This is a genomic window from Chitinophaga sp. ARDCPP14 (assembly GCF_051362515.1).
Lineage (GTDB): Bacteria > Bacteroidota > Bacteroidia > Chitinophagales > Chitinophagaceae > Chitinophaga.
In genome coordinates, this window is record NZ_JBKIXB010000006.1 from 461,369 (window position 1) to 506,048 (window position 44,680).

30 protein-coding genes, 1 tRNA gene and 1 pseudogene are annotated in these 44,680 nt (G+C 42.5%); 19 read left to right on the top strand and 13 right to left on the bottom strand.

The features are described 5' to 3' along the window. Nucleotides 1–728: 728 nt before the first annotated feature. The 3 genes from ACLHR0_RS19310 (at nucleotide 729) to ACLHR0_RS19320 (ending at nucleotide 3,474) form a co-directional block, all read left to right on the top strand. Entirely contained in the window at nucleotides 729–1,523 is a 795-nt protein-coding gene (locus tag ACLHR0_RS19310; RefSeq protein ID WP_436488803.1) for a hypothetical protein, read from the top strand. Nucleotides 1,524–1,575: 52 nt separating this feature from the next. After that, a complete protein-coding gene (locus ACLHR0_RS19315) occupies nucleotides 1,576–2,601 on the top strand; it encodes a hypothetical protein (protein ID WP_436488805.1) in 1,026 nt (341 codons plus the stop codon). A 162-nt stretch (nucleotides 2,602–2,763) separates the two neighbouring features. Next, nucleotides 2,764–3,474, top strand: coding sequence for a hypothetical protein (locus ACLHR0_RS19320; protein WP_436488807.1), 711 nt, complete (start codon nucleotides 2,764–2,766; stop codon nucleotides 3,472–3,474). 115 nt (nucleotides 3,475–3,589) lie between these two features. On the opposite strand, the pseudogene ACLHR0_RS19325 reads toward ACLHR0_RS19320, so the two are convergent. Next, a pseudogene (locus ACLHR0_RS19325) lies at nucleotides 3,590–4,054 on the bottom strand (formylglycine-generating enzyme family protein). A gap of 182 nt (nucleotides 4,055–4,236) precedes the next feature. Between ACLHR0_RS19325 and ACLHR0_RS19330 the strand changes: the two are divergent. Beyond that, nucleotides 4,237–5,595, top strand: coding sequence for a hypothetical protein (locus ACLHR0_RS19330; RefSeq protein WP_436488809.1), 1,359 nt, complete (start codon nucleotides 4,237–4,239; stop codon nucleotides 5,593–5,595). A gap of 362 nt (nucleotides 5,596–5,957) precedes the next feature. On the opposite strand, the gene ACLHR0_RS19335 is transcribed toward ACLHR0_RS19330, so the two are convergent. Together ACLHR0_RS19335 and ACLHR0_RS19340 are read right to left on the bottom strand one after the other, a co-directional pair. After that, complete coding sequence (locus ACLHR0_RS19335; protein ID WP_436488811.1) at nucleotides 5,958–6,917, bottom strand: hypothetical protein; 960 nt, start codon at nucleotides 6,915–6,917, stop codon at nucleotides 5,958–5,960. Between the two features lie 55 nt (nucleotides 6,918–6,972). Next, nucleotides 6,973–9,933, bottom strand: coding sequence for a TrlF family AAA-like ATPase (locus tag ACLHR0_RS19340; RefSeq protein WP_436488813.1), 2,961 nt, complete (start codon nucleotides 9,931–9,933; stop codon nucleotides 6,973–6,975). A gap of 681 nt (nucleotides 9,934–10,614) precedes the next feature. Here ACLHR0_RS19340 and ACLHR0_RS19345 point away from each other — a divergent pair. After that, nucleotides 10,615–11,796: a hypothetical protein gene (locus ACLHR0_RS19345; RefSeq protein ID WP_436488815.1), complete on the top strand. Its 1,182-nt coding sequence runs from the start codon at nucleotides 10,615–10,617 to the stop codon at nucleotides 11,794–11,796. Nucleotides 11,797–12,200: 404 nt separating this feature from the next. Further along, the gene (locus ACLHR0_RS19350; protein ID WP_436488817.1) at nucleotides 12,201–12,641 is read left to right on the top strand and encodes a hypothetical protein; all 441 of its coding nucleotides are present in this window, start codon (nucleotides 12,201–12,203) and stop codon (nucleotides 12,639–12,641) included. 326 nt (nucleotides 12,642–12,967) lie between these two features. Here ACLHR0_RS19350 and ACLHR0_RS19355 read toward each other — a convergent pair whose 3' ends face one another. From ACLHR0_RS19355 to ACLHR0_RS19385, 7 genes are all read right to left on the bottom strand, one after another. Further along, entirely contained in the window at nucleotides 12,968–13,417 is a 450-nt protein-coding gene (locus ACLHR0_RS19355; protein WP_436488819.1) for a hypothetical protein, read from the bottom strand. Nucleotides 13,418–13,421: 4 nt separating this feature from the next. Further along, a complete protein-coding gene (locus tag ACLHR0_RS19360; RefSeq protein WP_436488821.1) occupies nucleotides 13,422–17,777 on the bottom strand; it encodes a DUF6443 domain-containing protein in 4,356 nt (1,451 codons plus the stop codon). Nucleotides 17,778–17,829: 52 nt separating this feature from the next. Continuing rightward, nucleotides 17,830–21,888: a DUF5977 domain-containing protein gene (locus ACLHR0_RS19365; protein WP_436488823.1), complete on the bottom strand. Its 4,059-nt coding sequence runs from the start codon at nucleotides 21,886–21,888 to the stop codon at nucleotides 17,830–17,832. A gap of 44 nt (nucleotides 21,889–21,932) precedes the next feature. Then, nucleotides 21,933–23,342, bottom strand: a complete 1,410-nt coding sequence (locus ACLHR0_RS19370) for a hypothetical protein (RefSeq protein WP_436488825.1) — start codon at nucleotides 23,340–23,342, stop codon at nucleotides 21,933–21,935. Between the two features lie 840 nt (nucleotides 23,343–24,182). Next, nucleotides 24,183–25,610: a tyrosine-type recombinase/integrase gene (locus tag ACLHR0_RS19375; protein ID WP_436488827.1), complete on the bottom strand. Its 1,428-nt coding sequence runs from the start codon at nucleotides 25,608–25,610 to the stop codon at nucleotides 24,183–24,185. A gap of 605 nt (nucleotides 25,611–26,215) precedes the next feature. Beyond that, nucleotides 26,216–26,292, bottom strand: a tRNA-Pro gene (locus tag ACLHR0_RS19380). A 44-nt stretch (nucleotides 26,293–26,336) separates the two neighbouring features. Then, on the bottom strand, nucleotides 26,337–26,870 hold the full coding sequence (locus ACLHR0_RS19385; protein ID WP_436488829.1) for a class I SAM-dependent methyltransferase: 534 nt from the start codon (nucleotides 26,868–26,870) through the stop codon (nucleotides 26,337–26,339). 236 nt (nucleotides 26,871–27,106) lie between these two features. Here ACLHR0_RS19385 and ACLHR0_RS19390 point away from each other — a divergent pair, with 236 nt between their 5' ends. Genes ACLHR0_RS19390 through ACLHR0_RS19405 form a run of 4 tightly spaced genes read left to right on the top strand, consistent with a single transcriptional unit; the run spans nucleotide 27,107 to nucleotide 29,293 of the window. After that, nucleotides 27,107–27,397: a YHS domain-containing protein gene (locus ACLHR0_RS19390; RefSeq protein WP_436488830.1), complete on the top strand. Its 291-nt coding sequence runs from the start codon at nucleotides 27,107–27,109 to the stop codon at nucleotides 27,395–27,397. Continuing rightward, nucleotides 27,397–28,020, top strand: a complete 624-nt coding sequence (locus ACLHR0_RS19395) for an SCO family protein (RefSeq protein ID WP_436488831.1) — start codon at nucleotides 27,397–27,399, stop codon at nucleotides 28,018–28,020. Before ACLHR0_RS19390 ends, ACLHR0_RS19395 begins: the two co-directional genes overlap by 1 nt. Beyond that, on the top strand, nucleotides 28,017–28,388 hold the full coding sequence (locus ACLHR0_RS19400; protein WP_436488833.1) for a hypothetical protein: 372 nt from the start codon (nucleotides 28,017–28,019) through the stop codon (nucleotides 28,386–28,388). Before ACLHR0_RS19395 ends, ACLHR0_RS19400 begins: the two co-directional genes overlap by 4 nt. 35 nt (nucleotides 28,389–28,423) lie before the next feature. Continuing rightward, entirely contained in the window at nucleotides 28,424–29,293 is an 870-nt protein-coding gene (locus tag ACLHR0_RS19405) for an AraC family transcriptional regulator (RefSeq protein ID WP_436488835.1), read from the top strand. Nucleotide 29,294: 1 nt separating this feature from the next. On the opposite strand, the gene ACLHR0_RS19410 is transcribed toward ACLHR0_RS19405, so the two are convergent. Continuing rightward, nucleotides 29,295–31,565, bottom strand: coding sequence for a M60 family metallopeptidase (locus ACLHR0_RS19410; protein WP_436488837.1), 2,271 nt, complete (start codon nucleotides 31,563–31,565; stop codon nucleotides 29,295–29,297). Between the two features lie 151 nt (nucleotides 31,566–31,716). Between ACLHR0_RS19410 and ACLHR0_RS19415 the strand changes: the two genes are divergently transcribed. Together ACLHR0_RS19415 and ACLHR0_RS19420 are read left to right on the top strand one after the other, a co-directional pair. Further along, complete coding sequence (locus ACLHR0_RS19415; RefSeq protein WP_436488839.1) at nucleotides 31,717–32,277, top strand: flavin reductase family protein; 561 nt, start codon at nucleotides 31,717–31,719, stop codon at nucleotides 32,275–32,277. 1 nt (nucleotide 32,278) lies between these two features. Then, nucleotides 32,279–33,874: a Na+/H+ antiporter gene (locus tag ACLHR0_RS19420; protein WP_436488841.1), complete on the top strand. Its 1,596-nt coding sequence runs from the start codon at nucleotides 32,279–32,281 to the stop codon at nucleotides 33,872–33,874. 89 nt (nucleotides 33,875–33,963) lie between these two features. On the opposite strand, the gene ACLHR0_RS19425 is transcribed toward ACLHR0_RS19420, so the two are convergent. Continuing rightward, complete coding sequence (locus ACLHR0_RS19425; RefSeq protein WP_370911853.1) at nucleotides 33,964–34,389, bottom strand: SWIB/MDM2 domain-containing protein; 426 nt, start codon at nucleotides 34,387–34,389, stop codon at nucleotides 33,964–33,966. A gap of 206 nt (nucleotides 34,390–34,595) precedes the next feature. Here ACLHR0_RS19425 and ACLHR0_RS19430 point away from each other — a divergent pair, with 206 nt between their 5' ends. The 5 genes from ACLHR0_RS19430 (at nucleotide 34,596) to ACLHR0_RS19450 (ending at nucleotide 41,317) form a co-directional block, all read left to right on the top strand. Then, a complete protein-coding gene (locus ACLHR0_RS19430) occupies nucleotides 34,596–35,111 on the top strand; it encodes a hypothetical protein (protein ID WP_436488844.1) in 516 nt (171 codons plus the stop codon). A 66-nt stretch (nucleotides 35,112–35,177) separates the two neighbouring features. Then, nucleotides 35,178–36,056: a LytTR family DNA-binding domain-containing protein gene (locus ACLHR0_RS19435; protein WP_436488846.1), complete on the top strand. Its 879-nt coding sequence runs from the start codon at nucleotides 35,178–35,180 to the stop codon at nucleotides 36,054–36,056. 133 nt (nucleotides 36,057–36,189) lie between these two features. Then, nucleotides 36,190–38,940 carry a TonB-dependent receptor gene (locus tag ACLHR0_RS19440; RefSeq protein WP_436488848.1) on the top strand — a complete coding sequence of 917 codons (2,751 nt, stop codon included), beginning with the start codon at nucleotides 36,190–36,192 and terminating at the stop codon, nucleotides 38,938–38,940. 26 nt (nucleotides 38,941–38,966) lie between these two features. Next, nucleotides 38,967–40,238 carry a parallel beta-helix domain-containing protein gene (locus tag ACLHR0_RS19445; RefSeq protein ID WP_436488850.1) on the top strand — a complete coding sequence of 424 codons (1,272 nt, stop codon included), beginning with the start codon at nucleotides 38,967–38,969 and terminating at the stop codon, nucleotides 40,236–40,238. Nucleotides 40,239–40,264: 26 nt separating this feature from the next. Beyond that, nucleotides 40,265–41,317 (top strand): SO2930 family diheme c-type cytochrome, encoded by a 1,053-nt coding sequence (locus ACLHR0_RS19450; RefSeq protein WP_436488852.1) that lies wholly within the window; start codon nucleotides 40,265–40,267, stop codon nucleotides 41,315–41,317. Between the two features lie 292 nt (nucleotides 41,318–41,609). On the opposite strand, the gene ACLHR0_RS19455 is transcribed toward ACLHR0_RS19450, so the two are convergent. Beyond that, complete coding sequence (locus tag ACLHR0_RS19455; RefSeq protein WP_370911859.1) at nucleotides 41,610–42,080, bottom strand: hypothetical protein; 471 nt, start codon at nucleotides 42,078–42,080, stop codon at nucleotides 41,610–41,612. A gap of 115 nt (nucleotides 42,081–42,195) precedes the next feature. On the opposite strand from ACLHR0_RS19455, the gene ACLHR0_RS19460 reads away from it, so the two are divergent. Together ACLHR0_RS19460 and ACLHR0_RS19465 are read left to right on the top strand one after the other, a co-directional pair. Then, nucleotides 42,196–43,173, top strand: coding sequence for a DUF6528 family protein (locus ACLHR0_RS19460; protein WP_436488855.1), 978 nt, complete (start codon nucleotides 42,196–42,198; stop codon nucleotides 43,171–43,173). A gap of 29 nt (nucleotides 43,174–43,202) precedes the next feature. Next, entirely contained in the window at nucleotides 43,203–44,534 is a 1,332-nt protein-coding gene (locus tag ACLHR0_RS19465; protein ID WP_429046545.1) for a DEAD/DEAH box helicase, read from the top strand. Nucleotides 44,535–44,680: the final 146 nt, after the last annotated feature.

Consider the following 44,680-nt stretch of genomic DNA (forward strand, 5'->3'; position numbering starts at 1 on the left):
GACATGAATTGATATAAAATGGGCTAAATATTTTTTTAGTCTTTGCAGATTTAATTGGTCTACAAAGAATAAAATGAAAAACACCTAGTACATCTATGATCGCAAGATGCTTTCTGGTTAAGCATTTGCGGGGAGTTCCATTAGTTTAAACTGGCGATAAATGAATTGAACGAGATGACTTGGAGAGGCACTATTTTGACGGCTGCTATGACTTGAAATACGTTGAAATAATTATTCGTAAATCAAATCCCGCTGAAAGTGGGCGACTGTAGAGGGTTTGCGCCGATAATGGCGGTCGGTTCACCACTTAGTTCCTGCGGAAAATAGCCCTGTTTTTAAACAGAAAAGCATGAAATTCAATGCTTTGAACTTCATGCTTTGACTCCGTTGGTCGGGGCGACTGGACACATTTCGAACTTTATCATGGAGGATTTGACCATTATAGGGCGGTTTCATGCACAAAACAGCACAAAGTGACAAAATTACATCCTATATAAACTGATCGTCCTATTTTTCAGATCAACTAATATGCTTATCTTATTTCTTTAGTCGAAACAAAACAAATAATGGATATTTAGAAAAACCCAGCTGGGCGAGAAAGGCACCATCGACAACCATAGCAATCATTTAAATGTTTGGGTAATGCCACCATCAAACCGATTGATATCATTAACAATATAGTCGTATTCAAAAAATTAAATATTCAACAACCTCATATACTTTAAGTTATGTTTAAATTAGAGGATAAGGTAGTTGCAAAAGAAGTTAGTGCAAGTATTCTAAAATTAATCCTTAGTGCTACTCCTGGTGGAGCATTTATCAATGAATATATAGAAATACGTAGTAGAATTAAGCAGGAGCGATTTAATAATTTTGTTTCTCAGCTTTCGGAATACCTGACCAATAATAAAATTGAAGCGAACGCGAATCTAAAAATGGAAGATTTTGGTGATCTATTTGAATCAGTTCTCAGACGCGTTACTGCTACCAAATCCGCTGAAAAGCATTCTCGGTTCAGAGACATTCTTTTAAATTTTATGGAAAATGCAGAAGTTGAAATTGATGAAGCAGAGATATTTCTGGATCTAGCTAATGACTTGAACGATATTGCTGTAATAATTCTAAAGCATCATAAGATATTGAAAAGAGAATTTAGTGAGAAAAATACTAGGTTATATAAATTGGAACAGAATCTACCAGTTCTGAATGGAAAAGTCGTCAGGGAAATGGCGTTAAAGGAAAAAGGGGTTGCCAACGATTTTGATGTGGTTAACCTGCAGCGACTGGATACTGATTTAACGATAAAGAAGTTAAAAGTTGAAATTAAGGAGCTTGATGCAATCAAGATGCCTTCGTTCTATAACCTTGATGAATATACATTCCTATATTATAAGCAAATTCTCCTATCGAAAGGTCTATTAAAAGATAATTTTGCTGGTAATACTATTGGAGGAAGCCCTTTTATATATATGACGATCACAGAATTTGGCGAAAAATTTATTGATTTCATCTTGAGAGCCTAATAATTTCTCCGAAAATTATCATGTGACATTATAAAAATAGAAAAGTTAAGTTATGGAGAATTTAAAAAGAGAAATTGATCAATCTCTGAATAAAATCGACTTATTAGATGTTCAATTTCAAGATTACGCTAAGCAAATGATACTTCCGGATTCAAATATGTTTCTCCTTGACATTTATGCAATTGGAATTGTAAATAGAGCGCTATCGCTAACCTCTGGCTTTAGTACTTTAATTAGACAACAGAATTTTATTGCTGCATCTCATTTAGTAAGACCTTACCTAGATACTTATCTGCAATTTTTTGCAGTATGGCAAGTCTCTGATATCAATAAATTTGTATCAGATGTCATGAAAGGGGATCGTATTGATAAGTTAAAAGATAAGAATGGAGTTTTAATGCAAGACAAACACCTCGTAACTTTAGCATCTATTGATTATGAATGGATGTTAAATGTGTATAAAGAAACTTCAGGGTTTATTCATTTTAGTAAAAAGCACATATTCACATCAAGTAGGCTTAAAGATCCGGACAGCAGAATTATTGAAGGAAGGGTTAGTAAGTACGATAAATATGTTCCTGATGAATCCAGGCTGGAAGCTGTTCAATGTATGTTAGCAATATCTCAGGCTATTTTTAAATTATTGGAAGGCTGGATATGGACCAAGCAAAATCCAGAGGAATTAGAAAAGATAAAGGAAAAGGAGGCTTTTAAAAATCAGTGGAGCAAAAGGGTAAAGATCATTGGAAATCTTTATACCGCATTAAATGAAAAGAGAGTTAGGGATTCTCTCGCCTTCTTACACGAAAACGTACTTTGGCCGACCTCAGATCCAGAGAAATTCCTTGAGGGCCACGCCGCAGTTAAAAGTAATTGGAAAGAGCTTTGGAAAACTACAACAGAAAATATACAGCCTATTTCATTCTCAGTCCTAGAAAGCAAAGACATTTTGATCGATGCCCATGTGATAGTTAGAGATTTGAACATGGCAGTAAAAGAAGATTATAAAACACAACATTTATTTGAATTTGATAACGACCTAATTAAAAGAATTGATATAATTCCTTATAAAGACTAATGCTGCGAATCGAAAGTGTCAATGGAGACATGGGTAGGTATTTTTGATTAAATACTAAAATGTAATACATTGCAATATTATTTACTATAAAAGCGCCGTATATTGTGAAATACAAACATTGTGTGCAACTTTCTATAAAATAACCATAAACAATTAATGTATATGAGTAAAGTTGGAGGTCAATTGATACAGGTTATCAGAGATAATGAATTTAAGAACATAACGAAGGATTTAGTCGAGAGTGCTATCGATACAAATTTGGCAGAAGGCTTTTTGAAGGATGTGCCGTTTCTTTCGACAATTATAAGTTCATTTAATCTAGTTACTAACATTAAGGACAGATTGTTTGTCAAAAAATTGCTAACATTCTTATACGAGCTAAAATCCATTTCAGAGGATGAAATACTAGATCAAATTATCGAGTTAGAAGATAGCAATAAATACAGAACTAAGGTTGGAGAAAAGCTACTTTATATCATCGATAAGTGTGAAGATCCTGATAAAGCTTCACTCACAGGCTTACTTTTTAAATCTTACCTTGAAAAAAAAATAGACTATGATGAATTTTTAACTGCATCAAATACAATAGAAAGGACGCCTTTACCAGACCTACTATATTTTATAGACAATGATTTCGATGACTGGGGTTTGGATAGTGGCGGTTCTGAATATGTCTCCTATGGCTTAATGGAGATTAGAGTTTCTAAACCAGAAATAAAAGTATCAAGTGACTCTCGTTATGATTATGATGAAAAATATGCACCATCTGAAGAGGAAATATTGCAAGATAAAATAGATATTACTGGCTTTGATATTAAAGCTTGTGTTAGTTGGAATGGAAGAACAATTAGAAAGTGTTTGGCAAATAGATAGGCTTCTCTACATCGTATATAAATAAACCTCATTAGTTTAGAAGCATCAATAGAGAAATATTCTGGCGAGATTACCCCTTCCGGCCTCTTTAAGCAAACCTCTTTTTTATTTTAGCTCAAAGATCTTCGGTAACCCAAAGGGAAGAAGCGAGCCGGAACCCGATCCAGCGGTAGCCTATCTTGTTGCGGTTGCGATAGGCTATGCGGCTGATAGCGGGTTCGCGGCTCCAGTTACCGCTGCGGATAACACGATGCGGTCCTGTTGCAGGGCCCTTCGGATCATTTCCCGGAGTTTTACCATAATAGTTTGCATCATACCAATCGTTGCACCATTCCCATACATTGCCCGACATATCATACAATCCCAATTCATTGGCCTCTTTTTGTCCAACAGAATGAGTATTTGATCCGCTGTTGCCAGAAGTTCAGGCTACCGCATTGATATCATTACTACCTGCATATTCAAATTTCTTGCTCTTTGTACCGCCTCTTGCAGCATACTCCCATTCTGCTTCTGTGGGCAGGCGATAGTTTTTACCGGATAGGGTATTCAGCTTTTTTATAAATGTCTGGAGCTGTATTGCTGCAAAAAATACTTATATGCTTCACTATTTCTTCCCTGTTGCCCCTTGCCATGCCCTTATTCTCATACCGGTTAGGTTTGGTGATTAAAAAGTAGTTCTTGCTGTCTTATTAATTTTAATACTTTGTATATTCATAACCATTATGAAATTCACTTAACTGAAAGATCTAATAACGGTATATGGAAAAATTTTTTGTTGAGGAAACCGATGGCATCCAACCTGCGCTGGACTGGTTTTTATCATTCATAGGACCGGAAGACTGGATAAAGCGAAAACAAGCAATTGAGAAAAAAATAGCTTTTGAATATGATAATCCCATGTTCAAAGGGAAAACTAAAGATAGCATGGTTCCCCTTACGGACAAAGAGGACCAAATTGGATGGTATTTGTATCTGGCTGAAAAGTCATTGACAGATCCACCACAATATGAGGTCATACAGGGGGCGCGGGTAATGCCCATCTTCCAACGGATTGGTACCGATTTGGAATACTTAAGTAAAATTGAAGGCCTGAAAAAAAAGGTCAGATTCCTGGTAAAAAAGGGTAGAGCCTCGGCTGATTCGATTCTCTTTGAAATACTGGTGGCACTATTATGGACCAAGAATGGCTGGAAAGTATCCATTATTCCTGAAAATCCTCCTGCAAAGACACCCGATCTGCTTGCGGAGATGGATGGTGAAAAGTGGTTTATTGAATGCAAAAGGCTGAATAAAACATCAGATTACAGTGAAAGAGAGCGTGCAAAATTGCTCAAAATGCTATCTTATATAAGTGCCGTGTTATTAAAATACCATGTTTTGCTGGATATTACTTTTCACTCCGAACTCGAACAACTACCTGACGACTTCCTGGAAAGGGAATTATCAGCGAAAATCCCTTTAATCACGAACCGGATGAATGTTATATCCAATGATACCTGGGAGGTAAATATCGACTTCGTGGATTATGGGAAAATAAATGATCACCTGAAAAATTGGGTAGTAAAATATCCATCACCACAACTATATTACTTGATAGCGGGAAAAAAGATTGATCCAGCAGGGTTTTCAAGTGGAATAAAGGCCAGTTTCCAACATCACGGAAAAGGCACGGGAAATGGACAGTATGTAGACCAAATAGCGCAAGCCTATGGCGTAAGCTGGAAATGTGATGCACAAAAATCCATTGATAAAAAAGCGAGAGACATCAAAAACCACATCATTGATGCATGTAAACAGCTTCCTGATTATGAAAATGCAGCAATTCATGTTGGTCTTGAAACATTAGACGGCATTGCAGTAGAAGATCATAGACACAATAAAATCTACAATACTATAAATTTTTTCGATAAAAAAAACACAGGTATCAAATGGATTTACTGCCATTTCTTTCAATCTTATGCTCCACCGGAAAGCCTAACATGGGTCTTTGATGAAACCATCAGTTACTTCTCGGATAATCCGCACCAAAAGAATGGCCCTCTCGATAATAGATATGTAATTTTGCCGCCTGGTGCTAAGGATTCAGATGACGTACACTGGCATAAGCCCACACCTTAAAAGGTAGCAGTAACGTTGTAAAGACTATGACGTCATTGTGGTGCTAATCATTCAACACATTCAGCACTAAGTTGATGCAAGACAAAGCACGATAATTATTCGAGGCTTTTGCCCGTTGGAAGCCCTCTTTAAATCCGGGGCTATTTTGTTAATCTAACTGACACCCATTCTACTTCCATCTTTGGGGAATGCCTGGTCAGGTAAGCTCAAAATAAACCTTTACTGGCTTGTGTTTCCCATTCCATCATCGGCAGGATCACCGATCATTTTTGAATGCTTCTGGCAAAACCCTATTTATTTCTCGCTGCTTGGGATTGAATGATTCACTTTATCTTTATATGGTAACAACTTTTGCTAGAAAGCTACTTGTTTATCATAGATATATATTCTGGAGGTGTTACTACTTTAGTAGGAATTTTAAGCTTGTTGTAGACTAATTTAGCCTTATTCGCACAACGTAAATCCAAAGTGACAAAATACTCGCAATGTGAAGCGTAAAAACAATGTAACGCATCATCAAGCAGATTAGCGAATCTCTCATCTTGATTGTAACCTTTCAAGTCAGTTGTTGTAAATAGGTGTATGACCTTGTCATAGAATACATTAGAACTCGGCTTAAAATCAGGAATTGCTAAGTCCCATACATCATCCCATGTTATGCTTTTGGGTGTACCAATTATTTTATTATGCATAACTTGATAGAGATTCTTATATGAGGGGAATTTTTGCTGGCATTCAGTCAGAAATTTTCGATAATTTTTATATAAGGCGTAGTCGGTCTTTATTTTACGCGCAAAGTCGTAAAGGTCTTCGCACAGAGATAATTGATTCATTTCAATCTTTGTCTGTGGGAAAATACTACTGAAAATAGGATTAACTGAATAGATTGCTCGGAAACTATTGTCTACAGGTTGAAGCCTCATCATCATCTTTTGCATTCCAAAGACGCTTTGCATCAATGGATCATCTAGGCTATTAAATAAACTAGAAAAAGTGGCTGCTGTATTTTCAAATTCCTCAACTGTTGATTCGAGGAACTCCAACGGCTGTCGATAATGAATTCTTACTTTCGTTTCACCCCAGTATTGCACCATGCACAAATTTTTTGTCATATCTGTTATGTGCTGAAGGTGAGCTGGTGTATAAATGGGATTTTTGACATATCCTCTATATAGGTCGCTAATATGAGCATTGGAATATGGAGTACTTATTTTATTTTCATGGATTATCTGAAGTAGTTTTCTATATATTGGAGTGATGTCATCAGGTAATTCGGAGATTTTTTCAAGGTTATTAAAAACATTCCAATCAAGATAAACCATATCTATTTTATTTATAACTAAGCGGTTAAAAATTTTCTACTCTATATCTTCGTTTTTATCGTGCATATTTTGAATCTCGATTATTAAAGGCCGGTAAAGTGCCTTCAAGAATATTTATTACTGCTTTATTTATAATCTCATTCTCAATTGCACCGGAAAAATATTTGACTAAATTTTTATTTTCTTTTTCTATCTGCATTTGAATAATTTGGTCTGCGTCACATACAATGGCCAAATTGGGATTGTGTGTTACAATTATAATCTGTCTTTTTTCTTTGACTTTTTTAATAAAATGAACAAGTATATGATATACACTCTCATTATCGAGATTTTCTTCTGGTTGATCGATAACTAGAGGTATATCATCGTTATCTAATATTAAATAGAAAATTAGCAGTAACGCTCCTCGTTCTCCTGGAGAAAGTTCTTGTAATGTTTTGGTACCTAGTTTGAGATTATAAACTGGTAATAGATAGTCGAAGGAGAACAGGTAATCGTATAGTGTGCTGATTTCAGTACCATTTTTCAATTGACTCCCGATACTTACTGGGGTATTAGCTGGTGTACGCTTATCATGTCTTAAATGGTTCAGAATGTCATTTGTGAAATTGATGAAACCGTCACTTGAGTCGAAATTGGCGTGCTCAATAATTTCAGTAATTTGCTTATTTGCATTTTCTATTCCATTGAATGAACCTATTTTCCCAAGATTAATGTAGTTTAAGAAAGCTTCTGGAAAAGATTTTAGTTCTAATGAGACGTCAATTTTTACGTTATACCTTATACGAAGTTCCTCAAATTCGTCAATGAATTTCATAACCGGAGAGAATAGCTCTTTTCTGATATCTGATAAAGCAATTTTCTTATTAAAGACTTCAGTCACTAAGCTGTTTCTCTGTTGGTATCTTGCCTCAAGATCAATGAGTAGTTGATCAACTAGATATTTAAGCTGACTTTCATAGTACGCTAATGTTCCTTCTTGCTGAACACTGCCTAAAATATTCTGTTCTTGACTTTCCCATACTCTCAGGTCATCAAGATATTTTTCCTGATTCTTTGCTGGGGCATCGAGTTTTTCTTGATGGATGGCGAGTTCTTCTTCAAGATTTGATAACTGAGTTCTGAGACTTTCAGATTTTGAACTGTCTAGTTCAGCATTAATTGTTTCAAGACGGGCATCAATTAGACCTATTTCAATTGCCAGATCTAAAGTGTTAATATTAAATTGGAATACGTTATCAGGGTTCAATCCGTATTTTTTTAATATTACCACATATTCAGCCGTTTCAGATTGCAGTTTTTTCAGTTGACTGTCAAGCGTTATATAATGTTGTTGTGCTCTTTTTAGCTCTTCTTTTTTTTGAGTTTCATCTGTCCGTTCCTTTTCCTTGCTTGCAATTTCCAATTCTAGATTGGCAATTTTCTTTCGGAGATTATCCAGCAAAGTGAATACTTCATGATTATTATTGTCACTTTGTCCATCAGATAATGGAGGTAAGGGTTTTACTGATAGGTGTGTTGTAAACTCGTTCGTCTTTTGACTGATTTTGCTTTCGAGAGTTGTCTTGAACTCTATTGTAGATTTCCCTTCGAGGGAGACTATTTGTGCATTTATCTTCGATATTTCGCCTTTTAGATATATGATTTGCTCATTGATGACACTAGATTTATACGCAATTAACTCATCCAATGATTCTTTGTCTAGCCTTTGATCCTGTGGGGTATGGGAATAAATTATTTGCTTTAGTTCTTTTTCAAATTCATCACTATCAATATTTGTACATAGTCGTTCTAAGAAATTCTGTGGTATGTATTTAACTCTTTCTACTTTTAGTTTATCTGGATTCTCATCTAACCGCTTCGTTATTGTTGACCCATCCTCCCACGTAAGGGTAGCTGAGAACTTTTCAGAGAGATTATATGGTCTAACCTTTCTGAATTTTGATGACGTAAGAAACGAAAAATTACTCTTGTCTTGATGCGTATTCCCGCAAAGACTGATAATATCTGTAATTGCACTTTTCCCGCTTCCTTTGTTCCCAATTATTGCAACTAGGCCATTATTAATTTGAATATTAAAATTTCTAAACCAGATATCATCTAAGACCGTTGGTGCCTGTTTGGTTACACTTACTGATCTTATAAATTTAGTCTTGTTTTGCCTGACCCTTATTAATAAGTCGGGCTCTGCACCAATAAAGACCCTGTTTGGTTCGACGAGAATCTGTTTTAGACCATTGAATGTCATGTCTGCATTAATCCAACAGTATTTTTCTATAGGTTCCGATTTCTCATTTTGTAGTCTTCCAAAAAGATAGTTTATTTTGTGGGCATCTGACCCTTTTATGCAAGGCTTTGGTTTGGAGAGGAATGATTCATATTGTTCCTTTGTATACTTAGGATCTACCCACTTGAAAAAATCGATTTGTTTTTTTGTTGAGGAGCCTAAGATGTGAGCATCATTTATTAGCGACAACTTAAAGTAACCGTCTATATTAGGGTCTATTTCATCAATCCCGCCATATTCGTCATAGGGAAGCCATATTAGCGAATGCTTATAATGCAAGTCGAATTTTTTTAGGCTTTCAATTGTTTTATTGTAATCGAATGAGACTTTTAAGGAGTCGGAAACAACGCCTAATTGTGCAACAATACCTTTTTCATCAAAACACTCCAATGAGGATAGCCATGTGCGGATTTTGCTTATTACACTTGTGCAGTTGTCGAATATAATGTGGAAGTTTATTCTAATGCCATTGGGGTTTTTCTTTGTGATTAAGAGATTATTCATTCGCAATTCAACAATAGGAAATATTACTTTATTAGGTACACCACCCAATTTTACTACCTCATCATACCCATCAATACTACAGTAGTCATTTATTCCAATTACTGCAGCTTCTGAGTTTTCAAGATTAGTAATGAATGTTGAATAATCCCCTCCATAAGTTTTAGGGGAATGAACATGTAAATCCCATATTCTCCATTGAGAACCTCTATTTTCTGCCTTATTCATTAATGTAAGTCTTTGGTTATTTCGAAAAACACATGATGAAATCAAATTGATAGATAATTTACCCTTAACAGGGTATTTAGACGTTGGAAGAGGAAATCAAAAAGATAAGGCTAGAATTGTTTTGGTTATTTTAATAAAAGTATTGAAAATTATCTATCAATAAATCATATGTTGATTATTTATAATTTTACTCACATAGTCTTTGCGAATATTGGGACGCACATTTTATTGAATCCAGTAAAAGGACTGCTATTTCCTCAAGGAGTATATTATAATTTGGAAAATGAGGCATTTCGAACAGAAAAGACCAATGCCGCATTTTCGCTATTTGCAAGCCTGAACAGCATTACAGGCGGAAAAAAAAGGATAGGGTAGCAGTTATGCTGTCCTGTCGAGTAGGGCAACTAGACACATTTCGCTCCTTTTTTGTAGCAGATTTTGAACGAATTAATAACTTCGTAAGCTTTAGGCATTATTTATTAGTACAGCCAAGAGATGATATCAGTTAAAATTTTCGCTATCAGACCTTATTGATAACAAAATCATCGCTGAATTTCCATGACAGATATTGTAACTTAAAACGACAAACACAATAATAAAATCCGTACATTCATAATGACTTATCCAATTGGTTAACAGGCATTTGGAGTAATTATCAAATAGAAAGTATAGATTTTTTACATGGCAAAGACGAAATCACCAAAAATCCCCGCTGATCTGTGTTATAATTATCCGCTAGAATGGTACACTGATGCGAATAATGTCCCAAACCAGCAATCCCAAAGCGAAATTATCCAATGGTTCTCTACTGGCCCAGGCGCACGTTTATTCGCCCCCATTGAAATACTCAATTTGTTGTATAAGCAAGTTGATTTTGTGTCGCAGAATATTTATGACGGAGATAAAGTTGAAAGCCACTTAACTGATCTTCCCCTAACAGACCTTCAAAAGCACGTGTTATTTGGACTAATCTTAAAGAAATTTGGTGGTTACCCGATTCATTTAGCTGAAAGAGAGCAAGAGAAAACTATTAAAAGAGTTGAACAGCTTTTTCTCTCAGGTGAAAAAGATTCACCTGAAAGGGAGTTTTGCAAGACGGATATGGATACGCGTAAAGAATTCATGAAACTTGGGTTGGCCTTCACAACATCAATACGTACAGGAATAGATGTAAGAGAGATCCTAGCGGAAATGGATGAGACAACAGCTGAACCGGTGTATAGAAATTTTGAAGATCTTTTTGATGATGCTGCTTTAAAAGGAGGTGTTGGCCCCTTTCATCCGCAGTCCCGTTACCTTATTGAGAGAACTAGGTATAACTTTACCTTTAATACTTGGTTGATTGACCATAAAGGCTGGCCACATGGAGATGAGGTTGCCTATCGACAATTTCTAAATCGTCTGACATTCGTGGAATATTTAAAATATGAAAAAGACCAAGTTGCGCTGAATAATAAGCTGTTAGCAGCAGATAAGCAAAGGTGGACGGTGGGAGATACTGATGTTCAGGCACCAGATACTGAAACAGAAGATGATAAATCTGTACTGGTCAGGAAGCACTTATCCAAATTTATTGATTTGTTCAATTCTGGAGAAGAGTTAAACCGAGCAATAACAATCATTACTGAGTTTCTGAACATTGCAAAAGTGACAAAAACCAAACAGATTTTTGTTAAGAACGGCTCTAAAAGAAAGTTTGCCTACGCTTTCAGCCAAATATGGAAGGAGACTTCAAATGAGGCGATCCCTCTTAAATATTTGAAACTTTGTAAGAATAGCTTTTCTATTTTTGCCAAAGAGGATATTGATGAAAAAAACTACAAAAGCAGTAACCTATATAAATACTTCATTACTAAAACCTAATACCATATTGCGTTCCCCGCATTACTAAAATCATTTTTTTTATCACTTTTTTCACCTCGTCTATTTGTGTCAAATAAGAAATTATGAGAAACAATCAAACATTAAAGGTGAGAAATCTGATTGAACGATCAAATCCAGGTTTTTACATTTTAGGTGTGCCGCTCATTTATGTTGGTTTTAAATCAGCTAATTTTGCGATTTAGTTTATCTGCATTCCTTTATCAGCAATTTTCATTCACTATAATTGTTTCTTGCCCCACTTTCCATAGATAGAATTGTGCCTTTTTGTCAAACTGTAGAAGTCAATACAGATCCGGGCTAAATTTGTACTAGTTGGTAAAAAATAGTAATTTGAATAGCCAATTTTTCCAATTGTAGTTTCGTTAATTCGATATTAAAGAAAAATGAACAAAAGATTTAAATTGCATGCGTCCAGCCGGGCAGTGGTTGAATTTTGCGATCAGCTTATTTGGCGGCGAATTTTGGATAGAGATCTTCCTTTTAATGTCAAGAATACTGCTGCGTCAGTACAACTTTCGTTCCCGGAATATAGGATTGACACCATTCAGAGCCATCTGCAGCGGATTTTTAATTATTATGCTGATCTGGGATATATCGGACTTAGGTCTGCTAATAATGAATTTTATGACATCACCGACCTTTACTATGTTAAGGATGCAGTAATTAGGCCCGAAGACCAAATAATGTTTATCCCACCGGAGCCTGATATGCCTGTAACACAGCCGGATTGCAAACCGGTAGATCCTCTTCGTGGTTTCAAGCGTAAAAATTGGAAGGCCTTTAGGGCCCAGCACCTTAGAAATCTAAATAAGGGTTTAGATTAACTTTTAATTTAAAAGTGGAGCTAGGCATATACTTGGGGCCTTGTTCGGCAAATTTATATTTGTCTAATCGAAGGTTCATTTTAGAAATGTAAATTGAAAATAGTATTTTATTCAGTCCAACGATTTTTACGGCATAGAACGGATTCCGTCAATCGCTGGGAACAGTAAAAACAGCATCCTATCTTTACAAAACTATTGCTGCTTAATCCTTGACGATGCAAGTGCCAACAAAATGAATGTGCCTGCGCCTCCATTTTGTTAGCACTTGATAAAGTTTGGATCTACAAATTAGTGGCCTGGCAGTTGGGGCTATTGCAATGTGATTTTTAGTTCTCTTTATTCAATAAGTCAAGATTAAGAAGTAATCTCTGTATCAAAATTGTCAATTGTGTCACATCTTCTGACTCCCAACCTCGTCTATCTATTTCTTTAACTACTTCCTGACTTGTTTCGAGTAGGCTGTACCCAAATTTCCTTATATCGATGTTGTCTGTTCCATTGCTTCTTGAATTCCGAAATAATTCAACAACAGATTGATCTAATTTTTTTCTTATTACAAAAAAAAACGGACCATCAAAAAATGTGAACTTAGCTTCATTATTTCCCGATCCTAAAATTTGAATCATATTTTCAATCCAGGAATTGAGGACAGTTACAATGGCGTCATTCCAATTTTGCTCCGGGAAAAAGTCATTGCCCACTTCTATTGAAATTATTCCGGTAATTACTTTTCGCTTCGATATTTCAAGCGATTTTCTATCAAAATTTATTTCCATAGCTTTAATATATTGGATAAGCAGTTTCGATCGTGTTTGTTACTTTGTTTAGCCACATTTCGATTTCTAAGCCATCAAATCCTGTTCCTCTTAACAGTATTCTATCTCCTTGGGTCTGTAATTTTGTATGTACATTTCTATATGCGTTCCTTACAACCCTGCTAACATCCTTAGCATTCATCCATTCAGGAAACAATGTTTTTAAATTACTAATTCTATTTCCTCCTCTTATATGACCAGATGCAATATGATCTATATCAATAATGACTTTCTTCCAGCTTGGCAATATTTTTTTAAGGTGGCTAGCAGCTCTGCCTGTTCTGCCTGCAGCACGAATTATTGAACTTCTAGTAACTCCACTGACAACTGCAGCGGTTGCAAGACCTTCTAACCCCATTGTTGTAACACCTGTCACAACCGGTTCTACATAATCAGTTACAAATATAAAAGATTTATGCACTTTTCCCATTCCTCTGCGCCAGGCGGCCCCAGTTGTACTCGGATCTTCGTATTGCCGAACTGCGAAGCCGTCTTTTACTTCAATCTGCTGACTTTGCTGTAAATCTATCTGAGTTTGAATATCATATGATCTTTGCAAAGATTGAAGTTTCTGCAGTTCATACCTTTGACGCTGTTGTTGCCTTGTCACATAGTCTCCAATTTGATTGAAACCGTTGGTTTGAAATTGCATTCCGACTTCCAAAACTTTCTGAGCAGTAATAAATGGTATCTTATGCGTAACAATATTTACAGCTCCGTATCCCCAACCATATTGGCCATTAAATAGTCCCCAAATCGGAGGATCATCGCCCAAGGGGTCGGATATGGATACTGGATTATTAAAATTGCTATTATAGGGACTGATGCCGGGATACTTTTCAGCTACAGGGTCCATCTGGTTCCATCGGCCAAGTTGTGGATCTAGTGTGCGGAAGAATGCATCATATTGGTTTAAGCCAATTTCGTCGGTTTGTTCAATGCCGTTATAGTTAAAGTTATTTGTTATATATGGATTTTTCAGCGCCTTGGAACTGATGCCAGCCATTGTCAGACCAAAGGGATAATAATGGGTTTCTTCCAACAACGGCCCTGCATTATGATTAACTACAATGTTGTCAAAGTAAACATCCTGAATGCTTTCGTTTGTTGTGTATACATACAGAAAGCCAGTTTTTTTCATTATCATCAGGCTCGTAGCCAGCGTCTGGAGCTGATCAGGACTACCCTGTACCTGTCTGACACCACTGTTTTCATCCACCATATTCATTTGGTCATCAAACAGCACATAAGCCAGGTAGGCCTTAGGAAGAGTGGCAACATTTTGAGAAGGGTCCTTATCTCTAATGGCCTGGTAGTTGGCTGAAGTGAAATTGGATGCGATTGGCGATCCAGTTCCTGTTCCATTACCATGGGCGCCATCTGATGGTCCAGTTCCAGTAGCAAAAGCCTGTAGTAATGCGGCTAGCATATTTGCGACAGTCGTATTAGAGGTACTTGCTGCTGCTGATTTATAAAAAGCCTTACTCCCTAATTGAATGGAATCTCCGGCCATAACTCGGAGTACGAGGGAGGGCCCAATTTTCTGTGAGCCAGCAGAGGCATTTAATTTAGCTACATAATCGTTTGGGTTGGTCGTTGCATCAACAGGATAGCCAGCGGGCTTGTTGGTTCGGCAACTATTAATATTGGCAAATAATGCATTTTCCTTAGCGGAGAAGGCTGTTTCCATTGTTGCTGCATAGGTGGCCTTCCCATATTGTTCAGTAAGCACCATCCGGATATTACCAATGTGATCAGCTATAAAATAGTCATATACATAAGTTGGAGCTTGCCCACTGGCATACAAAACACGTATACGCCCCTCATCGTGGTCAAAAGATACCAGGCTATCATTCTGATAAATAAATCCATCAACGTAATCTGTTGTAGTGACCGAACCCGTTCCTGATAAGTCGGTAACTTTCTTGCGAAGCTTATTTCCAGCGGCATCATATGTGTAGGCAATATATCCTTTACCCAATACAGTTAAGCTGTCTGGTACATTCAGATAAAGATTAGGTTTGATTGCCAGTAACCGGTTCATATCTGTAGTTAAGTTCCCAGCAGCATCATATACATAATCCTGGGTCTCATTATTATTGATTTCCTTAAAATCTCTGAGTCCTGATTGTGGATCATTTTGTCGGTCTGTTACAAAATATAGCTGGTTACTATTTGGCAGGTACCCATACTTAAGACTATCAACTACTGCAATGCTCAATCCTTTCATTCCTTTTTGCAACAATCCTCCAATATTCCCATTGGCATCGTAACTCAGGTTCCTTAAACTAAAATCCACTTTGTCTGAGGTCCATAAGGTACTACCAGCATTTTGTTGGGAGAAGTCAGCTGCCAAAAGTCGGCCGGATTTATCATATGAGTAACCACTGGCTCTGGCTATGCCATCCCCTCTGCTTTTCCACTTTGCACCTGCAATAGTACCATTATACTGGTTGACACTAAAGCCGAAGTCAAATGCCAGTTCCTCGCCAAACCAATTTGAGGTACTGTTGGGTGTATTGACAAATGTTTTATTGATTCCAGTCAAATTTCCATTGATATTATAGTCGTAAGTCAGTGTTTCCTTTGGAACACTATTTATGACGCCGACTTTTTTGGTCCTAAGATTGCCAATTTCATCATAGCTGTAACTTCCGACAATTCTTTTGGAAGCTGGTAGATCGTTTAGCTGCGTGCTGATCTCAATAACTTGTCCTCCGTCATCATAGGAAATATTTGATAGAACCCGTGTTTCAGGCGTTACGGTACTATGGGGATTTGTTTGCCGGATGTAACTACTTAGGAGCTTTCCATTATAATCATATAAACTGGTAACTGTCTGCTTTCCACCATAAATATTGTCACTAATTAACTGAATTGGCCTTCCCTTATCGTTGTAATAAATGGTCTTTGTTAACCATTGGGTCGTTCCTAAAATCCTCGTCCGTTGGCCTGTTGGTAAACCCATAACCCGATGACTGACTCCTGTAAGGGGGGCGTCATAATAATTGGTCCCTTTTTGCGGCATCCCAAAATCAGTGGTCAATGCTGGCTGCACACCAGGAAAGGAATAGTTATCGTCATAATATTGAAAAGACAGATCTGTCAGGTTGCCTGCAGGAATAAATGGGAAGGTACCGGGGAGGGTGGCGTTCACTGCTGTCTGCAGCGCATCCCTGTTTGTGGTGGCGGCATAGGCGGCTATTCTGATAGATCTATTCAGATTGTCATAAAAATTGACCAGCCATTGTCCTTTGCTTTTTAATCCAGCATCACGCACAAGTACCGGCCTGTCGCGGGTATCATATACTGTTTCAGATGAATCGACACCAGGTAATTTAGTTACAATTAGCCTGCCTTTTACATCATACCGGTAAGAAGTACATAATCCTGAGAGAACGTTTGTAATGGTCCAGCTTGGAATAATTTTTTCTACTGCAAGCGGCGGAATTACAAACCTTAAATTGTCAAGTTCATCATAGACGAAATAAGTACATAACCAACCAATATGGGCAGTAACTGTTCCAGATGTAACTAATGATTTTTTTAGTATCAGTTTCCCTTCCTTGTCGTAAAATTGCTGGTATTGAACACCATTTTCATCAATGGAAACTGATTTACCTAATACTCCTGGATCATATGTTTTTAGAGTCCTTGGAACCCCTGTTACCAAATCCCATACCCGAACAGAATCAGTGACAGTGTTCACAAAAAGATACTGCTGATTGGATTTTTGCCCTCCTTCATTCGCCCAGGTGTTGCCTGGGCTAAAACTTTTGATCAGCGGAGAAGAAGGAGTCTCCTCATATTTTTGCTGACCGTAAAAAATACTTTCCCCTGAGCCTGATGGGTTTAGTGCCGGATCTTGTGAAAAGGCTTGTTGACTCGAAAACGGGCTATTTTTAAATTTTCCGTCATTCGTATTTCCGGTAGTCTGGACATATGGTAGGTAAATTACTGGCTGTCTCCCATATGCATCGAATGTCTGCGGGCTTACCAGATCCTTTCCAGACGTACTACCTCCTTTTACCACTGTTTGAAGGTTTCGGTTTATACCATCCGTGTAAGATGTAGTTTGTCTTACTTCCCGTGTTGTGCGGGCAGTACCGGTCACATTAATAACATCGGTCGTAGGCATATTAGGCTCCCAGATCCTGACATAGTTAATAACCGGATTCTGGTATGCTGCGGGGAGTGGCAGCGGGGTGGCTGCCAGGTGAAAGCCAGAATTGGGTATTACTGGTGCTTGACCAGAAAGGTCGAAAGTACTATTGCAAATGTATAGAAGAGGGATAATAAATCTAATTCTCGGGAATTTCATATAATTGGAGATTAACTAAGTTAAAATTACTGTACCATTAAATTGGAATGAACTAATTACAAGGCTCCTCGCCCGTATAGGTCTTTGGACCATAAGTGCCATCAGGAAATTTGTAGCGGTAGCCAACTTTGCACATGAAGGGATTTCCTGAAATTGGTTCATTGAAATATTCAATTACGCCCGTTATACAGCTGCCATTAATGACTTTTTTATCAACACCACTGCATGTGCATTGTGTTGTCTGATTTATATAGTTTTGACCGTTCACCCTCATGTCCTCCTGCGCCATTGCATTTACCATTAAAGAGTCATCGCCGGTATATTTTCCGACAGGAATGTTATAAACTCCCGTACCAGCGATAAAGCCGGAACCACATCCTTGTTTAGTAAACGTCTTGGAAAGTGCCGTATTGGAATAAGCTTTCCCACCGCATGTTTCAGGTTGCCCGAAATAATTATAGCAAATCCGTTTTAATATATTTCCATCTTGATCACGTACAATACTCAACCTTCCAAGATAATCATACTCGTTAAAAACGGTATTTCCGTTAACATCAGTCTGAGAGGTTAATCCTATCATTGGATCATAGGTATAAGTTGAGATTACCGCATCTACTGGATATATTCTCACTTCGTCAATGGCGTCTCCGTCGGAAAGGAGCATTCCATTAGTATATGGCTTGGCATTGTAATTCCATTTGCCGGACAAATAATATCGGTAATCCACTCTATAGCTCCGCGAATTGGGCATCGTGAAAGAAACCGGATAATCACCTTCTTTACAGCCTTTGCCTGCGTATGGCACTATTGTACCAGTATAATTACCTGATTCAAAATCCTCGTAGAGGAATTCTGATGCAAGCGAAACAGTGGGATCTGTAAAATAGGAATAGGTGAAGTCGCAACTACCTGAATAAGTAGATTTTAGGCCAGTAAGCGTGTATGTCCCTGCAGGAAGTGAAGCGTAGAATACACTTTTTGGGAAATTGAGTTTAAAGGTGTTGAAGTTATCTGATATCCTTCCTGAGTTTACCACATTACATAAAGTTCCGCTATAGGAAATCGCAGGACTTCCACCAGAAAGGGTATAGCTAAGCATCGAAGAAGACCCTGTTGGGGACGCATCTAGCTGAAGAAATATGGTTCCTGCCTGAGCCAGGGTGAATGTGGCTGTTTTAACGTTTCCGTCCGTCAGTACTAGTTTCGCATTTGTAACAGCTCCTTGTGTTCCAGACCTTTCCACATGAGCTGCATGAGCATTCGTAATTTCTGCCGTTATTTTCTGCTTAACATTACCGAACTCATCGCCATTTCCCCACTGATAGCCAGTCTCCACAGTTGCAGGACCTGACAAATGAACAATATTACCGGCGCCGTCATAGCTCATTATCTGCTGGTTCTTTATGAGTGCAGGGGTCCGGTTTAGCACACCTGAATTAAAATTACCAGCTGCTGCTGCAGTTACTGGAACATCAGTTTCAAGGGATTGTATCTGTTCAACTTTAATATCCGGAGCACCTGTGAATTTGTATACCGAAAGGCTGGAACTTAACAATTTCTGGCCAGTGGGATTTAACTGCCATGTTTCCTGTGCCACTGGTAGAGAAATACAGTTGGCATCCGTTAACGCTTTTAGCACCGGAAGGCTCGCACCATTATAATCTTGGGGATAATAAGTTCTTGTTTGAATGGTATCCCCCAAGCTATTAACCACATTAATTTTAGCAGGTAACAGGTTTGTTGAATTATTAATATACGTCGTTGAGGCTTGAGAAAAGTTGCCAATGCTATCGTAATTTTTTTCAGCAATAGAAATTAAATCGGTACGTCCAAGCAACGGTTTGTATATTTCTGAATAAAATGTAATATAGTATGTAGAAAATGCCAGATAAAGACTATTGGGACACATCAGCATGTTCCTGGGCTTCCACACAACATTACTATCTCCAACTTCAGTTGTTAGCGGAGCGTAAGCGTAAACCTTTTCTGATAGCGTTTTACTTGCTTTGGAAATTTCCTGTTCCTTCTTAATCAGACCATATACCCAGGGAAGGCATCTGGTTTTGGGAGAATATGGTTGGCTTTGGGTAGGTACCGCTAGCGGGAAATCATCTGGGCTGGTAAAATCGTAAACCATTTTTCCAATATTACTGGTTGAGGTTCCTTCCAGCACCTCGACTCGCTTATAGAGGTGTGGTAGCAAATTATTTTTAGTACTATGAGTACTTAACTCTTGTGTATTGGTGCAAGGATATTGTTTAGTTGTCGGTGGTGGGGTAAGAATGTCAATTATAATGGCAACTATAATAGTAATAAACAGTTGGTTCATTACCATATTTTGAACGCCCTTCATATTTCCGATGGAATTAGCCGCATAAAGGTTAGGTAAAATAGGGGACATGGCTACGCTAAAAAGTAAATTTCCCGGTCTATAACCAGATTGAGATGGTGGGACTACTATCATGGCATCGGAGACATCTTGATATACAGGAACTTCGTATCCCCAACCAGAAGAACCACCATCAGCATTTACATATCTATATTCTTTTACAATTTTCTTGGTAGTGTCGACCATATCATATAATGTAGTACGCTGAACTCTTATACCCCCTGATAATACTGCCGATCCATTAAATTGGGCAGTATTGTTCTCATACTCATATAGAAGTTTACCACCAGTAGGCAATTGAATTGCTTTTAGGGCGCCTATTACACTAGAACCATTCGGATCAACCTTCCTGTATTGTTGAATGTAGTTCGTAAGCATTTTAACGCTTGCTGCCGCGTTGTCGCCATTAGTGTAATCCAAATATAAAGGCAATGCATTTTCATATCCCCAATGGTCACCACATTTAAGGTTTCTTCCAGCCATAGTTACTGTTCCAACTTTATTATAATAGGAGAAACTATAAGGTGCATCTGGGATGTTAAACTTTCCGGTTTTCTGGACAGACTTCAAGCAAAGTCTGGCAAATTTTAAATCTGATGGTGTAAAAGTGTAGTTAAATGGTTTGGTGGTATCCTTAAAGAAATATTCGTATCCAAACTGATGGCCTGAAATTATCTCATCATCATGCTTTACGATAATCTGTTTTAAGGGCTTTTCGCCGGGTAAGTCAACCATGTCGCTATCACTATAAATTAAATTTACCTTAGTTCTATAATCGGGAAAAGTAATTTCAGACAGCCGCTTCTTGGTACCGGAAAATACATTGACGATACTTTGTCCACCCTGACTACCTTGCCCGTCCGCTACGGTATAGGTGAGTGCGGCTTCATATCCAATAAGATATTGAAGATCGTAGCTATCATATTTCAGAGTAATTTTCTTGCCGGAGATTGGATCTTTAATTTCACTTAGGTACCATGTATTTTTAACAGCATATTCGCTCACATCGTAATTCGGCAATGTAATCTTTAAGCCCAGGGATGAAACATATGGTCCATTCTTATTATCAATTAAATTGGTAAGCTCAGATTCTGAAAATGTATATTGTATTCCGCTTTCATCAGTAATAATGAAACTTCCGATCGTTGTAATTACCTTTGATTCGCCAGCTCCGAAGTATTCTACTTTTTCGATTTTAAGTTTTGAATTATCCAATGGACGAATCATGCCATTACCCGAAATTATAAAGCTTCCCGATCTGCCACCAAATTGAAACTCAAAAATGTCCTGTTGTAAATCCTTTAAGACATCAGAATCAGGTTGATAATTGAAGGTGGATTCAAACAATGGAATATATCCTGCTTTAAGGGAAATTGGAGCACCGCGGTATGAATTAGGGGCTAAATAGCCATCTCCCTGCCTTATTCCGCCATATGTTCCTCCAATCTGATCATCGGGGACTCCGATAGTCCGGCGTACTATCATACCACCAGCGAATAGATCCCAACCTAAGCCAACCTTTGTCGGAATTTGATTAACCTTAATGCCACCTCCGCCAGTATAATTCAGGGCAATGTTAAAGCTTAGGCGGCCTCCATCGCTATAGTTAAAAAGTGGAAGAGAATAGCTTGCCCTCCCTGTTGGCAGGTCTACCTGGCCGGAAGCGGTAATTGAAATTAGGGATATTAAAATAAGTAGGATGGGATAACATTTGTTCTTCATAGTATATTGATTTTGTAGATAATTTGATAAAGATTGATAACTTATTAAAAATTATAGCCAAGTCTTAATTTAATGGGGTCTGTATGTGGAATGTGCTGACTATATAGAAAATCAAAGAGGACCATCATGTTACCTTTCAACTTGCTGTTGATCCTGTATTTCTTACTGATTCCGGCTAAACCACTCTGCGTCCACTTCTGGCCAGCACCGTCTGGTAAGCCGGAGTAATTGGGCTGATAATTCTGCTCATAGCCTCCATTTAGGAAAAAGGTTCCCTTCAGTTTCCAGTCGATAAAGGAACGCAGGCCCATACCCTGGCCTGAAAAACGAATATTATCGGAACTTGTGCCCATGCCCAGTTTGTATGAAAGGCCCAGTCCTGCGCTTCCATTTTTATGAAACTTATAGGCTGCCTGGCCTGCAAGGTCACCGGTAGTAGGAAAATATCTATTACTCCGTTGAAACTGAACATTGCTCCCAAATTCCAGTCTTTGAAAGAAACGTGTAGTTTTCATTTCACTTGGTTTAAAATCCGGCATTTCGTCGGCACTATTTAATGCGGGAAATTTATTCTTAAGGTCGTCCATCTTTGACCGTGCAGCATCCATTTGTTGGCTCAACATGCCCACCGCATTTGGTCCGCCTGCCGAAACACGATTCTGTAAAAGTGTTTCAACCTGGCTTCGGGTTTGCAGGCCTGCAACAGATCCAGCAGAAGTGGCACTTCCAAAATTGAATAAGGAGGCTAATTGGGAATTTTTCGCCAGGAAATCCTGGTAAGCAGGAATTTTCCGGATCAGTTCAATTGCTTTTGCTTCTGCCTTCCGTTTATCCTTTAACGCCTCGGTAATTCCTTTAACCTGTTTGCTGTAATAATATGCTTGTCGTTTAAGGTGTTTAAGATTGTCAGCAAATGCAACATTATCTCCAAGGCGGTCCAACAGTAGTTTTTTCCTTTCCTGTATGTAATTCTTAATTTTCTCGCTGTACTCAAGCTTTCCGATTAGTTGGTTGATATTATCTGAACCTGAGTTTATACCTCCTGCTTTATTGTGCAGATCTCGGGTGTTGAGACTTTTGTTTTTAAGAAAGGCAAATGTAGTATTCAGCGTATCAAGATAGCTGTTATATTCAATCTTGGAAATTGAACCAGATATCCTTCCGCTCATTAAGCTAGAGAAATGCCTCATGGAATCTACCGATGTGGAAAACATTGACTTTGCGGCAGAAGAGTCTGATTTGTACAGTCTATTCTTAATCTGTTGCTCCTGGACTATCCATTTACGCAAAGCCTTGTCGGATGTACGGACTAATTGGTTTTGGCTTCTGGTTACTTTCTTGTTGATGTGAGATATGGCTTTACCTGTAATGTTCAATTCAGAAGTATCTTGAGCAATGCAGGTCTTCGCAGATAATATTACCAGAACAAAGGTTAGGGGAACTAAGAGTTTCATGCGATTTAGGGAATTGTATGACAATGGTAAATTAATTAAATAAATGCCAGTTTACGTATGCCCGACACCGTAAGAATTAAAGATTCAGTATAAATACTGCCTACATTTCACACGTATAGATACGTCAAATAGAATATTATGTTATACAACAATATTAACATTTGAAATTGTCAATCGGGCTGCTCGCCACCCCACTTTTCTTAAGGGAATTGCAATGCTTTAGTTTAGCAAATGGGAAAGAAATGCGAATTACGTTTTAGTAAATCAAATGCACTGGAAGAAATTTTTAGCTCGTGTTAGGAGCCTTAGAACTTGTCCTCTATATCGCATGGGGTTAGAAATACACAATTATCCTATACCATTACTTTTGATACTCTAGGATTACGGAATCACGAGCTATGACGCTATGCTTTGATTACAAATGAACTTCACTCAAACGCAGTGTATTTGCGTGGCGAATTTTTGTAAGTGAATAATGGGATGGCAAATAGGTTCATTACTAATATTATTTTTAAGTCTGCTAAACTTGAATTCACTTTATCATTAGCACTTTTCTTTTAAACTGCACAAACTGATAGTCCACAGCATCATCCTGAGCAGAAGCTAGGAACACTTTTTAAAACCAATGATAAAAGTTTTGTGGTCTTGCTAATACCGTTTTAATACTATCATAAAAGGAGGTTTAGTTAACTTTCGGCGCACTAATCTTAGTGTTTTAAAAAAATGTAAGAGACCGTAAGCAGTGTTTTGATAGCACCGAACGGTCTCTTGTTGCTCTTGTTTAGTTGTATACGATTGGGTTTAGTTATGGCAGATCATTTTTATCGACGGGTCTTTAGGCTATTTTGATACAACATAGTTTATTCGATACGACAACGATGGTGTCTCGACCGTACATGATTGCTCCGCTTCTTCCGTCTGGTAGTCAACTGTTTCAGCAGACAGCCGGTTCTCAGGCTCAATCGTTTTGTTAGAAAGAGACTTATGGCGGGCAATAATTTCCTCCATGCTTACTTCCAGTAGCTTTACTGTAGTCGGTTGCTGCTGGTCGAGTCTCGCTTGCAAAATCGTCATGTCCTCTTTCACTTTTGCTGCAACAATTTTGGCATAAACCTGGGTGGTCGAAATTTTTGCGTGGCCCATCATTTTGCTTACACTTTCGATGGGTACATTCTTAGCGAGTGTAATGTAGGTAGCAAACATGTGACGGGCATCATGAAAACGGAGTGGTCTGCTATAGCAGCGTGCAGTACTTATTATCTTTAGTTCAGTATTGAGCTTTGAATTAGATATATAAGGAAACAACGCTTCCCGTTCGATAGACCTTTCATCTTCCCAATACTTTTTAATAATAGCAAGCGGTTGATGTAAGAGGGGCACTAGAAAGTAATTCTCGGATTTCAGGCGCTGGTTACTGATCCAGCGCTGGCCATCCAGACCCACGACCAGGTCAATTGGTTTTAGCGCCATAAGGTCACCATATGAAACACCTGTATAGACTGCGAAAATGAAAAAGTCGCGTACCATTTGCTGCACCGGGTCATTGAGCTTGCAAGTTTCCAGGTCCAGTAATTCAAATTCAGTAATGTATTTACGCACATATTTTTTCTTTGGCGCCCGGTATTTCTCGACACGGTTAACAGCGAGCTTTCCACTTTGCTGCGCCCAATTTACCATCCGTTTTACGCGCTCGATATGTTTTGCCAAACCATTTTGACCTGCAGGGCGATGGGGAATGAGTGGGTTTTCACGAATATAGGTTTTAAAGCCGGCCATAAAAGCGTGGTCCATTTTTGACACACGTATATCGTTTGCGGCGTATTGATCGGTGACATATGCACTAATGTAGCGGTAGGTAGTGACATAGTTTTTCCAGCTTCCCCATTCCATGTCTGGTTTTTGGTCTTTTTCGTATTCGCTCATTAAAATTTTAAGGGTGTAAGCTGCTTCTGGTTGGTTGATGCCGGTATATCTGTTTTTTACTGCATCGGCGTTCAGCACATCGCCTTCTCGCTCAATTTCTTTATAGGCCTTCAAAACTAAGCCGGCTTCTGTTTCCAGCTCCGTATTGAGCTGTCTCATTTCATCGGTGATCAGTTTCGGTCGGCCTTTTCTACTGTTCCATAGTTTTAAATCTACTGAATACTTTAAGGATACTTCCCTGACTACTTTGTTGACGGTTAACTTCAAATAAAGGGGAGCCACCCCATCTTTGCCTTTCTCGGCTCGGGCCTTAAAAGAAACGGCGAGTGTGTTTGGCCTTTCCATGTCATTTCATTTTTTAGTGTTTTAAAATCATACAGCACTTTTCTGGCACACAGGGACACTTGAAAAATGAATCCACTGGTCTAAAATGGTATCATTTGATATCAATTGGAAAACAATTAGTTAATTGATATTCAAATAGTTAAGTCCATTCTGGGAACCGAAAATAAGGTATCGTCAGTTCCTGACCAAGTTCACCACTTAGTTCCTCAACGAGTTGACATGAATTGATATAAAATGGGCTAAATGTTTTTTTTAGTCTTTGCAGATTTAATTGGTCTACAAAGAATAAAATGAAAAACACCTAGTACATCTATGATCGCAAGATGCTTTCTGGTTAAGGATTTGCGGGGAACTGCCTTAGTTTAAACTGGCGATAAATGAATTGAACAACATGACTTGGAGAGATACTATTTTGACGGCTTATATGACTTGAAATACGTTGAAATAATTATTCGTAAATCAAATCCCGCTGAAAGTGGGCGACTGTAGAGGGTTTGCGCCGATAATGGCGGTCGGTTCACTACTTAGTTCCCGCGGAAATAGCCCCTGTTTTTAAGCAAAAAAGCATGAAATTCAATGCTTTGAACTTCATGCTTTGACTCCGTTGGTCGGGATGACTGGATTCGAACCAGCGGCCTCTTCGTCCCGAACGAAGCGCGCTACCGGGCTGCGCTACATCCCGATGGGAAGGCCTAAATTAAAAATATTTCCCTATCCAACAAATTTTCATACAAAAATTCTCCTGAACATCGCGGCATACATATGCCCCGACCCATACAGGGAAGGTCTTTCGTTCAACTTCACCGCAACTGTAAATCCTGCCCGATGAAACAATGCTTTTAAAGTCTGAAATGGCACGGGGTAGGGTACCCAGGGATTGGCCTTTGCCGTTTCATATTCCACTATCAGGAATACACCGTCTTCCTGCAGGTGTGCACTTATTTTATCGATAAAGGCCGGTTTGCCGGGTACATAGTGCAGGGAATTGGCCATTAAGATGCCGTCCAGCCCTGATAGGGGTAAATCATCTTTCAAAAAATCCAGTTGCCCCGGTTGGATGGTAACATGGCGCGGATTGGGCTGGCTGGACAAAGACGGGGGTGTTTTATCCCAGGCATAAATAGTACTGCCTGTTTCCAGCAGATTAGCCAGGGCATAGGTAAATAACCCTGATCCGCATCCAAGATCCGCCCAAACCATTTGAGTCCTGGCAGTAACCGGGGGATGTTTTATCAGCGCAATAGCATCTCTTATATCCATAGCTCATAAAGGTACAAGGAAGGAACCAGGTTCGTAAATCCCATACTAAACCCTAAGTTAAAACAAGGATAAGCCGTATTTGATAGGTACGGCTTATCTATGGCTTATCTCCAAATGGAACCGGCCACAGCCTCCCTTACCAGTTACCTTTTTTCTAAACTATTGTCCCGTTCATTTTACCCCTCCCTTTATTTTAATCCCTATTTTTGCGGCTGATAATGAAAAATAAAACAGGCATGAAGGCTTATATAGGATTATTTTTAATAACTGCACTCGCCGCCTGCGCTGGCAATACCGGCCATGAAAGCCAGCATCAGGGCGACTCTGCAATGGCCGTGGCCCCCGGGGAAATGCAATACGACACCGCGCTGGTGGCTAACCGGAGAGACCCCGTGTGCAGAATGCCCATCAAGGCAGGGATTTACGACACCGCCCATTACCAGGGTGCTGTTCTCGGATTTTGCTCCTCCGCCTGCAAAGACAGCTTCCTGTTAAAACCCGCAGCTTACACCCTTGTCATGAAATAATGAAGAAGATACTCCTGATCACTTTACTGGTAGCCGGATGTGCATCGCCGGCGAAAAAGCTGCCCATACTGGGTGAGCCGGGGGTAACAGCGCGTCAGGATAACGGGAAAACAGTATACGACACCACGTACCCCGTTGTTCCGCCTTTTTCGTTTAGGGACCAGGACAGCCTCCCGGTAAATGAACAGTCATTTGAAGGGAAGATCTATGTGGCGGATTTTATCTTTTTATCCTGCCCGAACATATGCCCGAAGATGACCGTGGAGATGAAGAAGGTGTATAACACCTTTAAAGCAAACGACGGCATTTTTTTCCTGTCACACACCATTGACCCGGAAGACGATTCCATTCCCCGGCTGAAAGCATATGCCGCCAGCCTGGAAGTAACCAGCCCCAAATGGCGGTTTGTTACCGGTAGCCAGGATACCATTTACCGCCTCGCTGAAAAAGGATATTTTTCTACGGCGTATAAAGACAGCTCTGCCCCCGGGGGCTATGTGCACAGCGGCGGACTGCTGCTGGTGGATAAAGCCCGGCACATACGCGGGGTATATAACGGTACTGACCCACGGGAAACAACCCGGCTGATAAACGATATTAACATCTTACTAAAAGAAAATTGAAGAAAATACTATCCATATGGCTTCTGTGTATCGTGCTTTTACAAAGCACCGGTAACTGCTGGATAGTAGCCGCATTTTATCTTAACAGGAACTATATCGCCTCCGAACTTTGTATTAACCGGTTCGACCTCATCCCGGTTTGTAAAGGCGCCTGCTTCCTGGACAGGAAAATAAAAGAAAACGATAAACCCGAAAATACGGTCAATACACGCCTGAAAGAAATTATCCTGTTTTGCCAGCAGTATGATCCTGCCCCGGCAAAACCTGTTTCTACTGAAAGCCTTATTACCTTTCGTGGCTATAAGTCGCCGTATTCCCCGCAAAGCCTCATCAGGCAGGTATTCCGGCCTCCCGCTGCTACAGCGTAATTTCTCCTGTTACGTTCACATCATTAAGCTACTACATGAGTATGAAATCCAGCGAAATAGCTGTGTTATCTGCTGACATGTTTGACACCGGTAATGATTTTTTCTGGATAGGCAGCCTCGGATGTATACCCGATAAGTACCCTTTGCTGGAACAGCCCCACAGGCAAATGTTCTACATGCTGCTGTGCATTGAAAGCGCACAGGGCACGGCGGTAATTGACGGCGCTGTTATCCGGCTGGATCATCCGAAAATCATTTGTGTAAAACCTGGCAGCATATGCAGCATACATATCAACCGTGCCGCCCGCGGTAACGTTATTTGCTTTACAGAAAGTTTTTTCTCCCTGAGATATAACAATAATGTACTGCTCAACTTTTCTTTCCTGAATAAGGAAAGCATTCACGAAATATGCCTGGAAGAAAACAAAACAGCAGAGTGGAACCAGATCACCCGGTTTATGCACCAGGAATTTTACGGCCGGCATAAAGGCGCCGCTAATGTGCTGCGGTCGTATCTGAATATCCTGCTTTGTAACCTCGACCGCCACTTCAATCCCCCCACGGGGATAGAGCGGAAGCACAACAAAGAAGAAAAAATGCGTCAGTTCAAGCTGCTGCTCGAAGAGCATTTCGTGCAACATAAAACGCCTTCTTTTTATGCGGGGCAATTAAATATCACGACCAACTACCTGAATAAACTGTGCAGGGAATATAATGGGCTGTCCAGCGGAGAGCTGATCCGCAAAAGGATTACGCTGGAAGCCCAGCGCCTGCTGCATTACACCGGGTTGTCGGTGGCCGAAGTAGCCAAGGAACTTGCATTTGAAAGCGCTTCTTATTTCGTGACCTTCTTTGGTAAAAATGCCGGCATGACGCCCGAAAGCTTCAGGAAAAGTCACCGGTAATTTATTGAAGCTCCTCGGGCAGCCACGAAGGATAGCTGCTGACGGACTTCTTGGCTGCTTCCGTAACAGGCACCTGCCACTTGTCAAAAAAGAGGGAAAGATCTTTTTGCGTGGCGGTGCTGATACACCTAAACCAGTAATCCCTTTTATCTGCTTCTGATACCGGGTATTGCGCGGCAGGTAAAGCGCGGTATTTTTTGAAGACGTCAGCAATAGGCTGCCACCCGAAATGTTCAATTATTTCGATGTACATTTTTAAAGCGAGAAACGGATCTTCGCGGAATTTATCAAAACCGGGCTGCCCTTTCATATAGCTCTTTACAGCATCGATAACCGCCTGCCTGCTGGCTATGTTTTCATGATTATAAAGCCCTTTATGCAGCACCTGGTCATATACATACATGGTGTACAGGTTTACCGTTACCTCACCAAGGCCATCGAAATCAATGCCCCAGAACTGGTGACGATGGCCCAGTTCATGAAAATGTCCCCAGGAGCCTTTTGCCCGCAGCTGCGCTTCATCCAGCATCAGGGCGCAACTTTCATCATCGGGCGCCATAATTTTATGTGGCGCCGTATACATATAACCAAAGGCTACCTGTTGATCGATGATAATCCTTTCCGGGTGAATCCTGTCGGCCGAAATAGCTGCCAGCCGGGCATCGGCATCCATCACTTCATCCCAGAATTTCATCAGCTTTTCAGGGTCGTCCAGTTTACGGATGCGATACGAAGGAACAGTAAGCACAATTTTATCAGTAGCCAGTTCGGCCCACGGCCCCGGGTAGTTGCGGATGGTATGTTGCCAGTCGGCTAAACTGGTAACGCCCAATTTGAAGTACGGACTTTTAACCGCCCCGTTTACCTGTATATGAAGTGTTTTCAGTGAAGTGGTGTCGGGCACTTTGATCATCAACAGCCCTCCAAACGGGGAAAAGATGGTGGTCGCCGGTTGGTCGAGTTCAAACGTTTTTGTGAGGTCATCAGTATGACGCACATAATAATCCATATGGCTTAGGTTGTCCTCATGCACGCCTATCTGTGCTTTCAGCTGTTGTGGAATGCAGTCGGGGGAAATGGTAATCGTCACCGTATCGCCCGCTGCCACGTATAAACCGGTGCTGTGCCACCGGTAAAACACACCATCGGGTTCCAACAACCCCTGGGCGCCTGCCTTTATAGGTATAGCTACCGGCTCATTCACTCTCGGAGCCGTTTTACTCACTTCCCCGGGAAACAGGCTGCTGGCAGGATGGATGTACCCTGTGTCGGTATGCCCTTGCTGGTGTTGTGTGGCCAGGTAATTTTGAACATTGTAGATGAACCGGTTTTTTACATCAGTTTTCCAGAGCGGGTGTGTGGGAGATGGAATGACGGGCGCCTGCCGGTTTGCAAACGTTGACCTGATTTTATTTGATATAGCAGTGGTATCGGGATTATTAAATAAATAGTTGGCTATGGTGCTGGCGTAGCTGTCGGCGTCAGCAGCGGCGGGTATAAACAGCGTATCTTTAAATGCGGCCATTAACGAAGAAATGTGCACATAGGGAGGAATGGAGCGGATCGTTAATCCCTCTTTTCTATCTTCCGGTTTTAGCGTGGCGGTTACGTGATACATCCCGGCTTTCCTGAAAAGCTGGTTTAAGCCCATTTCAAAATAACTGGTTTTTTGCTGGCTTAAAATGTCAGTAGCGGGAGAACCAAATATCAAGGCGCCTCCTTTTCTTACAAATGCTTCCAGGTTATTTCTTTTAACGGTATCGGTAACATCCTGTGTAAGGATAATAATGCCGGCGGCAGGTGCAATGTTAACGGTATCAGTGATGGTGTTGTATTTTTTCAGGAAATGTAAGAACGGTGGAAGATCGCTGTTACCGCCCCATACCTGTACGCTGCCGCTTTTGTTGCCTGCCCATGCGATAGCATTGCGCAGCAGTTGCTGTACGTTCCTGTCATCTAACAGGGGCTTTTTAAAATATTTGTCGGACCCTATAATCAGTATCCTGCCTTTATCCAGCCGGGAGGCCATGATAACAGGCAGGTGCTGCTTTGTATCTTTTTCGGTTGCGGTGGCAATAATGGTGGGTTTTTCATTTAGGGGGATGGTGAAAGTGGCATTATCCGGCGCCGGCGGCATCGCTATCTGTTGAACATGATCCAGCAGGCGTTGCTGGTCGCCCGATTGTGCGGATAACGAATGATGGGAGAGAAGAATGCCGCTAAAAATCAGGCAGATAGCAGTCTTTCCGGCAACAGTGTTGATTGATGTCATGAATTAACAGGGATGGGTTTAATGATACGCTGGTCTGCCAATTTAATAAGAATAAAAACAGCCGCAGAGATCTTCCTTTGCTTGATAGGATTAACCTTATTCCGGGGCAATGTGTATGATTATTGCAGTCCTGTACTCAAACAACCCTATTATGAGAAGAGCTTACAAAAAAGCAGATCTCCCGGTAGCGGAGATCCGCAGATTCCTGGAACCCGGTCCGATTGTGCTGGTCAGTTCCCGCTGGAAAAACAACACCAACATCATGACCATGGGGTGGCATACGGTGATGGAGTTTTCCCCTTCGCTGGTGGGATGCATGATCACGGCGGAGAACCACAGTTATGAGATGATCCGGAAAAGCGGGGAGTGCGTGATCAATATTCCTACGGTGAACCTGGTAGAGGAGATCGTTGGGATCGGAAATAGTACCGGCGCCCATTTGGATAAGTTCCGGAAATTCGATCTCACGGAGGAAACGGGAAACATCGTGAAAGCGCCGCTGATAAAGGAATGTTATGCCAACTACGAATGTAAGGTAGCCGATACCCAATTGCTGAAAGGATACAATTTCTTTATCCTGGAAGTGGTGAGCGCCCGCGCGGCTGTTTATCCGAAATATCCGAAAACGGTGCATTACAGGGGAGGGGGCATCTTTATGGTGTCAGGAAAACACATTAACTTGAGAGCGAAATTTAAGAACCAGAATCTATAGTATGCTCACTACCGTTATCCAACACATTTTACTGATCTTTTTTATTTTGTTGCTGGTGATGATTGCGCAGAAATTGAAAATTGCGTACCCGATCATCCTTGTGGTGGGTGGACTGTGCCTCAGCATGCTGCGGCTTTTCCCTACCATTGAAATTAACCCGGAGCTGATCCTGCTCATTTTCCTGCCGCCACTGTTATATGAAGCGGCGTGGTATACTTCGTGGAAGGAGCTTTGGCGATGGCGGCGGGTGATCTCTATTTTTGCTTTTTTAATCGTGATTGTTACTTCCGGTGTGGTCGCCGTGGTATCCCATGCGTTGATCCCGGGATTTTCACTGGCACTGGGATTTGTGCTGGGCGGCATTGTATCCCCGCCAGACGCGGTATCTGCCACTACCATCCTGAAATATGTGAAGGTGCCCAAAAGGATCTCTGCGATCCTGGAAGGGGAAAGCCTGATGAACGATGCGTCGAGTTTGATTGTATTCAGCTTTGCCAAAACGGCCGTGATCAGCGGGGTGTTTGTGTTGCATGAAGCGGCAGCGAGCTTTGTGGTGGCCATTGTGATGGGTATTGCCATTGGTTTGCTGGTGGCGTTGATATATTATGCCATTCACCGCTGGCTGCCTACCGGTACGGAAATGGATGTGATCCTGACCCTGACGGCGCCCTATGTAATGTACATCACAGCGGAATATTTCCACGGGTCAGGTGTACTGGCGGTGGTGAGCGGGGGATTGTTCCTCTCTTCCCGGAGCCAGCATATACTCAGTTACCGGAGCCGGTTGCATGGCGCCAATGTATGGGCTACGATTGGATTTATGCTGAACGGGCTGGTGTTTATGCTGATCGGGCTGGAACTGCCGGTAATCATTAAGGAACTGGGTACGGTAAGTCTTTGGGATGCCATAAAATACGGTGTAATTATCACCGGCGTGTTGGTGGTAACCCGCCTGCTTTGTACGATGGGCGCCTCCGTGTTCACGGTATTTATCAGCAGGTATATCACCACGGCCGACAGCCGGCCGGGTTGGAAAGGTCCGGTTATTATCGGCTGGGCGGGCATGAGGGGAGTGGTATCACTCGCCGCGGCGTTGTCGATCCCAGTGTATATGGATAATGGCGCGCTTTTCCCTCAGCGCAACCTGATCCTGTTTATCACTTTTACGGTGATCCTGCTTACGCTGGTGGCGCAGGGGCTCACCCTGCCGCTGGTGATCAGATGGGTAAATATGGAAGATCCCGATAAACAAATCCCTGCAGAAGAGCAGGAGCGGATTATCCGCGACCGGCTACTGGAAGGAAGCATCCGCTTCCTGGATACCCAATATCCGGAAGAGGTAAAGGCAAATCCGGCGCTGAAGCAGCTGCGGGAAGACCTGGAGCTTCGCAAAACCGTGTCCATGCACAATAAGATTGAAGGATTGGACCACCTGTTATATAAGAAAGTTTATGTGAAGATGCTGGATCACCAGCGCCAGGTATTGCACGAACTAAACAAGGACCCGGCTACAGCGCACGAGCTGATCCGGAAATATCATGAGCTGGTGGATATTGAAGAGGAGATCCTGAGAATGAAATATGAACCTGCTTCCTGAACCTGGGGGCATAAAATAACAACAGGGTGCTTCCGGTATTGCTCCGGAGGCGCCCTCTCATTGCCGGTTAACGTTATATTGCCCGGTATTTACTTCACATGAACGCTGATCACTTTGGCCAGGTCAAACATGGAGATCTGCTTCTTCCCGCCAAATAATTTATTCAGTTTATCATCTGCGTTGATCATGCGTTTGTTGGCAGTATCCTGCAGATTGTGCTTCTTAATATAATCCCATACTTTTTTTACGATCTCCGTTCTTGGCAATGGGGTGGTACCAATAACAGCGGCCAGTTCTGCAGAGGGTGCGAGTGGTTTTTTAAGCCCGGAACCGGCAGATGCGCCTGCTGCTTTTTTGGCGGCAGCTGGTTTGGTGGCGGCTGGCTTGGCTGCAGCAGCCTTTTTAGCAGGCGCTTTTGCTGCAGGTGCTTTTGCCGCAGGTGCCTTTGTTGCTGCTTTCTTTGCCGGTGCTTTTGCAGCAGCCGCTTTCTTGCCGGTAGTACTTTTGTTTGCCATTTTTCTGGTTTTAAGATGATATGATGCAGTCCCTGGAGGACATACGCCCCCTAACATCAACACATATGCCAGTTTGCCTGGAAAACGCATTATTCACCATATCAATTTCCCGCCGGCATTGGATCCGGAGCAGCGGGTTATGAGGCAATTGCAGGTCTTTAGCAATACAGGCCTGCTTTTATAGCACTTAATTGTATCTTTCCACCATGAAAAGGAGTGATTACCTGCGGCAGGGAAAATCTGAAAATTACCAGGATGCCGAAGAGAAAGGGTTATTAAAGGCGGGCGAAGTGGCCGCCTTGCTGTCGAAGAAATTCAACACCAAAATATCCGCAAAGGAACTGAGCGTATTTTCCACAGAATGGCACCACGCCGGTGTTTTCAAGGGCGCACGGAATGGCAGGTTGATCGGGCGCAAAGTTTATTTCTTTTCGGCCACCGATATCAGCCACATCTCCCTGGATGCTATACTCGCCAACAGGAATAAGGCGGCTGAAAAACCACTGCCGGACAATAGCCCCGTTCAGGGCTGGTATCCGCAGTTTTTTCGTATGACCGACCCCGTTACCCGCCGGACTTTCCCCAAGCCCTTTATCGGCATTTACAAAGGGCCGGCCTCCAAAGCGCCAAAGGGTTTCAGGGCATTGCCCGATGACGCATTTGCGGCAGCCGAAAAGCAGCGGGGAAAGGAACTGAAGCCAGGAGAGGAGCCCCGGTTTTAACCGCCACTGCATACAGATTCCGGCTTTTTTACTTAACTTAATTAAAGTAAATAAATCATCCACTACATGAAAAGCTTGACTACTTTGCCACTTATTTCCCGGTATACCGCAGAGCAACCCCGCTTTACCTTACTGGATTCCGTTGCCAACAGGATTTCCCTGATCGTGTTCTGCAGCATTTTCAGCTTCCTGTTCATGTATATCTTCCTGCCTTTTAATATCAATATGTGGTACGAAGGACAACCGCTATCCCTGATGGCATTGTTCCTCATTTTTACCTTATGTGGAGTGGTAGTGCTGACCATCACACAGTTTGGCCTGGCCAGGTTAAAATGGCGGCGTAAGCTCACCAATGCCACCTACCTCTGCTGGTTCCTGGGCGAAATTGTGGGCGTAGCCGTTATGGTTACCATCGTGGATGTAACCCTCACGGATACATTTTTCCTTACCTGGGCCGAATTTATCAATACCCTTCGTTATATCGCCCTTATTTTACCGCTGCCTTACTGCATTTCGCTGCTCTGGTTTTTTACCAGGGAGAAAATGGCCCAACTCAAAAGCCTGGAAAAAGAACAGGTGGTCAAAGCCGGTGATCCCTGTATCCTGATCCGTGACGAACATGACAAACCCGTGCTCACCCTGCACCCTGGCAAGTTACTGCTCATGAAAGCAGAAGATAATTATGTGCAGGTATTTTACCTCTCCGGAAATACCATCAGCAAGGAACTCGTCAGAACATCCCTGAAAAAACTGGAGTCGTACCTGTCGCCCGATAATTTTGTGCGTGCACATCGCTCTTACCTGGTGAATATCTCCAAAGTGGTTCTTTTTAAGAAAAACACAAAAGGACATTACCTGGAACTGGAGGGTCTCAGTGATATCAGTGTACCGGTATCGGCTACCTGTTTAACGGCTTTCCAGGAAAGATTCGCCCCCGTGCCCTGATTTTTACCCCCAATAGCCCCGGTTTCGCCCCAAAGTCAATGGTACCAATGCGTTCCGTCCGCGTATTTTGGTAATATCGCTATGCCACAAGGCGATAAATTAAACAACCAAGCCATCTAAATCCCACCTGCCGATGTTAAGATCCATTATCATAAGTATGGTTTGCCTGTTTGGGGCGCGCCTTACGGTTAATGCACAGATTGTGATTTCGGGCAACGTTCGCAACAGCGTTACCCAGGAAGTAGTGCCCGTTGTTTCAGTAACCATGAAGGAAGCACAGAACGGGGACTATACCAACGACCAGGGAAACTTTAAATTCTCTACCCGGAAAAATTATCCTGTTACCCTTATACTGTCATCGGTAGGCTTTGAAACAAAAGAAATCATCATTTCCGGTCCCGGATTTCAGCGCATTGAGCTGTCGCCCGCATCGGTACTGGGCAAAGAAGTGGTGGTTTCTGCCAGCCGGTTTGTACAAAAGAAAATAGAATCCCCGGTTACCATTGAAAGGATCAGCAGCAAAGATATCATCAACTCCCCGCAGCCCAGCTACTATAACATGCTGCAGGGCCTCAAAGGAGTAGACGTTACCACCTCCAGCCTCCTGTTCACCACCGTTACCACCCGCGGCTTCAATACCAGCGGCAATACCAACTTCACCCAGATAGTAGACGGTATGGATAACCAGGCCCCCGGCCTCAACTTCCCCATCGGCGCTATTATTGGTCTTACGGAGCTGGACGTGGACAACCTCGAAGTGCTGTCCGGCGCCTCGTCTGCATTGTACGGCTCCCGCGGCCTCAACGGCACTATGGTAATGACCGGCAAAGACCCGTTCAAATACCAGGGGCTCAGCGCACAGATCACACAAGGCGTGAACCACGTGAAAAAAGGAAAGGCCAATGATCCGCTGGGGCCATCGCCTTACTACGACTGGACCGTGCGCTGGGGCAAAAAAGTAAACGACAAGTTCGCGTTTAAAATAAATGTGCAATACACCCAGGCGAAAGACTGGATGGCCAACGATACCACTAATGCCAATGGTCCCGGTGGCCCGCAGCAGGATCCTAACTATAACGGTGTAAATATTTACGGGAGCAAAACATCCGTAGACATTAACCCCTTCCTGGAAGGAGCCCTGGCGCAGGTGCCGGAACTGGAACCTATCATTTCGCCCATGCTGGCGGAAGGCAGGCATATGGTAGCCCGCACCGGCTACCCGGAATACGGCTACCTGAGCAGCGACGCCAAAATGTTCAAAGCCAATGTGGAACTGCGCTATAAGATCAAACCGAAGCTGGAAGCCATTCTGTCGGGTACCTTCGGACAAGGCAACGCGGTATACAGCAATGATACCCGCTACGCACTCACCAACTTCCACCTGGGACAATACCGCGCCGAATTAAAAGCGGAGCACTGGTTTGTGAGAGCCTACACTTCCCGCGAAAATTCTGGTCGTACTATTATAGCCATGCCCACGGCGCAGCTGATCAACGAAGCCTGGAAGCCCAGCTACGACGGTAATACCGGCGATGGCTGGTACCCGCAATATACCAGCGCATTGCTGGAAGCTATGTCGCAGGGTAAAAGTTATATTGATGCCAGCAACCTGGCCAGGGCATTCGCCGACCAGGGCCGGCCCGACGCCGGCAGCACACAGTTCCTGCACCTGAAAGACAGTATCTCCAACATTCCCACCTCCAAAGGGGGGACCCTGTTTACCGATAAAAGCCGCCTCTTTAATGCAGAAACCCAGTATAATTTTACACACCTGGTAAAATTTGCGGAGCTGATTGCCGGGTTAAACTACCGCCTGTACCGGCTCGACTCCAAAGGCACGCTGTTCCCGGATAACGAAGGACCTATTGATGTAGCGGAATACAGTGCTTACGCTCATCTTACCAAAAAAGTGATCCGCGAAAAACTGAGCCTGGCTGCTGCTTTCCGGTATGATAAAAATACGTTGTTCGCCAAACCGCGTATTACCACCAGGGTATCTGCGGTACTGGAAGTGAACAAGGAAAGTTTCATCCGTTTTTCTTACCAGAATGCGTATAGCTTCCCTTCCAATATCCAGTCGCTCCAAAGCACCCCGATCGATTACAACAGCTTCGCCTCCGGCGGGTCCGACAGGCTGCTCAACGGCGTATACCAGTTTAATAAATACCCGGCCTATACGCTGGAAAGCGTGGATTCATTCCAGCGCACAAAGAATCCCGCCGACCTGAAACAGTTTGCTTTGAATGATATCAAACCGCAGTCCGTAGATGCGTTCGAGTTAGGTTACTCGTCCCTCATCGCCGGCAGGGTGCTGATAGACGTGCTGGGTTATTATTCTACCTGGAAAAATTTCATTGGCTATGTAAATGTGGCCAATACCCCCGGTACGGCAGATCCCAACGCCTTCCTGGATCACAGCACTTATATCCAGTATAATATTGCGTATAACGGCGCGGAAAAGGTAAATACCTATGGCTACGCCGCCAGCGTGAGCGTGGACTTATCACATCACTTCCTGGCAAAGGTGAATTTCTCGTCCGATTTCCTGAAAAACAGGAACAACAGCCAGGTGAATAATTTTAACACGCCCAACTATAAATTCAACATCGATTTTGGAAATACCGGCTTTGGTAAGAAGGAAAAATTCTCATTTAATACTACCTTCCGTTACAGACCGGCCTATTTCTACCAGATTGGTTTTGGCAGCGGTACGGTACCCGCCTCGGCAGTCATTGATGCACAGGTGAGTTACCGGCTCCTGCAGGCGCATTCCACGATTAAACTGGGTGGGGTAAATCTCACCAATACCTATTACAGAAATGGCTTCGGCAGCCCGGCCATCGGTGGTATGTACTACGTCACCTTCGCTTACAATGTTTTCTGATTTATTTAAAATAAATATTTCCAAGTATGAAACGATATCCTATCTGTTTGTTATTGATTGCCCTGCTGGCAGCCTGCCAGGGTCCGGAAGTTCAGGAGAAGAGCGGTTATAGCACCCGGCTTCAGTTTGGTCCCGGTGAGGAAACAAAAATTGCGGAAGCCTTTCTGTCGCTGACAGACAGCAGCAGTATCACCTTAAAAGAAGGGACTTATAAGTTTGATAACCTCAGTATCGCCCAGGTAAATCATATCCTGATCCAGGGCGCCGGTCCGGATAAAACGATCTTCGACTTTTCGGCCCAAAGCCAGGGTGGGGAAGGCATCCGGGTAACCGATGTAAAAGGATTTACCATCGACGGCCTTACCCTGCGCGACTCCAAAGGAGACCTGATCAAGATCAATAAAAGCGAGAAAGTGGTAGTCACCAATGTGCATGCGATCTGGTCGGTATCCGATTCCACCAGCGGCGGGTATGCCATTTACCCGGTGATGTGTAAAAATGTGCTGGTGGAAAACTGCTATGCCCAGGGCGCTTCCGATGCCGGCATCTACGTAGGGCAAACCGACAGCGCCATCGTGCGTAAATGCAAAGCCTTTAAAAATGTGGCCGGCTGCGAAATAGAAAATACTTCCAATGCACAGGTATATGATAATGAGTTTTGGGGCAATACTGCCGGCTTCCTCATTTTTGACCTGCCCGACCTGTCGAAGCGCGGTGGCTTTGTAAAGGCATACAACAACTACATGCACGACAATAACGAAAAGAATTTTGCCAAATCCGGCAGCTTCGGTTCCACCTGGGGCGTGGGCAATGCTGCTCCCGGCAGTGGCGTGGTGATCCTCGCCGCATCTGATATAGAGCTGTACAACAATCGCATCATCAATAATAACTCCAGCGCTATTTCAGTGGTATCAGGATTTTTTATTGATGAAAAAGCCGGTTCAAAAATCAACGATCACTATTTCCCGATCCCCCGCAATGTGCATATACATGATAACATTATGGAAGTGGGCGCCGCTTTTCCGCCGGCAGTATACGAGCATCATACCGGGAAAATTCTGGTGGGTATAGAACAGAAATTAAATGCAGATGATCCGGCGCGTAAAAATGCCCGCCTGCCTTTCATTACCTACGATGGTATTACCACCAACATCCTCACAAAAGGTACAGCGGTGAATCCCGATTCGCTTTGTATACAGCAAAAGGGTCCCAACTTATTTGTAAATGTGGATGCCATGAACATGATGTCGAAAAACTGGAAGCCCAGTACCGATGTTACGCCTTATGTATGTAAATAGTGTTTTTATTAAATTTTTTAAGGGAGATGAGGAAGTCTTGTTTATTTGTGATGTGTTTAATTTTATGGATCGCCGCCACGCAGAGTTGTCAGCAACGGCCGTCGCCTGCTGCAACAGCCGGTCCGTTCCAGTTTAAACAAAAATTATCTGAGTATGGATTTTTTACCGGTGCACTCAAGGCATTACAGCCGCGTAAAGGCATCGTGAATTATGAACTGGCTACACCGTTGTTCACCGACTACGCCGTAAAAGACCGCTTTATTGTATTGCCGGAAGGAAAAACGATGGGCTACACCGGTCACGGTTCCCTGGATTTTCCGGATTCCACTTTTATCATTAAAAACTTTGCATACACCAATCCGGCGCATGAAAAGATCATGATAGAAACGCGCCTGCTGTTTAAAGATCCGGCAGACCGGCAATGGAAAGTGATGAACTACCTGTGGAATAAGGATCAGCAGGATGCAGAGAAATGGATACTGGGAAAAAAGATTCCCATCACCTTCCTGGACGACAACTGGCGTGAGCAGTCCACCCTGTACCAGATGCCCAACACCAATGACTGTAAACGTTGCCATATTAATAACAGCGTGCTTACGCCTATTGGTCCTAAAGCGCGCAATCTTAACTTTGTGCGTCATGGGCAAACGCAGAACCAGTTACAGCAATGGGCCAGCAATGGCTTGCTGACGGGAATGCCTTCCCTGGAAAAAGTGCCACGGCTGCCCGATTGGAAAGACAGTATTCACTACACCGCGAATGAACGCGCGCGTGCTTATCTTGATGTCAACTGTGCGCACTGCCACACCAAAGGCGGCGATGCGTTTAATACCGGCTTATTCCTGGAATACGAACAAACTGCCCCGGACCATCTCGGCATAATGAAGTCGCCCGTTTCGGCGGGTGGCGGCGCCGGCGGACTGGATTATGACGTGATTCCCGGCGACCCGCTGCACTCCATCCTGGCTTACCGTATGAACAGTGTGGAACCGGGTACGGCTATGCCGGAGCTGGCGCGCACGGTGGTGCATACAGAGGGCGTGGCGTTGATCCGGCAGTGGATTGCGGCAATGAAATAACGCACGCGGATGTTGTCTTACTCAGGATTACGCTGATTTTACTGATTAGTTTGATTTTTACTTTTGGATTTTATAAAGGATTTGGGGAGATAGAAGCGAACTTGGTCTTTCTCGCTGATTACGCTGATTTTACTGATTTTACTTTTTGAAAAATATTGGGGAGATATAAGCGGAATATGTTTGCTTATATCTCCCCAAAATCATTATAAAAATCCAAAAAATCCAAAAAAGTAAAATCAGTAAAATCAGCGTAATCCTGAGTAAGACAAAATCCGCGAAGGCCGAAGGCCTTCTATTTGCACGCTCCTTCCACCAATGGGATGTTGTCGAATTTCAGCGCTTCGTTCTGGCTGTTGAACACGGGGAGGCCCTGGTGGTCGATGCTGTCGGGTAGTGCTTCGTATGCTTCGTGGTCGGAGATTTTGAAGATCACCTGGCGGGAGCTTTCCACGCCTTCGCTGAAGAAAACGTATTTTCCGCGGACGATGCCATTGCTGATAAGGCCGTTGAAGTCGCCGGTATTTTTATCTTTTTCAAAGTAATTATATACCAGGGTGCCGGTAGCCACGCTGTCGTGCATGGTTAACCGGAGCTGGATGGTATCCCTGCCGAGGACCTTTTCGAAGCAATGGTTGGATTTTTCTTTTTCCACCACGGGTGGCAATGAATCTTTGGCAGCGTTGGTTTGCTGCTGCTGGCCTTGTTGTTGGCAGGATGCAAAGATGCCTGCACCAAGCGCCAGTAATATGTAAGGTGTTTTCATATATTGAAAGTAAGAAAAATGAGGCAAATGAAGGAAAGAGGGGCCTTTTAATTCCACGGAAAAAATTGTAATTATGTGGCGCCATAGCCAAATGTGGCGATATATCTTACTAACAATGAAAAAAAGAGAATCCTTTCTGGCCGCTATGATTTGTTTGCTGGCGGTTGTCACTTCCTGTAAAAGCAGTGTTGCCCTGGCGGGAAATCATCCCGATACCGCTGTTACGGTGGCGACCTGTAATCAATGTATGGTGATAGCGGAGCAGTCGCAGCACCGGATTATAATCGCAGCAATGCCTTCCGGTGAGGTGATCTGGGAATGGAAGCCGGAAAACTCCAATGTGCAGCCGGCGCATGTAAAATGGTTCAGCAATCCCAGCGACGCCAAAATGGTGTATAACAATGAATATGTGTTAATGAATGCCTCTGGCGGCGGTGTGGCGCTGATCAGGGTGGCGGATAAGAAAACGGTTTTTTATGCCTATGCAGGCGGTAATACCCATTCCTCCGAGTTATTGCCCGATGGCAATATTGTGAGCGCTTCCAGTACCGGCAACTACCTGATGGTGTTTAAAACAGATACCGTTCATTTCCCCGATAACGTATATACGAAAAAGATACCCATTGATTTCGGGCATAATGTGGTGTGGGATGCGGGCCAGCAAAGATTGTGGTCGGCCGCCAGGGCTCATATGCATTCATTCAGGTATAACTTCAACTGCAACGCGCCGGATTTGGTGCAGGATACCGTTTTTTCCCTGCCGGGAACGGAGGCACATGATCTCTTTCCGGTATATGGTGAAAATAATCTATGGCTGACGAATACCACCAACGTATATAAATTTGATGTTATTACACAAAAGCTGACGAAGGCCGATGTGTTGCAGGACAATATTAAAAGCGTTTCTTCCGCCGGGAAGGGCCTTCCCACCATTGCGATCCGGCCAAAGGAATCGTGGTGGACGGATGAGGTGCTCGACGCCAAAGGGAAGCGGCTGTTTATCCATAAAGGCTGGAAGATCTACAAAGCCAGGTGGGTAGTACGCAATGCGTTCAGCTATCCGGTGGGCGATCCGATGCATTTGTGCAGGTAAAACCCGTTAATCTTCGTACTTTTGCGGCAATGCAAAAAGAAAAATACTCATTAGGTAATATTCTTACCAATTTAAAGATCGATTCACTCAATGAAATGCAGCAGGCATCAGTGGACGCAAACAAGCATCACAATGATGTTATCCTGTTATCGGCTACCGGTTCCGGTAAAACGCTGGCATTCCTGCTGCCTATCCTGGAAAATCTCGATCCTGCCAATAAAAACACCCAGGCCCTGATTGTGGTGCCGTCCCGTGAGCTGGCCTTACAGATAGAGAAAGTGTTCAAGCTGATGGGCACCGGCTATAAGATCACCGCCTGCTATGGCGGACACCTGAGGGAAACAGAAGAGAACAACCTGATACAGCCACCAGCAGTGATAGTAGGTACCCCCGGCCGACTGGGAGACCACATCCGCAGGGAAAATATCACTACGGCAGCTATTGAAACGCTGGTACTCGACGAATTTGATAAAACCCTGGAACTGGGATTCCAGGAGGAAGTGTCTTTCATTATTGAATCGCTTCCCAATATCAAAAAACGGATACTGACTTCCGCTACAGAATCAGTGGACATCCCTGATTTCCTGGCGCTGGACAAACCGGAAAAGCTGGACTTCCTCCCGGAAGAAGGCACGCCTGCTGCCCGTTTAACAATCAAGGAAGTGCTGTCGCCGGAAAATGACAAGGTAGAAACCCTTTTCCGTCTTATCTGCTACCTGGGCAACCGCTCTACCATTGTGTTCTGCAATCACCGCGAAGCGGTGGAGCGCACCAGTAAAATGCTGTCTGAAAAAAGTATTATCAATACCTTCTATCATGGCGCTATGGAGCAGCAGGAACGGGATGCCGCCCTCTGCAAGTTCCGCAATGGGTCTGTAAATGTGTTGGTAACCACCGACCTGGCAGCCCGCGGTCTTGATATTCCGAATATCCGTTATATCGTGCATTTCCATCTGCCACATACAGAAGACAGCTGGACGCACCGCAACGGCCGTACTGCCAGAATGGAAGCCAGTGGTACCGCCATCCTCATCCTGTCACCCGATGAAAAACGGATGCCTTACCTCGCGGATGAAGTGGTAGAAGACATTGAACTGCCCGCTACCTCCACCATCCCGGACAAACCGAAATGGACGACTATTTTTATTGCCGCCGGCAAAAAACATAAAGTGAATAAAGTGGATATCGTGGGATTCCTGTCTAAACAGGCGCATTTGAAGAAAGAAGATATCGGTTTAATTGAAGTGAAAGACTTCTTCTCCTTTGTAGCAGTGGTGAAATCGAAAGTGCAGAATACGCTGGAGATGATTAAAAATGAGAAGATCAAGAATAAGAAAGTGAAGATTGATATAGCGAGATAGGGATATAAGTAATTTAAAGAGAAGCTGTCTCATAAATAAATGAGGCAGCTTTTTCATTTTAGGCTTTAAGGATGGTTTTATCCACAATTTGCAGTTGAAAAAAAGGGAAGTTGTAAGTGTTTACGCACCAGAAGTTATTGTGTAAA

Excerpts from the sequence above, each read along its gene's own strand:
- ACLHR0_RS19345 (WP_436488815.1), top strand. The coding sequence starts at position 10,615 with ATGGCAAAGACGAAATCACCAAAAATCCCCGCTGATCTGTGTTATAAT.
- ACLHR0_RS19390 (WP_436488830.1), top strand. The coding sequence starts at position 27,107 with ATGAAGGCTTATATAGGATTATTTTTAATAACTGCACTCGCCGCCTGC.
- ACLHR0_RS19420 (WP_436488841.1), top strand. The coding sequence starts at position 32,279 with ATGCTCACTACCGTTATCCAACACATTTTACTGATCTTTTTTATTTTG.
- ACLHR0_RS19410 (WP_436488837.1), bottom strand. The coding sequence starts at position 31,565 with ATGACATCAATCAACACTGTTGCCGGAAAGACTGCTATCTGCCTGATT.
- ACLHR0_RS19465 (WP_429046545.1), top strand. The coding sequence starts at position 43,203 with ATGCAAAAAGAAAAATACTCATTAGGTAATATTCTTACCAATTTAAAG.
- ACLHR0_RS19355 (WP_436488819.1), bottom strand. The coding sequence starts at position 13,417 with ATGGAAATAAATTTTGATAGAAAATCGCTTGAAATATCGAAGCGAAAA.
- ACLHR0_RS19385 (WP_436488829.1), bottom strand. The coding sequence starts at position 26,870 with ATGGATATAAGAGATGCTATTGCGCTGATAAAACATCCCCCGGTTACT.
- ACLHR0_RS19320 (WP_436488807.1), top strand. The coding sequence starts at position 2,764 with ATGAGTAAAGTTGGAGGTCAATTGATACAGGTTATCAGAGATAATGAA.
- ACLHR0_RS19340 (WP_436488813.1), bottom strand. The coding sequence starts at position 9,933 with ATGAATAAGGCAGAAAATAGAGGTTCTCAATGGAGAATATGGGATTTA.
- ACLHR0_RS19370 (WP_436488825.1), bottom strand. The coding sequence starts at position 23,342 with ATGAAACTCTTAGTTCCCCTAACCTTTGTTCTGGTAATATTATCTGCG.
- ACLHR0_RS19335 (WP_436488811.1), bottom strand. The coding sequence starts at position 6,917 with ATGGTTTATCTTGATTGGAATGTTTTTAATAACCTTGAAAAAATCTCC.
- ACLHR0_RS19365 (WP_436488823.1), bottom strand. The coding sequence starts at position 21,888 with ATGAAGAACAAATGTTATCCCATCCTACTTATTTTAATATCCCTAATT.
- ACLHR0_RS19425 (WP_370911853.1), bottom strand. The coding sequence starts at position 34,389 with ATGGCAAACAAAAGTACTACCGGCAAGAAAGCGGCTGCTGCAAAAGCA.
- ACLHR0_RS19360 (WP_436488821.1), bottom strand. The coding sequence starts at position 17,777 with ATGAAATTCCCGAGAATTAGATTTATTATCCCTCTTCTATACATTTGC.
- ACLHR0_RS19395 (WP_436488831.1), top strand. The coding sequence starts at position 27,397 with ATGAAGAAGATACTCCTGATCACTTTACTGGTAGCCGGATGTGCATCG.
- ACLHR0_RS19315 (WP_436488805.1), top strand. The coding sequence starts at position 1,576 with ATGGAGAATTTAAAAAGAGAAATTGATCAATCTCTGAATAAAATCGAC.
- ACLHR0_RS19430 (WP_436488844.1), top strand. The coding sequence starts at position 34,596 with ATGAAAAGGAGTGATTACCTGCGGCAGGGAAAATCTGAAAATTACCAG.
- ACLHR0_RS19330 (WP_436488809.1), top strand. The coding sequence starts at position 4,237 with ATGGAAAAATTTTTTGTTGAGGAAACCGATGGCATCCAACCTGCGCTG.
- ACLHR0_RS19415 (WP_436488839.1), top strand. The coding sequence starts at position 31,717 with ATGAGAAGAGCTTACAAAAAAGCAGATCTCCCGGTAGCGGAGATCCGC.
- ACLHR0_RS19450 (WP_436488852.1), top strand. The coding sequence starts at position 40,265 with ATGAGGAAGTCTTGTTTATTTGTGATGTGTTTAATTTTATGGATCGCC.
- ACLHR0_RS19460 (WP_436488855.1), top strand. The coding sequence starts at position 42,196 with ATGAAAAAAAGAGAATCCTTTCTGGCCGCTATGATTTGTTTGCTGGCG.
- ACLHR0_RS19440 (WP_436488848.1), top strand. The coding sequence starts at position 36,190 with ATGTTAAGATCCATTATCATAAGTATGGTTTGCCTGTTTGGGGCGCGC.
- ACLHR0_RS19445 (WP_436488850.1), top strand. The coding sequence starts at position 38,967 with ATGAAACGATATCCTATCTGTTTGTTATTGATTGCCCTGCTGGCAGCC.
- ACLHR0_RS19435 (WP_436488846.1), top strand. The coding sequence starts at position 35,178 with ATGAAAAGCTTGACTACTTTGCCACTTATTTCCCGGTATACCGCAGAG.
- ACLHR0_RS19350 (WP_436488817.1), top strand. The coding sequence starts at position 12,201 with ATGAACAAAAGATTTAAATTGCATGCGTCCAGCCGGGCAGTGGTTGAA.
- ACLHR0_RS19405 (WP_436488835.1), top strand. The coding sequence starts at position 28,424 with ATGAGTATGAAATCCAGCGAAATAGCTGTGTTATCTGCTGACATGTTT.
- ACLHR0_RS19455 (WP_370911859.1), bottom strand. The coding sequence starts at position 42,080 with ATGAAAACACCTTACATATTACTGGCGCTTGGTGCAGGCATCTTTGCA.
- ACLHR0_RS19375 (WP_436488827.1), bottom strand. The coding sequence starts at position 25,610 with ATGGAAAGGCCAAACACACTCGCCGTTTCTTTTAAGGCCCGAGCCGAG.
- ACLHR0_RS19310 (WP_436488803.1), top strand. The coding sequence starts at position 729 with ATGTTTAAATTAGAGGATAAGGTAGTTGCAAAAGAAGTTAGTGCAAGT.